The 57,671-nt window shown below is 62.5% G+C and carries 36 protein-coding genes (2 of these 36 only partly in view); 17 read left to right on the top strand and 19 right to left on the bottom strand.

Translation table 11 applies throughout. The features are described 5' to 3' along the window. Window positions 1–1,047: the 3' portion of a hypothetical protein gene (locus tag Pan216_RS25590; RefSeq protein WP_145262695.1), read on the top strand. The gene continues 531 nt to the left of window position 1, outside the view; 1,047 of the gene's 1,578 nt are visible here — the last part of the coding sequence; its start codon lies off the left edge, out of view; it ends in the stop codon at window positions 1,045–1,047. Window positions 1,048–1,204: 157 nt separating this feature from the next. Here Pan216_RS25590 and Pan216_RS25585 read toward each other — a convergent pair whose 3' ends face one another. The 3 genes from Pan216_RS25585 to Pan216_RS25575 form a co-directional block, all read right to left on the bottom strand. Further along, window positions 1,205–5,089 carry a hydantoinase B/oxoprolinase family protein gene (locus Pan216_RS25585; RefSeq protein ID WP_145262693.1) on the bottom strand — a complete coding sequence of 1,295 codons (3,885 nt, stop codon included), beginning with the start codon at window positions 5,087–5,089 and terminating at the stop codon, window positions 1,205–1,207. A gap of 109 nt (window positions 5,090–5,198) precedes the next feature. Further along, complete coding sequence (locus Pan216_RS25580) at window positions 5,199–6,341, bottom strand: segregation and condensation protein A (protein WP_145262691.1); 1,143 nt, start codon at window positions 6,339–6,341, stop codon at window positions 5,199–5,201. Between the two features lie 171 nt (window positions 6,342–6,512). Further along, window positions 6,513–7,598 (bottom strand): hypothetical protein, encoded by a 1,086-nt coding sequence (locus tag Pan216_RS25575; RefSeq protein ID WP_145262689.1) that lies wholly within the window; start codon window positions 7,596–7,598, stop codon window positions 6,513–6,515. Between the two features lie 558 nt (window positions 7,599–8,156). On the opposite strand from Pan216_RS25575, the gene Pan216_RS25570 reads away from it, so the two are divergent. From Pan216_RS25570 to Pan216_RS25560, 3 genes are all read left to right on the top strand, one after another. Next, on the top strand, window positions 8,157–10,472 hold the full coding sequence (locus tag Pan216_RS25570) for a polysaccharide biosynthesis tyrosine autokinase (protein WP_145262687.1): 2,316 nt from the start codon (window positions 8,157–8,159) through the stop codon (window positions 10,470–10,472). A 411-nt stretch (window positions 10,473–10,883) separates the two neighbouring features. Beyond that, window positions 10,884–11,558: a class I SAM-dependent methyltransferase gene (locus Pan216_RS25565; protein WP_419192993.1), complete on the top strand. Its 675-nt coding sequence runs from the start codon at window positions 10,884–10,886 to the stop codon at window positions 11,556–11,558. Between the two features lie 251 nt (window positions 11,559–11,809). Next, window positions 11,810–12,730, top strand: coding sequence for a nuclear transport factor 2 family protein (locus tag Pan216_RS25560; protein WP_145262683.1), 921 nt, complete (start codon window positions 11,810–11,812; stop codon window positions 12,728–12,730). Between the two features lie 162 nt (window positions 12,731–12,892). On the opposite strand, the gene Pan216_RS25555 is transcribed toward Pan216_RS25560, so the two are convergent. Next, on the bottom strand, window positions 12,893–13,567 hold the full coding sequence (locus Pan216_RS25555) for a metallophosphoesterase family protein (protein WP_145262681.1): 675 nt from the start codon (window positions 13,565–13,567) through the stop codon (window positions 12,893–12,895). A 723-nt stretch (window positions 13,568–14,290) separates the two neighbouring features. Between Pan216_RS25555 and fabD the strand changes: the two genes are divergently transcribed. Beyond that, window positions 14,291–15,199, top strand: coding sequence for an ACP S-malonyltransferase (fabD, locus tag Pan216_RS25550; RefSeq protein ID WP_145262679.1), 909 nt, complete (start codon window positions 14,291–14,293; stop codon window positions 15,197–15,199). A gap of 356 nt (window positions 15,200–15,555) precedes the next feature. After that, on the top strand, window positions 15,556–16,008 hold the full coding sequence (locus tag Pan216_RS25545; protein ID WP_145262677.1) for an NUDIX domain-containing protein: 453 nt from the start codon (window positions 15,556–15,558) through the stop codon (window positions 16,006–16,008). A gap of 422 nt (window positions 16,009–16,430) precedes the next feature. Here Pan216_RS25545 and Pan216_RS25540 read toward each other — a convergent pair whose 3' ends face one another. The 5 genes from Pan216_RS25540 to Pan216_RS25520 all read right to left on the bottom strand — a co-directional run bounded on the left by Pan216_RS25540 (window position 16,431) and on the right by Pan216_RS25520 (window position 22,307). Then, window positions 16,431–17,837 (bottom strand): cobyrinic acid a,c-diamide synthase CobB, encoded by a 1,407-nt coding sequence (locus Pan216_RS25540; RefSeq protein ID WP_145262675.1) that lies wholly within the window; start codon window positions 17,835–17,837, stop codon window positions 16,431–16,433. Beyond that, window positions 17,821–18,093, bottom strand: coding sequence for a hypothetical protein (locus tag Pan216_RS25535; protein WP_145262673.1), 273 nt, complete (start codon window positions 18,091–18,093; stop codon window positions 17,821–17,823). The genes Pan216_RS25540 and Pan216_RS25535 overlap by 17 nt, the downstream gene beginning before the upstream one ends. A 389-nt stretch (window positions 18,094–18,482) precedes the next feature. Continuing rightward, the gene (gene ruvB / locus Pan216_RS25530) at window positions 18,483–19,538 is read right to left on the bottom strand and encodes a Holliday junction branch migration DNA helicase RuvB (RefSeq protein ID WP_145262671.1); all 1,056 of its coding nucleotides are present in this window, start codon (window positions 19,536–19,538) and stop codon (window positions 18,483–18,485) included. Between the two features lie 133 nt (window positions 19,539–19,671). Beyond that, the gene (locus Pan216_RS25525; protein ID WP_145262669.1) at window positions 19,672–20,592 is read right to left on the bottom strand and encodes a DNA integrity scanning protein DisA nucleotide-binding domain protein; all 921 of its coding nucleotides are present in this window, start codon (window positions 20,590–20,592) and stop codon (window positions 19,672–19,674) included. Further along, window positions 20,589–22,307, bottom strand: a complete 1,719-nt coding sequence (locus tag Pan216_RS25520) for a hypothetical protein (protein ID WP_145262667.1) — start codon at window positions 22,305–22,307, stop codon at window positions 20,589–20,591. The genes Pan216_RS25525 and Pan216_RS25520 overlap by 4 nt, the downstream gene beginning before the upstream one ends. A 259-nt stretch (window positions 22,308–22,566) precedes the next feature. On the opposite strand from Pan216_RS25520, the gene Pan216_RS25515 reads away from it, so the two are divergent. From Pan216_RS25515 to Pan216_RS25470, 10 genes are all read left to right on the top strand, one after another. Continuing rightward, complete coding sequence (locus Pan216_RS25515) at window positions 22,567–24,285, top strand: hybrid sensor histidine kinase/response regulator (protein WP_145262665.1); 1,719 nt, start codon at window positions 22,567–22,569, stop codon at window positions 24,283–24,285. A gap of 210 nt (window positions 24,286–24,495) precedes the next feature. Next, entirely contained in the window at window positions 24,496–25,839 is a 1,344-nt protein-coding gene (locus Pan216_RS25510) for a DUF1501 domain-containing protein (protein WP_145262663.1), read from the top strand. A 105-nt stretch (window positions 25,840–25,944) separates the two neighbouring features. After that, window positions 25,945–26,679 carry a class I SAM-dependent methyltransferase gene (locus tag Pan216_RS25505; RefSeq protein WP_419192992.1) on the top strand — a complete coding sequence of 245 codons (735 nt, stop codon included), beginning with the start codon at window positions 25,945–25,947 and terminating at the stop codon, window positions 26,677–26,679. 517 nt (window positions 26,680–27,196) lie between these two features. Further along, a complete protein-coding gene (locus tag Pan216_RS25500; protein WP_145262659.1) occupies window positions 27,197–28,663 on the top strand; it encodes a carbonic anhydrase family protein in 1,467 nt (488 codons plus the stop codon). Between the two features lie 513 nt (window positions 28,664–29,176). Then, a complete protein-coding gene (locus tag Pan216_RS25495) occupies window positions 29,177–30,682 on the top strand; it encodes a circularly permuted type 2 ATP-grasp protein (protein WP_419192991.1) in 1,506 nt (501 codons plus the stop codon). Beyond that, the gene (locus tag Pan216_RS25490) at window positions 30,676–31,620 is read left to right on the top strand and encodes an alpha-E domain-containing protein (protein ID WP_145262657.1); all 945 of its coding nucleotides are present in this window, start codon (window positions 30,676–30,678) and stop codon (window positions 31,618–31,620) included. Before Pan216_RS25495 ends, Pan216_RS25490 begins: the two co-directional genes overlap by 7 nt. 193 nt (window positions 31,621–31,813) lie before the next feature. Beyond that, window positions 31,814–35,221 carry a transglutaminase family protein gene (locus tag Pan216_RS25485; protein ID WP_145262655.1) on the top strand — a complete coding sequence of 1,136 codons (3,408 nt, stop codon included), beginning with the start codon at window positions 31,814–31,816 and terminating at the stop codon, window positions 35,219–35,221. A gap of 111 nt (window positions 35,222–35,332) precedes the next feature. Further along, window positions 35,333–37,918, top strand: coding sequence for a circularly permuted type 2 ATP-grasp protein (locus Pan216_RS25480; RefSeq protein WP_145262653.1), 2,586 nt, complete (start codon window positions 35,333–35,335; stop codon window positions 37,916–37,918). 4 nt (window positions 37,919–37,922) lie between these two features. Beyond that, on the top strand, window positions 37,923–38,798 hold the full coding sequence (locus Pan216_RS25475) for a transglutaminase family protein (RefSeq protein WP_145262651.1): 876 nt from the start codon (window positions 37,923–37,925) through the stop codon (window positions 38,796–38,798). Window positions 38,799–39,051: 253 nt separating this feature from the next. Further along, window positions 39,052–40,158 carry an esterase/lipase family protein gene (locus Pan216_RS25470; RefSeq protein WP_145262649.1) on the top strand — a complete coding sequence of 369 codons (1,107 nt, stop codon included), beginning with the start codon at window positions 39,052–39,054 and terminating at the stop codon, window positions 40,156–40,158. A 50-nt stretch (window positions 40,159–40,208) separates the two neighbouring features. Here Pan216_RS25470 and Pan216_RS25465 read toward each other — a convergent pair whose 3' ends face one another. From Pan216_RS25465 to Pan216_RS25455, 3 genes are all read right to left on the bottom strand, one after another. After that, a complete protein-coding gene (locus Pan216_RS25465) occupies window positions 40,209–41,573 on the bottom strand; it encodes a sulfatase family protein (RefSeq protein ID WP_145262647.1) in 1,365 nt (454 codons plus the stop codon). 283 nt (window positions 41,574–41,856) lie between these two features. Then, window positions 41,857–43,245 (bottom strand): sulfatase family protein, encoded by a 1,389-nt coding sequence (locus tag Pan216_RS25460; protein WP_419192990.1) that lies wholly within the window; start codon window positions 43,243–43,245, stop codon window positions 41,857–41,859. Window positions 43,246–43,501: 256 nt separating this feature from the next. Beyond that, window positions 43,502–45,070, bottom strand: coding sequence for a sulfatase family protein (locus tag Pan216_RS25455; RefSeq protein WP_145262643.1), 1,569 nt, complete (start codon window positions 45,068–45,070; stop codon window positions 43,502–43,504). A 424-nt stretch (window positions 45,071–45,494) separates the two neighbouring features. Between Pan216_RS25455 and rpmB the strand changes: the two genes are divergently transcribed. Then, window positions 45,495–45,761, top strand: coding sequence for a 50S ribosomal protein L28 (gene rpmB / locus Pan216_RS25450; protein ID WP_145262641.1), 267 nt, complete (start codon window positions 45,495–45,497; stop codon window positions 45,759–45,761). Window positions 45,762–46,051: 290 nt separating this feature from the next. Here rpmB and Pan216_RS25445 read toward each other — a convergent pair whose 3' ends face one another. The 7 genes from Pan216_RS25445 to Pan216_RS25415 form a co-directional block, all read right to left on the bottom strand. Further along, complete coding sequence (locus Pan216_RS25445) at window positions 46,052–46,501, bottom strand: 6-pyruvoyl trahydropterin synthase family protein (RefSeq protein WP_419192989.1); 450 nt, start codon at window positions 46,499–46,501, stop codon at window positions 46,052–46,054. A gap of 138 nt (window positions 46,502–46,639) precedes the next feature. Continuing rightward, complete coding sequence (locus tag Pan216_RS25440) at window positions 46,640–49,393, bottom strand: PAS domain S-box protein (protein WP_419192988.1); 2,754 nt, start codon at window positions 49,391–49,393, stop codon at window positions 46,640–46,642. Window positions 49,394–49,719: 326 nt separating this feature from the next. Then, the gene (locus tag Pan216_RS25435; protein WP_145262637.1) at window positions 49,720–51,792 is read right to left on the bottom strand and encodes a bifunctional serine/threonine-protein kinase/formylglycine-generating enzyme family protein; all 2,073 of its coding nucleotides are present in this window, start codon (window positions 51,790–51,792) and stop codon (window positions 49,720–49,722) included. A gap of 578 nt (window positions 51,793–52,370) precedes the next feature. After that, the gene (locus Pan216_RS25430) at window positions 52,371–54,143 is read right to left on the bottom strand and encodes a putative ABC transporter permease subunit (RefSeq protein WP_145262635.1); all 1,773 of its coding nucleotides are present in this window, start codon (window positions 54,141–54,143) and stop codon (window positions 52,371–52,373) included. Then, window positions 54,140–54,889 carry an ABC transporter ATP-binding protein gene (locus Pan216_RS25425; protein WP_145262633.1) on the bottom strand — a complete coding sequence of 250 codons (750 nt, stop codon included), beginning with the start codon at window positions 54,887–54,889 and terminating at the stop codon, window positions 54,140–54,142. Before Pan216_RS25425 ends, Pan216_RS25430 begins: the two co-directional genes overlap by 4 nt. A gap of 759 nt (window positions 54,890–55,648) precedes the next feature. Further along, on the bottom strand, window positions 55,649–56,476 hold the full coding sequence (locus Pan216_RS25420) for a hypothetical protein (RefSeq protein ID WP_145262631.1): 828 nt from the start codon (window positions 56,474–56,476) through the stop codon (window positions 55,649–55,651). Between the two features lie 277 nt (window positions 56,477–56,753). After that, a protein-coding gene (locus Pan216_RS25415) for an efflux RND transporter permease subunit (RefSeq protein WP_145262629.1) crosses the window boundary here: on the bottom strand, window positions 56,754–57,671 show its end. Its footprint extends 2,304 nt past the window's final position; only the last 918 of its 3,222 coding nucleotides appear in the window; its start codon lies beyond the right edge, outside the window — the gene reads right to left on this strand; its stop codon occupies window positions 56,754–56,756.

Genomic DNA, 57,671 nt, shown 5'->3' with positions numbered 1-57,671 from the left:
CAACAGTCGCTTGCCGAAAGCGCGCGAAAAGGGATCACCGAGGAGAAGCTAAGCGAGAGCTTTCAGCCCTTGATCGAGAAAGGGCGTTTCCTCGACGGCATCGAATCGGCCACGCCGACCTATCGAGAACCTCCACGGTTCGACAAGGGACTGCTGCGTACCGCGGGCAAGATCGAACTGCGTGACACGCAAGTGGCGTTCGAGTTGAACTACGCGCAGGAGGGCGGCGAGTGGAAACTCGTGGGATTGAAGACCGATGTTCGCCCTTCCCAGCGGCTCGTGCCCGATGACGCGACCATCCGAGAACTCGCGCGTCGCTCGCTGTTGGCCTTCGCCAAGGCGGTCAAGGCGAGCGACTTCACGGAGTTCCACCAGTCACTCGCGCCCAGCTTTCAAGGACGCGTCACTCCGGACTCGCTTCGCGCCTCGGTGAGAGGCAGCGTTGCTCAGATCGGCGATCTGTCGGCGATGAAGACGAGCGACCTCGACTTCAGCCGCGAGCCGCTGATCAACGACGAGGGGGAACTGATCGCCTCCGGTTCGAGTCTCCAGGGGAATCGCCGGCTCGCGTTTCACTTGGCCTATGTTCTCGAGGACAAGACGTGGATGTTGAACGGCATTCGCGTCAACGTCTATCCCGTGGTTGGCGACGGCTATGGGCGTCCCGTCCCTAACGGAATGGAGCTGAAGAAACTAGTACGGACCTCACTCGCGTCCCTGGGCGAGGCACTGACGAAGAGAGATTTCGCCCCCTTCCTCGAGAGCCTCGACCCGCGTCTACGTGACCAGCTCACGCTCGAGCGGCTCAAGGAGGGCTTTCGTCATCTGGGCGGCCCGAAAGTCGATCTCGAGCGCAAGGCGAAGGAGGCCTGGATCATCTTTGACGCGGAGCCCGAGATCACCACGTCGGGGATTCTGGTGTTGAAGGGCACCCTTCGCGGTCAGCCCCCGATCAGCTTCGACCTCAAGTACGTGCTCACCGGCGAGCTATGGCGTCTTGCCGGCATCGGTGTCCGCGAAGGGCAGCCAGCGACAAAGAAGCGGTAGCCTCTTGATGGACAAGTCCGTTCCATGGGACCTTGTTCCCCAATCGGGCGCGAGTGTGCTGAATCGGAGGCGTGTCCCTCGTGTCCACGGCAAGCGTGGGGGTACCCAAGAAACGTCTCTTGGGCAGTGAGCGAATCAGTCAGGCCAATAGCAGTCGCTACCGTTCGCTCGTCGCCACCCTTCCCCAGCTGCCCCCGCCGGGCGTTTCGATCGTCAGGACATCGCCAGGACCGACTTCAAGTTGGGCGGCGGGGCCGAGATCCTCGGGCTCGTTTTGTCCGGACCGGAGAAGCAAGTTCCGTCCCGGCTTTCCCGGACCTCCGCCCCGCTGACCGTAGGGGACCGATCGGCGCCGATTGGAGACGACCGAGACGTCGAGGGAATCGAGAAACTCGATCACGCGCCGGATGCCGTCTCCTCCGCGATAGCGCCCCTCGCCCCCCGAACCCCGTCGAATCGCGAATTCCCTCAAACGAACCGGGTAGCGATCCTCGAAGACCTCCGGATCGGTCAAGCGGGTATTGGTCATGTGCGAATGGACGGCCGACGCTCCGTGGAATCCGGGACCGGCGCCGCTGCCGCCGCCGATGGTTTCATAATAGCCGAACCCCTTCACGTCGGTGGTGGGCGATCGACCGAAGAGGAGGTTGTTCATCGTTCCCTGACTCGCGGCGACGACCCCGAGGGCTCCCAAGATGACATCGACGACGCGCTGCGAGGTCTCGACGTTGCCTCCACCCACGGCCGGGCAGAGCGTCGGGTCGGAATTGGCTTGCGGGAAGAGAATCGTGTCCCGGGGAATCCACAAGGTCGCCGGTGCCATGACGCCGTCATTGAGCGGGATCTCTTCATCGATGAGGCAGCGCAAGCAGTAGAGCAGGGCGGAGCGAACGATCGCCGGGTTGGCGTTGAGATTGCCGGCATGGACCGGCCCGGTCCCCTCGAAGGAGACGAGCGCTTCGCCGCCGTGATCGGTGTGGCGAACGTCGATGGTGACGGCGATCTGGGTCCCGTCGTCGAGTTGGTCCTTGAAGTGGTGCTCGCCCGCGGGGATCTTCAGTAGCGCCGTACGCATCTTCGCTTCCGCGGCGGCCCGGATGTGTCGCATGTAGGCCTTGACCGTCTCGAGACCATAGCGCCCGACGAGCTGCCGAAGGAGCCGCACGCCGGTCTGGTTCGCGGCGAGCTGGGCGTTGATATCGGCGATGTTCTCTTCGATCGAACGCGTCGGGTAGGGCGCGTACTCGAGCAAGTCACGCAGGGCGCTCTCGCTCGATTGATCCTCGGCGACGAGCCGAAAGATCGGAATGAGCACTCCCTCCTCGGCCAGTGAGGTCGAGAAAGCGGGCATCGATCCGGGGACGATGCCGCCAATTTCGGCATGGTGGGCCCGGCTTCCCGTAAAGAAGAGGATCCGCTCCTTCGTCTCGTCGAAGACCGGCGAGATCACCGTGACGTCGGGGAGGTGACTTCCGCCTCGGTAGGGATCGTTCGTGATGTACGCTTCGCCGGGACGCATCTCGGGGACTTCGGCGAGGATCGCCTTGATGGTGTCCCGCATCGCGCCCAGGTGGACGGGGATGTGCGGGGCGTTGGCGACCAAGTCCCCTTCGGCCGTGAATAGGGCGCAGGAGAAATCGAGTCGCTCCTTCACGTTGGTCGAGAGGGCGGTTTTCTGAAGGGTCGCTCCCATCTGCTCGGCGATCGAGGCGAACTGGTTGTTGAAGAGTTCGAGGGTCACGACGTCGACCTCGGTGCCGACATTGCTGCGTCGGCTCGATCCGAAGCGATCTTCGAGCAGGACCTCTCCCCTCCCGGTGACGCTCGCTTCCCAGCCCGGCTCGACGACGATGGTGCTGATCGGTTCGGCGATGATCGCGGGGCCGAAGATGCGATCGCCGGGACGAAGTTGCGTTCGATCGAAGTGGGCTGTCTCGCCCCAGGCGCCGTCGAAGTAGGCGCGTCCCGAGGAGGTCGGCGCTGGGCGTCGGTCGGTGGTCTCCTCGCACGTGGGAGCCGGACGGTCGGTGGTGCCGGTGATCTCCATTCGGGCCGCGTGGATCTCGATCGTGCGACCGGGGAAGGTAAATCCGTAGAGTTTGTGGTGCTTGCGCTCGAACGCTCGGCTGTAGTCGCCGTCCTTGGGCCGTGCGATCGTGATGGTCGCGTTCTGCCCGTCGTAGCGAAGATCGAGCAGTCGGCGTCCCGGCGTGACCCGTTCGGGCGCGATTCCCTCGGCGAGCACCTTTTCGCGCAGGGAGGTCTCGAGGGTTTCGAAGAGAGTGTCGAGCTCGGCGAGGGTCTCCGGGTTGTAGATCTTGCCGACGTCGCGCTCGGCGAACTTGGTGACGTCGGCCATCCCGATGCCGAAGGCGCTGAGGACGCCGGCATGCGGATGTTGCAGGATGGTCCCGATGCCGAGTTCGCGGGCGATGGCGCAAGCGTGCTGGCCACCGGCGCCGCCAAAGCTGACCAGGGCGTCGTCGCGGACATCGTAGCCGCGCGCGATCGAGACCTTCTTGATCGCCGAGGCCATGTTCGCGTTGGCGATCTGGATGAAGCCCTCCGCGAGCTTCTCCGGTGTGTAGCGCTGCCCGGAGGATTCCCAGACCTCGTCGATCAATTCACTCAAGCGACGTTCGACCGCGTCTCGGTCGAGCGGAAAGGCGAACCGATCGCTTGGGATGCGACCGAGAAACAGGTTCACATCGGTCACCGTCAGCGGGCCCCCTCGGCCGTAGCAAGCCGGGCCGGGGTTGCTGCCGGCGCTGCGCGGACCGACACAGACCTTCTGCCCATCGAACCAGCAGATCGACCCGCCCCCGGCGGCGACCGTCTCGATCGAGAGCATCGGGGCGACCACCCGGACGCCGGAGCCTGACTCGGGATCGTTGACCTCCATCGTGTAGCGACGTTCGAAGTTGCCGTCGAAGCGACTGACGTCGGTGCTCGTGCCTCCCATGTCGAAGGCGATGACGTTGGGAAACCCCGCGGTCTGGCCGACGTGAGCGGCACCGACGACGCCTCCCGCGGGACCGCTGAGGATGCTGTCCTTGCCAACGAACTTCTCGGCGCCCGTCAGACTCCCCGCACTGGTCATAAGCTTGAGGCGCGCGTCGGGCAGGCTCGCCCGGATACTGGCGATGTACTCGCGAATGATCGGGGTCAGGTAGGCGTCGACGACGGTCGTGTCGCCCCGATCGACGATTCGCTGGAGGGGCGAGAGACGGCTCGAGACGGAGATCTGCTCGAAGCCGAGCTCTTCGGCGATGGCCGCGAGCCGCTCCTCGTGGTCGGGATTGCGGTACGCGTGCAGCAGACAGATCGCCAGCGACGTGATCCCGCGATCGTGCAGTCGGGCCAGGGCGTCGCGAGCCCCGGCGAGGTCGAGGGGGCGAAGGACCCTCCCTTGGGAGTCGAGTCGTTCGTCGATCTCGACCGCCTCGCGAAAGAGGTCGTCGGAACGGCGGATGTGTAGGTCGAAGATCTTCGGGCGATGCTGATAGCCGATGCGCAACACGTCGGCGAATCCACGTGTTGTCACCAGCGCCGTGGGGGCCCCTTGGCGTTCCAAGAGAGCGTTGGTTCCGCGCGTCGTGCCGAGTCGAACCGACACGTCGCCGATTGGTTCGGAGCGGCGCCGGCCGAGGAGCCAGCGAATCCCGACGACGGGCGCTTCCTCGTCGGCGACGATCTCGTAGCGCGTTCCCTTGGCGGGAGCGGCGGCGAGGGGCTCGTCGAGCGCGATGGTGCCCGCGTCGCGATCGAACCCGACGATGGTCCGCTCGATCGGCGTCTGGGGCGCGTTGGCGGTGGGGGGGGCAGCGGCGAGATGGAGGCGATAGCCCTCGAAGAAGCCGGCCGGGTCGCTCCCTCGATCGTCGACGCGCAACTGGGTGGTCGTCGAGTCGGCGCCGCAGACGCCCTTGACGACGCCGCTGCTGAGGAGCTTGTAGGTCCGCACCACCCCTTGGGGATCTCGGGCGAGGCAGTCGGTGAAGGTGCCGCCGACATCGATCCAGAACTCCCAACGATCATCCATCGTCGCTCCCCCGTTCGCAAAGAAGGTCCTGGCTCCGCGCGGTGATTTCTCGGGCGCGTGGGCGAGGGGTCGTTGTACGGGCTTTTGGGGGCGACGGGAGAGGGGACGCTTAGTCCGCTTGGGGAGGTTCGGTCTGGTCGGACTCCGTCTCGGGTCCGAGATCGTCCTCGACCGGCTCGCGTCCGTGCGCGTCCTCGATGGCGTCGAGATCCGGATCGTCCACGACGCCCTCGGGCTTCGGAAGCTCCTCGGCGTGCTCGAAGTCGGACCAGGCGCCGTCGAGGTCGTTGGCGGAAGGGAGCGTCTCGTCGGAACCCTCCTCCAACGAGACCGGCTCGAAGTCCTCCCAGGCGGCGTTCGCGGGATCGGCGGGGGCTTGCGGCGCGCTTGGCGAAGCGTCGGCGGCCTCGCTCGTTTGGTCGCTGGCGTCGGCGACGCTCGCCTCGTGATCGTCGCGGCTCGGCTGTTGCGGCGGAGGCTCGGTGGCGTCGGCCATCGGCTCGGCACGCTCTTGGTCGGTGAGCGGAACCAGTGGGCGCGGTGGGTAGATCGAGATTTCGTAGGCGTCGGTCATCTCGAACCACACCTTCTTCATCTTGATCAGTTCCAGCAACGCCAGGAACTTGCCGATCACCTGCGAGCGGGTGTTCGTGGTCCCGATCAACTCGGCGAAGGTGATCCCTCCGGTCTCGAGGACACGCTTTTCGTGCTTGGCCATGTAGACCTCGATCGGCGTCGTGTCGATCTTGATCGTGTCGGTGACCGGGACGATGTTTTCCTTGAGGATGCGGCTGAACGCGCTGACGAGATCCCACAGCTCCAACTCGCGGATCGGGCGAGCCCCCGGATCGGACTGCATTGCCGGCAGGTCGTTTTGCTGTCGCGACAGCTTCTGCTGTTGGGCGCGGGCACGCTCCCACAGCATCGCCCCGGCTTCCTTGAAGCGGCGGTACTCGAGCAGTTGCTTGACCAACTCCTGACGCGTTTCGTCCTCTTCCTCGGGGGCGGTCTCCTCCGCGCGCGGCAGGAGGGCGCGACTCTTCACTTCCAGCAGATGGCTCGACAGGACGAGGAATTCACCTGCCTCGTCGACATCGACCGCTTGGAGGTTTTCGAGGTATGCGAGGTACTGCGAGCAGATTTCGGCGATCGTCAATTCCAGCGCATCGACTTCGTCCTGGCGCACGAGGTGGACCAGCAGGTCGAGCGGCCCGCCGTACACATCGAGTTGAACGCGATACGCTGTCGTCATGGACGAAGTCGCCACCAAAAGGGAAGTCTTCCGAAGTCTCTATTGTTAGGAACCGCTACGTCGAACGTGTGGGTCTTCTTCCTGGTGTTCAGAGACCTCCGAGGCCCGACACTTGCTAAGCCGACCCCCCCTGTAGTCGCCCCTTGGACGAGGGACACGCTGAACGGCAAGCTACGATCCCGCGAGATCGCGCGCCGCGACCACGACGGGAGCGCCCAGACGCGCCGGTGGCGTGGAGGAGGCAGTCGAGCGGCCACGCGCCGAATCGAGGCCGATGGGAACGCCAAGCCCTCTGCCCGTGGTCGTGCCTCGGGAGGGGGACTTGACGACGGGAGCGCCCAGTCTGATCGGCGCGTTCGGGGACGAGCCGCCTCCGTCGTCCGGTGGGGGAGCCTTCTTCGGGCGGCCCCAAGTGAGAAGCGGCTTTGCCCGTCCGATGAGAATCGTTCCCTGGTCGATCGGGCTGTTGACGATCACCGACGAGTAGTCGCGCAGGACCGTTCCCTCCTCGGGAAGATGGTTGCCGAACAGGGCGTAGCTGGGACCATCGGACGCTTCGTCCCAGGTCTGCTTGATTCGCTCGGCCGTTTCGTAGAGGGACTCGGTGACCTCCTCGCGGTTCAGTTCGGTCTTCGCGCTCGGCTTGACCGTGGGCTCCGTCGGCCGCGCGACTTGATGATCAAATGACTGGGCCAACGCGGGCGAGGCGTCGACGGCGTGATCGTGGGCTGTCTCAGGGGTGACGCCGTAGTCGCGGTAGAAGTCGGCGAGGCTCGTCCAGCCGGTAACGAAGTTCGCGAGGGGATCGTGGCCGACGCGGGCCCAAGGAGGGAGCTGCTTGATCGCGGTCGACGGCGTCTGGCCCTCCATGCTCAGGAGGTAGAAGGCTCCCGCGAATCCGGCGCTCGTCGGCGAATCGTGGGCGACGAGGAGGATCGGTTTGGGTGAGCTCTTGTAGGTCTCGACGAGTCGCAACAGCTCTTCTCGGTCGGGCGCGACGTTGGGCTCGATCGTCAAATCGACGAGTTCGACACCCTCGGTCTCGCAATGCTCGCGGAGGTGGCGGTACCAGCTTTCCCCTGGTTGGAAACCGGAGACGTTGACGACGGTTTGGATGTCACGCTGGGCGATCTCCTGGTCGAGTCGTGCCTCGGGCATGACGCCGCCGGCACGATAGACGTTCTCCGGGACCACGCTGCGAACACTCGCGCAGCCGGCCAGGAGGAACAACAGTATTCCCGCCCATCGTCTTCCCATCTCTCCTCGTGGCGAAGAGGGTGGCGCACGGTTTGCCAGCAACGCCCCACGGACCCGCGCCTCGCGAGTCGTCGAAGGAACCGGGCGCCGTCTGGGAGAACCCGACTCTAGAATCGGAAGATCGTTTGTTCGGGCTCCACGGTTTCTGTGGATTGTGCCGATTGTGACAACAGAAGTGATGGTGTGTCGGTCGACCAATGCAGAGTGAGGGTAGAGAGCAGACGCCGAGGGGGCTTTCTCGCGGCGTGGAGGAATGAGACGTCTAGGCAAGGCGCGAAGTTTTCTTCTCTTTGGGAAAGAAGGTTCGCGGGCACTTAAAAAAGCGCATCTTCTCGCGACGCGATCGCGGGAGTTGGGCCGGCGGCGCCGAGCGCCGCGCTCGACGCATCCGGGTGACGCCGTGTCGGGGAAGGCGATTGGTCCTAGGGAGCGGGCGCTTCTGGCGTATCCCCTCTCCCCGTAGATTGACTCTGTTGACAGACGAACCGGACGAGAGATACTTCAGGCGAATACCAGTTCCGTCCCGTCTCGTCGTCCGATGGCAAAGTGAGAGCGTTCATGGACCGACAAGAGCCGTTTGACCCAAACGCGAGCGATGACTCCCCGATCATTGCCATGCCCGATCTGACGCGGCTTGTGCAGATCGTGTGGGAACGTCGCTGGACCTTTCTGGTGGGGCCGGTCGTCTTTCTCGCCCTGGCCACGCTCTACTACGTGCAGGCGACGCCGCGCTTCGAGTCGGAAGCGAAGGTATTGGTCATCAACAAGAAGCCGACGTTGATGACCGACCGCGCCGGCTTGCCGGTCTCGCACTTCGAGGACTACGTCGAGACGCACCAAGTCCTCATCGAGAGTCCGCTGATCGTCGAGCGCGCGATTCGGACCAATCCCGAGATCCTGCAGTTGGAGTCGGCCAAGCCCAGCAGTGAGGACGAGGACGCGGTCGACGTCATCATCGAGGAGATTGACGTCAAGCGGACGACTGGGCGCCTCTCCTCCAGCCCGGACAACGTCTTGGAGGTTTCGTTCAGTGGAAAGCTCCCGGAGGAATCGCGGCTAATTCTCGCGGCGGTGATCGACAGCTATCGCGACTTTCTCGACGAGACGTACAAGAACATCACCGACGAGACGGCCACGCTGATGACGCAGGCCCGCGACGTGCTCCGGAAGGAACTCCGCGACAAGGAGGAGGGCTATCGCGAGTTCCGACTCGAGTCGCCTCTGCTGGGGCGATCGTCCGAGGGCGTCGACACCAACCTCGAGTCGCTCGCGAGCATTCAACGCGAGATCTCTCAACTCAAATTGGAACGAGCCGAGGTCGAGAGCGACTTGCTGACTCTTCAGCGAGCGATCCAGGAGAAGGAGCCGTTTGACGCCTTGCTCGTGATGGCGACCGAGATCGCTCAAAAGTCGAAGCAGACCGACACCAAGGACGACAGTCGGCTCAATCTGGACAATCAACTCTTCCCGCTGCTGCTTTCTGAGCGAGAGTTGGCGGTCGACTTCGGTCCCGATCACCCAAAGCTGAAGATGCTTCGCGATCGCATTCAGTTGGCGCGGAATTTCTTCGCCCGCCCGACGGCGGCCTTCGCGGCCTTTTCCGGCGATCACGAGTCGGCGGAGACGCTTCTCTCGAAGTCGGGTTCGGCGGCCGAAGCGGTCGAGATGCATCTCGACTACCTCAATCAGAAGCTCGACTACCTGAAGGTCGCCGAGGATCGCCTCGACGAACTCTACAAGGAGGAGTACGACGAAGCCCGCAAGATCGCGGCTTACGACATCAAGGACGAGGCATTTCGGAAGGAGATCGATCAAACCCAGCAGCTCTACGACAGCATCATCACCAGGCTGCAAGACGCCGGGCTGGTGACGCAGTCGGGTGGCTACGAGGCGAAGATCATCGCTCCCCCGGAGTTGGGAGAACAGGTCTGGCCGATGGCGATCATCATCTTCCCCGTGGCGGGACTACTCGGGATCATGAGCGGCTTGGGACTGGTCTATCTCGTCGACATGGCCGACACCTCGTTTCGTACCAGCCAGGAGATTCAGCGTCGTCTCGGGCTGCCGATTGTCGGCTTGATTCCCTTTATCGCCGCCCCGAAGACGAAGGGATCCGGCGAGGACGCCCAGATTGACGCCGCCATCGACATGACCCTCTGCGCCCATCTGCGGCCGCGCTCGGTTCACGCCGAGGCCTATCGCGGGTTGCGGACGGCTCTCTACTTTAGCATGAACGCCCACAACCAGAACGTCGTCCAAGTCACCAGTCCCAACGCCGGCGACGGCAAGTCGACGACCGCGTCGAACTTGGCGATCACCTTTGCCCAACTCGGACGAAAGACCCTGTTGATCGACGCCGACTTGCGCAAGCCGCGCGTGCATCGACTCTTTAATCTCTCCGGTAAGAAAGGGCTCGTCTCGGTGATCCGTGATGGCGCTGATCTCGACGACGTCATCCACGACACGGGCATCGATGGACTGTCGGTCATCCCGTGTGGACCGCTTCCGGAGAACCCCGCCGAACTCTTGACGTCCCCTCATTTCGAGGAACTCGTCGAGGGCGTTCGCGAGAAGTTCGACTTCGTCGTGATCGACACCCCGCCGGTCTTGGCGGTGAGTGATCCGAGTGTCGTCGCGGTGCGCGTCGACGGGGTCCTGCTCGTGCTGCGGCTCTCCAAGAGTGGGCGGCATCCCGCCGAACGCGCCAAGGAGTTGCTAAGTCGGCACGGCGTCAACGTCATCGGCGTGGTGGTCAACAACTCCGACCGCGGGACGCGCTACGGCTATGGCGGCTACGGCTACGCCTACTCGTACGGAAACGAGAAGTACCTCGACGAGAGCCCTCTCTCGAGCGACTCCCAGGACGCCACGTAGGGCCCGCCATCTCGGAGACGATGAGCGATGCCACGAATAGACTCCGGTGACGGAGTTTCGTGTCCCGTCAAACATCCACTCTTCGGGCCGGAGCTTGCTGAGCCACGGGTCTCTCAATCGCGCGCAAGCGTGCGTCTCTTCCGCATGCCCCCTCTTTGCGCATGTCCACGACGAGCGTGAACATGGCACCCGGCGATCCTTCTGCGACGAACGGACTGATCTCAACGCGAGGCGTTTGTCGTGGAGCGTGTGGTCCATCCGCCGATATCCATCGTGCCAACCTCACTGGAACAGCTTACGATGATGGATGCGGATCCGGCGCCCGCGGCGAGTTTTCATCTCTCTGGGGCGTCGGACAAGCGATTCCGCAAAGGCCGTCAGCCTCCACTGGCGAAGGGAAGGAATGTCTGGATGGACCCTGTGAGAGCGTTTGACCAGTTGCAAGCGGACTACTGGACGACGCGCACCAATCTTCGTTCCCACGACCATCCTGTCGTGCGTTCCTTCGCCAATCAGCGGGTCGAGTTTATCAAGGGAAAGTTCGGCGACTGGCGTCCTTCAACCGCCTTGGAGGTAGGCTGTGGCGATGGTTTCGGGATGCAGCACATGAACACCCTGGTCGATGACATTCACGGGTGCGACCTCTCGCCGGCAATGCTCGAAGCCAATCCGGCGCCCGCGGATCGCTTAACGCTCGCGGAAGCCTATGACCTTCCTTTCGAGAGCGACCAGTTCGAGCTCGTCTATTGCTGGGAGTTGCTGCATCACGTCGGGGATCCTTCGCGAGCGGTGTCGGAGATGAAACGCGTGGGACGTCGCGCGGTCATGTTGTGCGAGCCGAACAGCCTCAATGTCGCGATGGCCGCTTTCGGGTTGCTCGAGCCTGCCGAGCGAGGGCTCTTACGGTTCACTCCCGGCTACACCAAACGCCTCTTGGTCGAGGCCGGGCTCTCGCGGGTGACGGTCTATTCCGTGGCCTGTTTCACGCCCAACCAGACGCCCCCTTGGTTGGCGCGGGTGCTGTCCCTTCTGCCCTACCGTTGGCCTTACGTCGGCCTCTACAACATCGCGATCGGATACCTCTAAGGTCGCGCGGATTCGGTCGTCGGCCGCGTCGCGAACTCCCCGACAATCGGACTGGTCATTGGTGGCTGGGTGTGGGAGACTCACGGACGCCACGTCGCGGAGACGCTCGCTTGGGAGTCGGGAGCAACTTTTTGTCGAATCATCCGAGCGAACCGCCTCGCAGCCCTTCTTCGGTTTTGTATTATCGACGGTAAGTCTGTTGGGGCCGGTGGAGGTCGGCGATCACGGGATCAAGTTGGAGGTAGGCGACCGTGGGCTCCAATCCTCAAGTCGAAGAGAAGGTGGTTGGCGTACTCAAGTCGCTCTTTCGAGCCTACGCCCACCGTGACATCAACGAGACGATGGCGATCTTCGCCCCCAGCTCCGACATCGTGCTGGTCGGGACCCGTGGCGATCATCGGGTGGGTGTCGAAGGGGTGAAGACCTACTTCGAGGAAGAATTCGCCGCCCTGTCGCGAATTGACAACTACCGCTGGAAAACGACATGGCTCTCGGTCGGGTCGACCGGCCCGGTCGCGTGGACGGTCATGGAGGTGACCGGCGAGTTCGTCAAGGGGGGGCAAGCGGTTCGCATTCCCCACCGGCTGACGACCCTCATGCGGCAGCGGCACGAAAGCTGGTACATCGTCCAGGCGCACTTTTCCTGCGTCGCCGGGGAGCGTCACTTCGAGGACGCGTTGGCCGCTCCGGAGATCGGAGACTCGGCGCCCGCGAGGAGAAGCGAACCGGCTGTACCTCGCGTCGAGCCTTCCTCGCCGCCGCCCGCGAGTGAGCCGGCTCCCCCCGTGGCGCCTCGGGTGGAACCTCCTCGCCCGGCCGAAGCGAACCCACGCCTAACGCCGGATCCGCATGCACCGGTCGAACTGACCAACTCGACCGACGCGCCCACGCCGGAAGAGACGCCTAGCCAACGTGCCGATTGGGAGGATTGGCTCTCGCGTTCGGCGACGAGCCGTGCGGGCAAGACGACCGACTCGCCGTCGGAGAGCGACATCGATGATCGTCCCGCCTCGCTGACCGATCTGATGCGACAGGATTCCTCGGCGAACGAAGTGGTCTCGGGCATGGGGTCGGACTCGGACCCGTCCGGGGACGGCGACAAAGGCGATGGGGAGGACAACCCGAAGAAGGAGCTCAGTTGGGAAGACTGGCTCGACCGCTCGTCGCCGTAGTCGGTGTCAAAACGGTGGAGAAATGGTCGACTTTGGGTCCAATTCGGTGATTTTTTGCGTCACTCTTGCGCGAATCGCGCTCATTTCGGTCTTGAATCAACACCAACCGTCTCCGAAACCACTCGTCGGGCGCCCCAAGGGGCCTTCGGGAGGCGTGGCTCGCTATCGCCGTTGGCCGGTGCGGTCGACTTGCCAAATCTTCCCCGTGGTGACGTCCAGACCCGTCAAGTAGGCGCCGTAGACGCAAGCGGTATCGATGCACTGCAAGTAGCCGAGATCGAGCACATCGCCACTGCGCTGCGGGGTGTGGCCGACGACCACGGTCTTGCCGGAGACGTGGGGCGATGGCAAGTGGTCGCGCATCGACAGCCACATCAGCGTCGCGGTGGTCTGCTCGTCGAAGGGGACTTTGGGATCGTAGTTCCCGTGGAGAAAGGCGTGGGTGTCGGTCTCATGGACCAGGCGGCACTCCCTGAGGAACTCAATGTGGTCGGCAGGGATGTCGTCGGGGCTGCCGACCGGCCCGTAGGAATAGAGCGTCTGCAAGCCGCCGATCATGAGCCAGGACTCCAGCGGCATCGCTCCGTCCAACGCCGCGAGCATCGCCGCTTCGTGGTTGCCCTTCAAGCAGACGAGTTGGCACTTCGTTCCGAGTGCCATAAGTGTCTCGATCACTCCGCGTGAATTCTCTCCGCGATCCACATAATCGCCAAGAGTGACCACGAGATCTTTTTCTTTTGGATCGATTGCTTCGAGAAGTCCATCGAGAGCTTGGTCACATCCATGAATGTCGCCAATTGCAATCGTGCGAGATGAATGGTTTGAGGTATGCTTCATAGTCGCTATTCTAGTCTAACCGGTCAACTACGTCATCGGGCGTGAAATCGATCCGATGGGAAATTGTGTGCACGAGGCCCGGATTTTGGCTCCCTCGGCCGTGAATATGATCAGAACGGCGAATCGGATGGTGGAGCCTCGGGTTCAGTGACACAGAAAGACGTGGGGATCGAGCCAAGTACAAAGCTACCAATTTCCTGAAAATATACCTCAATAGTTAGAAAACGGACCGTTCGCTCAACGGCCTACGCTATGGTGATGTTGAAATATATTCTGGAGCCAATGACGACCGCGGGACGCCGACGGCCTCGGCACGACTGAGCAACCCCCATGTGTCGGGGCTGTCGACTCCCCATGCGTCAACGCGGACTCGACTCGCGGTCTCCTCGCACAACGCGGGCGCCAGCAACGTGGCGCTTGCTCGACCAAGAGGTCGCGATCCTGCCTCGACTTGCCTCGATTCCTTTCCCAGATCCACCTCGGCGCTTCGTCGATCGCGTCATATGGCGCGTTGGATGCAGAACGGTGACCGCCCGCGTCGCCGGTGCGCGATGCCCCGCGTTCGGTCCGGTCGAGAACGATTGAGCGGCGAGCGCCTCGTCGGCATCGCTTCTCGCAAGTTCTCTTGCGTGGCCCTGGGCCAAGTGAGAGACTATCGCACCCAAAAAGGTAACTGTCGAACGGTTTACCTCGAACGAGTTGTGAGTGAGGAGGGTTGGAGTCTTGGCGACGATCGCCTTTTTGTTTCCCGGTCAGGGTGCTCAGTCGGTGGGAATGGCGCGCGAAGTGGTGGAGAAGGTTCCGGCCGCGCGGGAACTCTTCGAACGAGCTGCCGACATCCTTGGCTATGATCTCTTGTCCCTCTGCACGGAAGGGCCCGCCGAGCGTCTCGACGCCACCGATGTCAGTCAACCGGCCCTCTTCGTCGCCGGCTTGGCCGCCCTCGAACAGCTCAAAGTGGATGAGCCCTCCCTCGTTGACCAGTGCGCCGGCGCCGCGGGACTCAGTCTCGGCGAGTACACCGCCCTGGTCTTCGCGGGAGCGATGAGCTTCGACGACGGCCTCCGGGTCGTCAAGGTCCGAGGCGAAAGCATGCAGGCCGCAGCCGAAGCGAGCCCCACCGGCATGGTCAGTATCCTTGGACTCGACGCGGAGAAGCTCGAGCAGGTATGCGAGCAAGCTTCCTCTGTCGGCCCAATCCGAATCGCGAATCATCTCTGCCCGGGCAACTTGGTCGTTTCCGGAGCCAAGGAGGCGTGTGCCGAAGCGAGCCGACTGGCCACCGACGCCGGAGCGATGAAGGCGATCCCCTTGGCGGTCGCGGGAGCCTTTCACACCGACTACATGAAGCCGGCAATGGGGCCTCTTTCGCAGGCGCTCGACGGGGTCGATCTTCAGCCGCCGCGAATTCCCGTGATTTCCAACGTCGACGCCCAAGCTCACAGCGATCCGGCCGAGATCAGAAGTATTCTCGTTCGGCAGGTGACCGAGCCGGTGCTGTGGGAGCGCAGCATGCGGGCCCTACTCGAGCAGGGCTACGATACCTTCTATGAACTCGGTCCGGGCCGCGTGCTCGCCGGGCTCATGAAGCGTATCCAACGCCGCACCGCGTTCCACAACGTCACCGTCTAGTGTCCTGATGGGCAAGTTCGCTACATTGAATCTCGGCCCTCAGATCGTGCGGAAGATTGCCCAATCATAGGCGTTTTCCGCATTCCCAGGGCCAGCGTGGACATGGCACCCAAGAGCCTTTTAGTCAATGAACCAACCAATCAGGACATTGGCAGTCCCTTGACTCAAGCGGACCAAGGCGAGAACGAGCCATGTTGGCCAGGATCAAAGAGGAGAAACGGAGGCGAGTCTGTCGATTCGTCGAGTTTCTATGACGCCGAGATTGGCAAAAGGGCCGTTCGTAGCCGGCATCGAATAGATCAACGGGCCGCTAGGTTCACCTCTAACGAGTCAGGTCGAGGAAGCGAGGATTCGCGATGAAGACATCTGCCGGTATTCTTCTCTATCGTCCGTTCGAGGATGGCGACATCGAAGTCCTGCTCGTGCGACCCTCGGGGCTGCACCGCAGCGGCGGCCCCAAGCCGTGGAGCCTGCCAAAGGGGCTTCCCGATCCTGGCGAAACGCTCGAGCAAGCCGCTCGGCGCGAGACTTGGGAAGAGGCGGGCGTCAAGGCGGCGGATCTCTTTCCGCTCGGCAGCATCCAGTACACCACCAAGAGTCGCAAGATCGTCCATGCTTGGGGGGGACTCATCCCCGACGACGCCGATCCTCACTGCGCGTCGTGGGAGGTCGATCGCGTCGCGTTTCTTTCCGTGGACGAAGCTCACAGTGTCCTGCACCGCGACCAACGCCCCTTCGTCGACCGCCTGGTCGAGTATCTCACCGAGGATCTTGACGGCTTCCGCAATGCCGAACGAGAAGTTGGCTGATTCCAACTGTTTCGAGAAGAAAAGCCCCCTCACCCCTAACCCCTCTCCCACAGGGAGAGGGGAACAAGAGGCTCACGCTCCCACAGGGAGAGGGGAACAAGAGGCTCACTCTCCCACAGGGAGAGGGGAACAAGAGGCTTACTCTCCCACAGGGAGAGGGGAACAAGAGGCTACCTTTCCCACGGGGGAGGAGAACAAGAGCTTACCTCTCCTTGGGGAGAGGTCGGCGAACGTAGTGAGCCGGGTGAGGGAGATTTCGACTCGGTCGAAGATGGGTGGTTCTCAAAGAAAAGCCCCCTCACCCCTAACCCCTCTCCCACAGGGAGAGGGGAACAAGAGGCTCACGCTCCCACAGGGAGAGGGGGAATTCCGCGATTCTCGTCGGATAGGTTTCGACCCATCACCAACGCTGGCGATCCTCTCTACTCTTGGTCGATCAGGTGAAGAAACGACCCGCAGACGTTGCCACGGCGCAATCCCATCGGCCCGAGCGGCGTTCCATCAGCATTCCACGCTTGCCAGAGCGGGGTGGCTTCCCCTTGCTCGACGATTGACGCGTAGTGGAACTCATGGGCGCGAAACCCCTGGCCGAATTCGCCAAGGAGGCCAGCAGTCGGCTTGACTTCGCCAAGGAGGCCAGCAGTCGGCTTGACTTCGCCAAGGAGGCCAGCAGTCGGCTTGACTTCGCCAAGGAGGCCATCGCTCGCCAACGTGACGCGGCGATAGCCGAGATGCAAACGCGGCTTGGCGAACGAGGTTCGTAGGGGTAACAAGTCGGCCATGGGAAACCAACGGCCCTCGGCGCTCTGAAGCGAACTCCCCAGCACCATGAAGCCGCCACACTCGCCGTAGATCCCCACCCTCCGATCGGCGGCTCGCCGCAACCCTTCAAGGAAAGCCTGGTTGCCGGCCAAACGCTCCGCGTACAACTCGGGATAGCCGCCGGGAAGGTAGATCGTGTCGGCACGCGCCTCGGGCGATTCGTCCGCCAACGGGGAAAAGGGTAGCCACTCGACGCCATCCTCGCGCCATCGTCGTCGCACGTGCGGGTAGCTGAATCGAAAGGCGACATCGTCGGCCACCGCGATCCGTTTCGCCTGGGGCAACATCCGAAAGCTCGACGGGGTCTGGATGGCCGAGCAAGGGGAGGCCAGATCCAGCAAGCGATCGATCGCGACGTGGGAGGCGACGAGTCGTTCCCGTTCCGCGAGGATCGCGTCGAACTGGTCGAGTTCCTCCGGCTGCACCAAGCCCAAGTGGCGATGCCCCATCGCCTCGGGGTTGGTCATTCGCGGGAGACATCCGAGTACCGGGATGCCGAGTCGCTCCACCGCGCGGACAAGTTTGTCCCGATGCCCCGGCCCGCCAACGCGATTGAAGACGACACCGGCGAGGCGGCAGTCGCCGCGGTAGGTGGCGAAGCCGTGAACGATCGCGGCCGCCGACTGTGCCATCGCGGAAGCATCGACCACGAGAATGACGGGAAGCTGGAGGAGAGCCGCGACATGGGCGGTGGAGGCCGTTTCGTCGTTGGCCCCGTCGTAGAGTCCCATGGCGCCTTCGACAATCACCAGTTCGGCGTCGTCCGTCGCGGCGGCGAGGTTCGCGCGCAGCGTTTCCGGCCTCATGCCCCAGGCATCGAGGTTCACGCTGTCGCGACCGGTCACGCGGCGATGAAACTGGGGATCGATGTAGTCGGGGCCGACCTTCGCCGACGAGACGCGGAGCCCGCGCGCGGAGAGGTGCTTGAGGAGTCCCAGAGTCAGGGTCGTTTTGCCGTTGCCGGAGGCGGGAGCCGCGATGACCAGGCCGTTAGCGGTCGCTGCCATGCTTCCAGAGGCTTTGGGCCGCGACGGAGGTCACCTCGATCCGATTGGCGATGTGCCACTCGGAGGTCATGGCCATCACCTCGTGCTGGGCGAGTTGCTTAATGTGGTAGGAGGCGGCTTTTCCGCGAAGGACAAGCGTCTTGCCGACCTCTTCGAGACAGAACTCGCGCAAGCGCCGACCGATCTTTTGGGTCACGCTGGTCGCGATCGAGGCGTGGTCGGGAGTGAGGGTCGCACTGTTGCCGCTGCTGTTCATGGTGAGATGATCCTCTAGGGTTGCGCCGCCCTTGGGAGGGCTCGCGCGTCAAGTGGGCGTGAGGACCGAACGACAGAATGGGCCCTTCGCACTCGCGAAAGGCTGAGAAGCCTCCGGCATCTCGACCATCCTTGTCTGGTGCCTCGCAATCCGTTGCGGGGAGAGGTGCGGGGGATTGGGAATCCAACAAGTGTTTCCGTCTCACTCCAGGAGCCGAGTGACATGGACAGGACTCAACCTGACCTTCGCGACTGGCAAGCAGCCTTGGCACCCGATCGCTGGGGGCGGGAAACGCCCAAGCACACCTCTCGACGTTCTCTCCGGAGTATTTGATGACTCGAGGCGTTCGTCAACGCTTTTCTAGGAGAAACGGTAGCGATGAAGAAGAATTAAAACAGCCCGCCCCCAGGTGGCGACGCCGGCCCCGATCGCCCCAGGTGGTCGATCGCTTTGGAAGTTGCCCGACGGCCCTGCGGCGTCCGGATGATGAACCCTTCCCGGAGGAGAAAGGGTTCGACCTCCTCGCTGAGCGTTTCCGAGGGAATGTTCATCGTCGCGGCGATCGCGTCGATGCCCCGCGGCCCCCCGCCAAAGACGCTCACGAGCGTCTCGAGGTAGCGTCGGTCTTGCTTATCGAGCCCCGCGATGTCGACTTGTTGCATCTCGAGCGCTTGTCGCGTGATTGAGAGGGTGATCGTGCCGTCCCCACGACTGATCGCGAAATTGCGCACCCAGAAGAGCAGCGAGTTGGCGATGCGCGGCGTGCCGCGACTGCGTCGGGCCAGTTCGCTGGTCGAGGTCTCGTCGATCGGGACGCCGAGCTTGCGCGCGTTAATCGAGACGATTCGCGCCAGCTCGTCGAGTTCGTAGAAGTCGAGGTGTTCGCGGACCTGGAAGCGATCGCGAAGGGGAGCCGAGAGCATGCCGCTGCGCGTCGTGGCGCCGATCAGCGAGAATCGCTTCAGGGGCATGCTAAGCGTTCTGGCGCCGAGGCCCTCGCCGAGCACGATGTCGATGCGAAAGTCCTCCATCGCGGTGTAGAGGAACTCCTCGACGCTCTTGGGCAGTCGGTGAATCTCGTCGATGAACAGGACCCCGTGGTCGGTCAGGTTTGTCAGGTAGGGCATGATCTCCTTGGGCGAGGAGAGCGAGGCGCCGCTGGCAAGCGTCAGTTCGACGCCCATTTCTTTGGGCAACACTGTCGCGAGCGTTGTCTTTCCCAGACCGGGCGGCCCGTCGAAGAGGATGTGCGGCAGGCATTCGGCCTGCTTGCGGGCGGCATCGACGAGGATGTCGAGTCGTTCGATGACCGCGCGTTGGCCGATCATGTCGGCGAGCTTCGATGGGCGCAGCGAGTCATCGGGCACGGATTCCTTCGCGGCCGGGACGGGCTGGGAGGAACTCGTGTCGCTCGAGTCGGAGGAGATCATGCGTTGACGCGCCATCGGCCATCCTTGATGCGAGGCAAGTGTCCTGGAAAGGTGATACTCGAAGACGAACCCCCTCACCCCTCCCTACGGGCTCATTCCACGGGGAGAGGGGAACAACGAAGCCCGACTCTTGGCTCTAAACGGACCACTATGACCCTTCGCCGCCGACGCGGATCTTCTCGATCTCGGTCATCACCCGACCGGAGTTGAAGATCGTGATCGTCGAGGTGCTCTGACTGAGCGTGATCGACACCGCATCGGTGACCGAGGTGATCGACGCCGCCGACTCGTGGCGGGCGCCAAGTCCGCCCCGAAGCTGTTCGGTCGACTTCCCGGTCCCCATGAGATAGCGCCCCGCCGCCAGGACGACGCCGTCGCCCCGAATGATGAACGCGCCATCGATCGCGGCGAACTCCTTGATCGTTTCGTCGAGGCCACCCGAGAGGATGTTGCAGTCCTCCTCCGGATACCCGTGGAACGGATTGAAGACCAACTGCCGCGAGTTCTCCAGGACGTTCTCCGAATCACCGACGACGAAGGTGGCGCCGACGGTACGCGTCTCGCGACCCTCCACCGCGAGTTCCGAGGCGATGCTCAGGACACGCTCGAAGACCGCCGGGTCGACGTCGGGAGGCAGCGGGTAGGACTCGTCGGTCAGGAAGAACTCCGCCTCGTCGCCCACGCGGATCACGACCATCGTGTCGAGGCGATTGGAGTGCTGAACGCCCGAGAGACAGACGATAACGTCGCCGCGCGCGAGTTTCTTCTCCGCGACCCCGACGAGCATGGAGACCTTCACCTGCGCGAGACGCGTCAGCGGGACGTTGGGGATATGGATCACCGAGACCCGATCGGAGTTCATCTCCGGAGGTTCGATCACCTCGCTGTCCTGGGATCCCGGCGGTCGCGAACGACTGACGAGCAGGAGCCGATAGTTCACTTCGGCGAGTGCTTCGTTGAGGTCGTCGGGGTTTTCCCAAGCCTCGGCATCGAACATGAGGGCTTTCGCATCGACCTCTTGGGCGATGGCGTAAGCGTGTTGCAGCATCGACTGCGTTAGCGTGTTCACGGCGTCGCGTCCTCGCGAGATTCCAACTCGAGCGCAAGTCCCGAAAACTCGACCTCTTCCAAGTCGCCGGCGACGAGCGGCATGAACTCGAGGCTGTTGATGCCCGCATGGAGTACCTGCTCCGGGAGAGCGATCCGCGCCAGGCCGTCGTCGACTCGGGCCAGGGAAGAGAGTTTGCCCAAGGATTGTCCATTGACCCACAAGCCGAAATTGCCCGGCAGCATCCGGGGGGCGCTCAGCGGCGAGTCCTTCAAGTTCCAACGAAAGGTGAGCCACGCCGTCCCGGGCTTCGCTTCATGCTGAAAGCTCGCCCGCAACCGCGATCCGTCCGGGACGGGGCGATCGAACGACGTCACCACCTTCTCTCCAAGGTGAAACGAACGGGGATAGAAAAGAGTTCGTCGTCCGACAAGCAGCGGCTTCCACGAATCGAGATGTTCGAGCGCAACGGTGCGTCGGCCGAGGAGGGGATGGTCGATGGTCCAGGAGGATTCGTCCGCGTCGAGCAGGGTCGCGATCAGGCGGCTGCCGTCTCGGAGCCGCAGCAAGCCGATCTCTCCCTCCCAGACGAGCGGGGTCGGTTCCGCCGAGTCGGGCAGGACGAGTCGACTGATGTCATTCCAGTCGAATCGCTTTCGCTCGGCTCCCGCGAGGGTCACCGCCTCCTCGTCGGCGCTCTCGAGCGTTCCGAACCACGCGTCCCCGGTGCCGGTGGCGACCATGGTTCGATGGGGATCGCTCAAGAGGGTGGTCCGCTCGGGCCACTTGGTGATGATCCGCAGGTCGTCGATCCAAGCCTCGGCATCCTCGTCGTCTGGGCCGTCGTCGGTGCCGAACTCCAGACGCGAGAGGGGCGGCAACTCCTTGGAGCGGTGACGCCACGCGAGCAATTGGTCATCGAGGGTGATCACCATCCCATCGGAACCGAAATCGATGACGATTTCCTTCCACCCAACTGTCCGGGGGATCGCTTGAGTTTCGAGTTCCAACAAAGGGCCGGCCGACACCGTATAAAAGTCGCGATCCCAACCAGGCTCGATGCGGAGCTGGGGACGCGGTGATGAGCCAAAAGTGACAGCTACGTACCATCGTCGATGGCGAAAACGTCGACTGTCGTCAAAGAAGAGAAATCGAATCGAACCGCGGGCGATCGGCTCGTCGAACTCCCGCCACAGGCGTTGGCCGGGAACGGTGAGCGGCAGCGCCGACGGTGGCGTCCCGTAGCGCTGGGTTCGAACGTCGACGCCTCCCTTTCGGTTCCAGGAGGGACCGATCGTGGAAAAGGGATCTTCGAGGGTAACCTCGCCCTTAAAATAAGTCAGAACGGAGCGGAGTGTCCGTTTGGGCAACTCCACCGGACCCAAAGTCGACTGGAAACGGACCAGAGCGTTGTCTATGGCGAGCGACCGCGTCAGCAGGCCGCCCGCGTCGCCCCAATCGACGAGCAGCGGCTGGGACCGAAGGCGAACCGAGCGAGCCCCGGGAAGCAGGGTGACCTGGCGGAACGAGGAAAGCGGGTCCGTGCCTCGGGCGGAGTCGAGGCTTGCGGGTTTCCCGTCTGTGCTCAAGCCGCTCTTGCGGACGGTGCCACGACGCATCTCGCCGGAGGGGAGTCTTCCCTCGGCGGCGGGTGAAGGCTCTGCACGAAGATCGTCGGTAAGAGCCGTCGCGAGGCAGAGCACGGCCAGAGTGATCATCGAGGCAAAACGAGACAACAACGTGATTTCCTTCGCGGAGCCATGGCTTCGCCATTGTAACGAAGGGAAGAAGTCGAACAAACGACTGTTGTTGGCGAAACAAATGCTGATTTCGAGGAAAAAGTATTTCTTCCTTCACAAAGCGGATCAAACTAGGGCGTAAGTAGAACAGAATCCGTACTCAACGAGGAGTCTTTCGCGATTGACATGGGGCCAGATTTTCAAGTGGGGAGTGTGACGGAATTACTTGATTCTCCCAACGCAAGGGGTTGGTAAGGTGTCTAGTCGGCCACGTATTCTCGTCTTCGATCCGTCTGATCAGGCGACGGCCGCGCTACAGTCCCTCTCGGATCAAGTCGACGTCGTCCGGGCGCAAACCGCCGAGCAAGGTCTTGAGCTACTCCAGCAGGGCGGGTTCGAGGGTATTTGCACCGGCGAGCCCGACCCCTTGGACGGGGCGACTCCTCCCACCAGCGGCCTGCGGATTTTGAGCGATCTCTCCGCCGGCGTCGCGATCGTCGATGCCCGTCTCAATCTGGTCTGGTTCAATCAGGCGTTCATCAACTTTTCCCCACGCGGGCCCCGCGTCGGCGAGAACATCTACGACGCCCTCGATTCTCCCAACAACGAGGGGCCCGACTTCTGCCCGTTCCTGGACTGTCTCGGCGGCAGGACAACGGCGCGGTCCCGGCTCCATCTGCCATCGGGCTGCGAACTGGAGGCGGTCGTCCAACCCCTACCCGGAGCCGACGCGAGCAGCTCCCACGCGCTTTGTCTGCTTCGCGACGTCACCTTCGAGGTTCGCGATCGCGAGAAGCTCTTCGCGCTGCAGCAAGCGGGGATGGAACTGAGCAACCTCGATCCCGAGGAACTCTCGCGGATGTCGATCCAAGAGCGCATCGACTTGCTCAAGGCGAACATCCTCCAGTACTCGCGTCGCATCCTCAATTTCTCGAATTTGGAAATTCGGCTTCTCGATCCGCGGACGCGTCACCTCGAGATCCTCCTCTCGGAAGGGATGGGCGCCCGCGAGGAAGACGAACCGCTGTTGGCCGAGCCACAGGGCAACGGCGTGACCGGCTTCGTCGCCGCGACCGGGACCAGCTACCTTTGCGAGGATGTCCTCAACGATCCGCTCTATATCCCTGGTGCGGTCGATGCCCGCAGTTCGCTAACGGTCCCCATCGTCTCCTACGATCGGCCGATCGGGACCTTCAATGTGGAGAGTCCCGAGCCGCGTCACTTCAGCGATAGCGATCGCGAGTTCCTGGAGCTCTTCACCCGCGAGATTGCCGTGGCGCTTCACGTGCTCGATCTGTTGAGGGAGGAGAAGCGGGTCGCGGGGAGTGCGAGCATTGAGGCGATCGCCGGAGAGATTGGCGTTCCCACCGACGAAATTCTCACCGACGCGATCGCGCTGCTCGAGGCGATCGACGACGGTGACGACACGTCCAACCTCGATCGCGAGGTCGCCAAACGTCTCATCGAGAACGCGCGAACCATCAAGAGTTCGATCCAACGCGCCTACAAGACCCTCGAGGCGACCTACGCCGGCAACGAGCCGAACGAACAGCTTCCACTCGCCGGCAGGCGCGTCTTGCTTGTCGACAGCGATCAGAGCATCCGCCGTTCCGCGCACGGGCTGCTCAGCCGGGTTGGCTGCGAGGTGGTCACCGCGAAAGAGGGACGCGAGGCGCTCGCTCTCCTGAAGATCGGACGCTACGACGTGGTGATCGGCGACATTCGCCTTCCCGACATGAACGGCTACGAGTTCTTTGGCCAGGTCCGCTCGGTGTTCAGCGAGACGCCGATCATCTTGATGACCGGATTCGGCTACGATTCGACGCACAGTCTCGTGAAAGCTCGGCAAGAGGGCCTTCGCGTGGTGCTCTACAAACCCTTCCGTTTCGATCGACTCCGCGAAGCGATCGAGGACGCCCTCGACCCGTCCCGCCAGACGGCGCGTCCGCGCACCGCTCAACGCATCCGCATCTGATCCTTCCGCGTCCCAAGGGGAATTTCCCCTGCCACCCATTCGGTGCTTGACAGCCCGATATAGGGAATTTACGGTAGCTTTACTTAGTGAGTCGTGAGACCCTCCCATTGATCTCCCGACGCCACGCCGGGGGAGCCTTCCCGCGAGCCCGCGCACGCTGAGTGAACCGATCTCCCACCGCAAGTTCGCACACCTAGGAGGCCTGCCGCGATGCTGACCATCACTGGACCGCGATATCGCCTTTGCGAGAACTTCTCCCGTCGTGGATTTCTCAAAATCGGCGCCCTGAGCATGGGGGCCTGGCAGCTCTCCCTGGCCGACATTCTGCGCGCCGAGCAACAGTCGGGAACCTCCGCGCCGCACAAGGGCGTCATTAACGTCTTTCTCGGCGGTGGCCCTCCCCACCAAGACATGTGGGACTTGAAGATGGAGGCTCCCTCGGAGATCCGGGGGGAGTTCCAACCGATCAAGACCAACGTTCCCGGGATCGACATCTGCGAGGTCTTTCCTCGCATGGCGCAGTTGATGGACAAGAGCGTCTTGATTCGCTCGGTCGTCGGCTCCGAGGGTCGCCACGACGCGTTTCAGTGCATGACCGGCTGGACGACGCGCGACTTGGTCTCGCTCGGAGGCCGTCCCAGCGTGGGGGCCACGGCGGCGAAGCTTCTCGGTCCCGTCAATCCCTCGGTCCCGCCCTTCGTCGGATTGGCGGCGAAGACCCGGCACACGCCCTGGTCCGATTCGGGCAAACCCGGATTTCTCGGGGCCGCTTTCGCCCCCTTCAAGCCGGATGGCCCCGGCATGGCGAACATGAAGCTCAACGGCATCACGCTCGAGCGACTTCAGTCTCGACGGGCGCTGCTCGGGAATCTCGATCGGCTACGTCGCGACATCGACGCCGACGGTTCGATCGCGGCGCTCGATTCCAACACGCAATCAGCCTTCAACATCCTGACTTCGAGCAAGCTCGTCGAGGCCCTCGACTTGAGCAAGGAGAGCGACAAGGTCCGCGAACGCTACGGCGACGGCAAGCCCTACAAGTTCCAATACGACGGCGCCCCGACGTGCAACGAGCAATTCCTCATGGCGCGTCGTCTGATCGAGGCCGGGGCCCGCTGTGTCACGCTCTCCTACGGACGCTGGGACAGCCACAGCAAGAACTTCGACCTGGTCCGCGATCACGGTTCGAAGCTCGACCAGGCCTTGAGTGCCCTGATCGAGGACCTCGATGTTCGCGGGATGCTCGATGACGTCACCGTCGCGGTGTGGGGCGAGTTCGGACGCACCCCGCGCGTGAACAAGAACGCCGGTCGCGATCACTGGCCGAAGGTCAGCGGAGCGTTGCTCGCGGGAGGCGGCATGCGCACCGGTCAGGTGATCGGCGCCACCAATCGCTTGGGCGAATACGCGGAACGCCGGCCCGTTCACTTCCAGGAGATCATCGCGACGCTCTATCGCAACTTGGGCATTCGGACCGAATCGACGACCATCACCGATCCGACCGGGAGGCCACAGTTCGTCTCCGACGTCGGCCCCATCTCCGAAATCGTCTGAGCCGAGAGGGAAACCCGCTCCGTCTCCATGGGGACTGGCTTGACGTCGCGGTGCGCGAACGGCATCCTGCTAGAGGGTCGAACGCCTCGATGTCAAGGATGCCGCATGGCGACAGTCCATCCCCGTCTCACGCAATTGGTCCATCGCGTCTCTCCCTTGGTCAAGACCTACCTGCCGCCGGTGCACGCGCTGATTCGGCGTGGCGTTGTCGCTTGGAACCGTCGGCGGGCGAGGCAACTTGCCGCAAGTCGCTATGAAGCCGGGCTGCCGCTTCTGGAGCGTTCCCACCTCGCGGCACTCTGCTCGCACTTGGGACTCCGCGGTGAAGGGGCCGAGATCGGCGTCTACGAAGGAGCTTACTCAGAGGAGTTTCTCCAGTTCGGCGACCTCGCGGTCCTGCATCTGATCGACCCCTGGAAGGAGTTCCACCAGGACGACTACAGCGACAAGATCAACGCGGCTCAGGAGGAGATGCAGCGTCGCTTCGAATTCACCCAGGATCGCCTGCGTCGGTTCGGTACCCGCTGCCGGTTCCACCGCGAGATGTCCGAGGAGGCGGTTGGCCGGTTCGAGGACGCATCACTCGACTTCGTCTACATCGACGCGAACCATTCGTACGCGGCGTCGCGCCAGGACATTGCCTGGTGGTGGCCGAAGGTGCGCCCGGGCGGAATCTTCGCCGGGCACGACTATCTCGAGGGCCAGATCGAGGGAAGCGACTACGGCGTGAAACGGGCGATCGACGAGTTCGTCGCGGAGCACGATCAGCAGCTCTTCGTGATCGACGAGCCGTGGCCCTCCTGGTACTTGATCAAGCGTCCGGTATCGGCGAGCGAATAGATCCACGGGCTGCTAGGGCACTGGTCCCTCTAAGTCTTCGGGTGCCACGGGTTGCTTGTCGGCCAGTGCCAAGGGATTGGGGTTGCGCCAACTTCAAGTCGGCAAGGAGCACGAAGGCGCGTCCCGCATGTCCTCGACCAGCGTGAGTCCTCTTTGCATGCCCACGGCAAGCGTGGATCCTCTTTGCATGCCCACGACAAGCGTGGGTCCTCTTTGCATGCCCACGGCAAGCGTGGGTCCTCTTTGCATGCCCACGGCAAGCGTGGGCATGGAGGGGGCATCCAAGACAGGCTCACGCATTCTTCATGAGCCCTCGCGACCGGCATGCATCTCCTAACTTCCGGTATTTCAAGTAGTAGCGGAAAGTCGACTCCAGCGTCGACGTCGCGGTAGGCCCTCGCTCAAGGAATGCGCGAGTAGCCCTTGAAACCCAATCGGCCGAGGCTAGAGTTGGGGCAACGCCTTCCTTCGTTCGTTTCCTACGCCATCTCCTGGTAGCCGCCAAACGGGATCCATCATGCGTTCATCATCCTTGTCGCGCACCCCATCGCTCGAGCCGCTCGAGGAGCGCCAATTGCTCGCCAATAACGTGTCGGCGTTCGTCACGCGTTGGGGGGATCTCGTCGTGAAGGGCGACGCGGCGGATAACGAGATCCGCGTTACGCAGGGCGCGTCGGTCGACCAGTACGTCATCGAAGGACTCCACGGAACGACCATCAACGGCGGCAATCGGGCCGTGGTCGGCGACGTGGAGGACGGCCTGCACTTCTTTCTCGAAGGGGGCAACGACTACCTGGGGCTAATCGACCTGGAGGCGGCCAGTGACATCTACATCTTGGGCCTGGAGGGGGACGACGACCTTCAACTGACCGGGGTCACGATTGGGGGAGATCTCGAGGTTCGGCTCGAGGGCGACGACAATATCATCGTCGATCGCGCCGACATCGGGGAGACCCTTCACGTTCTCGGCGGTGTCGGCGATCAGTCGCTGCTCATTCAAGACAGCGCCATCGCGGAGCAAGTCAGTTTGCCGACTCGTTGGGACGACGACCGCGTCGCGTTGTTGCGCAACGTCATCGCGTCGGATCTGGGCGTCCTCTTGGGCACGGGCGACGATGAACTTTGGATGGAGTCGAATCAAGTGCTCGGCCGGTCGTTGCTGGATGGGGGCAACGGGGAGGGCGATGCGATCACCCCCGACGTCGACGCGAACAACCAATTCGCCCAAGAGCCTGTCGTGCCCTATTTCGAGACCAACACGCCGCTTGTTCAGGATGTCGTCTTCGGCTACACCCCCGGCATTGGGCCGGATCAATGGCATCTCCTTACACCCGCTTGGCTCTACAGCACTGTCGGACGGCGGCAATCGGCGATCGACTTGTCGCTCGACGATTCGGTCTCCGTGGGCGAGGCGCCGCTCGCGTTCGACTACACGTTCTCTTCGAACCTCGAGTTCTTCAACTCCGGCAACAACATCGAAGTCGGCTTCCAGAACCATCCCGATAACAGCGTGACCGATGCTGACGGCACTGTGTTCGTGTTGCAGCAGATCCATTTCCACAGCGCCAGTGAGCACGCGATCGACGGCGCGCATTTTCCCGCCGAGATGCACATGGTGCATCAGCATCAAGAGACCGGCGACGCGCTGGTGGTCGCGGTGCTCCTCGTCGAAGGGACAACCCCATCGGGGGCGTGGACGGAGTTGATGACGCGGCTGCGCGCCGATGGGCTCCCGACCGAGGTCTCGCTCGATCCAGCGGAGCTGTTGCCGGATGCGGATGACTACTTCGCGTACTCCGGGTCGCTGACGACACCTCCCAATAGCGAGGGAGTCCGTTGGCGGGTCTTTCAGGAACCGGTTGGTCTCTCCATGATCGACCTTGAGGCGATTCGCTCGTCGATCGCCAGTTCCGCCACCGTGGGCCTCTTTGGCAACAACCGACCTATCCAGGAAACCAACAGCCGTATCGTCCTGGACGTCTAGCGGCTCCGTTGTTCGTCACATGCGAGGACCATGGACCGCCGACGAGCGACCAGGCGCCGTCGGGACGGCGGGCGGGTGGACCAATTTCGTTCGCCCAGGACCGATTGTGCGTGTCTCGGCGATTGCGCTGGGTGCGGGTTCCGGCGAAGTGGGGAGAAAGCGTTAGTTGAAGGGGCAACTTCGGGCGTGTGCGTTACTCTAACGGAAGATAACGCCCAACACGGAGACGGTTGAGTCGTCGCCTTGTCGAGGGACTGGGGAACTCCATTCACTGGCATCGGCGATGCCTATTTCTTCGGCAGCTTCTGCTCAATGACGGCTCAATCCATCAACGCTGATCAGCTTCCGCACAAATTCTCGTCTTTCGATCCTGCCCGGACCAGCGAAGGGGATCGCGCCTTCGCCGGGAGATTGGCGGCCCCTCTGCATCCAGAAGCTCAAGATCGAGGTACGAGAATTGCTACGCTTACACGGGGCATCCTCCACACTCAATCCACGGAATGGGAGGAGATCGTGAGCTTCGGCACCTATCCGACCGAATCGATCTACGACGAGATTTTCGACACCAGCGGTCAACCGCGAGAGATCTGCACGAGCTTCGTTCGACGTCTGGAAAGTATTCCCGACGGCGAGCTCGAGCAGCGTCAACGAGCGGCCGATCTGATCATGCGCGACATGGGTATCACCTTCGCGGTCTACGGCCATGAGGCCGGCACGGAGAAGGTGTGGCCGTGCGACCTCGTTCCTCGAATCATCGACGGGGAGGAATGGGCGCAAGTCGAGCAAGGGCTCAAGCAGCGGATCACCGCGCTGAACCTCTTCATCGACGACATCTACAACGATCAGAAGATCATCAAGGACGGGATCATTCCCGAACAACTGATTCGCTCCTCGAGCACCTTTCAAAAGGCCTGCGTCGGGTTCCGTCCCCCCGCGGGCGTCTGGTGCCACATCAGCGGCATCGATTTGGTGCGCAACCACGACGGTCGCATCTACGTGCTCGAGGACAATCTTCGCTGTCCCTCGGGCGTTTCGTACGTTCTCGAGAACCGCGAGGTGATGAAGCGGACCTTCCCGCACGTCTTCGAGGGCATGGCGGTTGCCCCCATCGAAGGATACCCCGAACGGCTGCTCGAGGCGCTCCTCTCGTGCGCTCCGCCGCACGCCCCCGAACCGACCGCGGTCGTCCTGTCGCCCGGGATCTACAACTCTGCTTACTTCGAGCACACCTTCCTCGCCCAGCAGATGGGGGTGGAACTCGTCCAGCCGACCGACTTGATCGTCAGCGACGGCTACGTCCATATGCGAACGACGCGCGGCCTCAAGCGAGTCGACGTCATCTATCGCCGGATCGACGATGAATTCCTGGACCCGGCCTGCTTCCGTTCCGACTCCTGCTTGGGCGTCGAGGACTTGATGCAGGTCTACTTCGAGGGGCGGGTGACACTGGCCAACGCACCCGGGACCGGGGTCGCCGACGACAAAGCCGTCTACGCCTTCGTTCCCGAGATCATCAGCTACTACCTCGGTGAGGACCCGATCCTCAACAACGTGCCGACGTATGTCTGCTCCAACGACAAGGAACGCGACTACGTCATCGGCCATCTCGATGAACTCGTCGTCAAACCGACCAATGAATCGGGCGGCTACGGCATCCTCATGGGGCCGCAGTCGACCAAGGCGGAGCGCGATCGCTACGCGGAAGAGATCCGGGCGAACCCACGCAACTACATCGCGCAGCCGATGCTGAAGCTCTCGACGGTCCCGACGCTGATTGGCGGCAAACTCCAGCCCCGCCACGTCGACTTGCGCCCGTTCGTTCTCTGTGGCGAGGATGTCTTCGTCCTGCCGGGAGGCCTGACGCGGGTCGCGCTTCGTGAGGGATCGATGGTGGTCAACTCGTCGCAGGGTGGCGGGAGCAAGGATACCTGGGTGCTTCGCAAGACGAACGGGAAGCATGATCCCGCGTCGGCGATTCCGAGCAGTCAGTCTCAAGAGCAAGGAAGTCCCTCATGCTGAGTCGCGTCGCCGACTCCGTCCACTGGATGAGCCGATACGTCGAGCGTGCCGAGAACGTCGCGCGTTTCATCGACGTCAACTACAGCCTCCTGCTCGGAGACGAGAACGAGGCGATCGGAGGGCAGTGGGCGCCGCTTGTCTACACCACCGGCGATCACGAGGCCTTTGAGAAATGCTACGACGAGACGACTCGGGAGAATGTCTTGCGGTTCCTCGCGTTCGATAAGAGGAACCCGAACTCGATCCTCTCGTGCTTGGGCAAGGCCCGCGAGAACGCGCGGACGATTCGCGAGATCATCTCCTCGACGATGTGGGAGGAGATCAACAAGTACTACCTGATGGTGCGGGCCTCGGCCGATCATCCGCGGGTGCTCGATCAACCCTTCGATTTCTGCAATCGCGTGAAGCTGGCGAGCCACCTTCACGTCGGCGTGACCGACTCGACGATGTCGCACAGTGAAGCGTGGCATTTCGCGCGGATGGGACGACTGATCGAACGAGCCGACAAGACCTCGCGCATCGTCGACGTCCAGTACTACATCCTGTTGCCGAACCCCGAGGATGTCGGCACGGCGCTCGACGTCATCCGGTGGTCGGCGCTGCTGCGATCCGCTAGCGCGTTGGAAATGTATCGGCGGGTGCATGGCAAGATCACCCCCGAGCGGGTCGCCGACTTCTTGATGCTCGACCGTCATTTTCCCCGCTCGTTGCACTTCTGCGTCGTGAAGACACAGGAGTCGTTGATGGCGATCACCGGAACGCCCCCGGGAGCGTTCAGCAACCCCACCGAACAGAAGGTCGGCATGCTGCGCGCCGAACTCGACTACAGCTCCATCGGCGGGATCGTCCGTGAGGGGCTGCATGAGTTCGTCGATGAGTTCCAGGCGAAGCTCAATGCGGTGAGTTCGACCATCCAGGAGGATTTCTTCACGACCTAGCCGGCCGTGGAACAACTCGACGCCGACCGCGCACGACTCTCGTCGTGGTCCGCGTCGATCGACGGCCCGCTAGTCGAACTACGTCACGGCGCATGGAGCGCCCGTGGGTCACGAGTCCTTGCTTACTTGATGAACAACGTCCAGTTGACGGGAGGTCAGCGCGACGTACCCACTGTCACAGGCGTGAGATTCCATGACGATTCGCGTTGCGCTTCACCACAAGACGACTTACAAGTACGACCGACTCATCGGGGTCTCGCCGCAGATCGTTCGCTTGCGGCCGGCCCCTCACAGTCGAACCCCGATCAACAGCTACTCGCTGAAGATCAGTCCCAGCAAGCATTTCGTCAATTGGCAGCAAGATCCGCAGGGCAACTACCTCGCGCGACTGATCTTCAACGAGAAGATCGATCACTTCGATATCCAGGTCGACTTGACCGCCGAGATGACGGTCATCAATCCCTTCGACTTCTTTCTCGAGTCCTCCGTGGAGCGCTATCCGTTCGAGTACGCCGATTGGCTGGCGAGCGAACTGAAGCCGTTTCGCGAACTCGTCACCGCGGGGCCCAAACTCAACGCCTGGCTTGAGAGCGTCCGAGGGATTTCCGGCAAGACGGTCGATGTTCTCGTCGAACTCAACCAAAGGCTCCAGAAGGAGGTGAGCTATCTCGTCCGAATGGAGCCCGGCGTCCAAACCTGCGAGGAGACGCTGACGAAGGGGAGTGGTTCGTGCCGCGACTCCGCGTGGCTGTTGGTGCAGATCTTGCGGCACCTCGGAATGGCCGCGCGCTTCGTGTCGGGCTACTTGATCCAATTGAGCGCCGACGTCAAGCCGCTCGATGGACCGGAGGGACCGGAGAACGACTTCACCGACTTGCACGCGTGGGCGGAGGTCTACTTGCCGGGTGCCGGCTGGGTCGGGCTCGATCCGACGTCGGGGCTGTTGGCCGGCGAGGGGCACATCCCGCTGGCATGCACGCCGGAACCGGCCAGCGCCGCCCCGATTACCGGTTCGATCGGCGAGTGCAATCACACCTTCGACTTCGCGATGTCGGTCAAGCGGATCCACGAGGACCCGCGCGTCACCAAACCCTATACCGAGGAGACGTGGCGCACCATCGAGTTGCTCGGTCACGATGTCGACCGGCTGCTGCTCGACGGCGACGTTCGCTTGACCATGGGGGGCGAGCCGACCTTCGTCTCGGTCGACGACATGGAGTCGCCCGAGTGGACCACGGAGGCGGTCGGTCCGACGAAGCTCAAGCTCGCCACGTCGCTGCTCTACAAACTCAAGGATCGCTTCTCGACGGGTGGGTTGCTCCACTTCGGGCAGGGGAAGTGGTACCCAGGGGAGCCGCTGCCTCGATGGGCTCTGCGCTGCTACTGGCGGAGGGACCAAGAGCCGATCTGGCGGAATCCGGACCTCCTCGCCGATCCCAATCAACACTACGGGCACGACGTTTCCCTCGCCGAGCGATTCAGCACCGAGGTGGCCCAACGCCTCGCCGTCAATCCGGATCACGTCAGCCTCGGCTACGAGGACGTCCTCTACTACGCCTGGAAGGAACGGCGGCTTCCGTCCAACGTCAACGTTCACGATTCGAAGCTCGAGGACGAGCAAGAGCGCGCCCGATTGGCAAAAGTCTTCGAGCAGGGCATCACCTCGCCGATCGGCTGCGTGCTGCCGTTGCAGTTTCAGTGGTGGCTGGCGGAACCCTGCTGGCGCAGTGGCTTGTGGCCGGTTCGCTCCGAGGAGCTCTTTCTGGTTCCCGGCGATTCGCCGATGGGGCTGCGACTTCCGCTCGAATCGCTTACGTGGGTGGGAACGGAGAACGATCCGGCGCTGACCGCGCCCCTCGATCCGCTGGCTCCACGCGAGCCGCTTCCGCTGTACGACGAACTCCGGCGGCAACACTCGATTCCCGGCGCGGCTCTCGGACGACGTCGACGCCCGGCCCTGGTCAGCCACCAAGTCGGTGGTGACGGCGGTGGCGACGGCTTCCACGAGGCCAACGGAGAGGAGAAGGACTTCGACTTCCAGCATCCGTACTTCTCGTCCTCGTTCGCCGGTCCGTCGGACATCATCCGCACGGCGCTTTGCGTCGAGCCGCGCGATGGCCGCTTACACGTCTTCATGCCGCCGACCGAGCGACTTGAAGCCTATCTGCACCTGGTGGCCGCTGTCGAGGAGACCGCCGAGGCCCTCGGAGCGCCCGTCGTTATCGAAGGCTATCTGCCGCCCCACGACCAACGGATCAACCATCTCTCGCTCACGCCCGACCCCGGCGTGATCGAGGTCAACGTCCAGCCCGCTCACGACTGGGACGAACTGGTCGGCATCACCACCGGCATCTACGAGGATGCTCACCAATCGCGCCTCGGGACCGAGAAGTTCGACCAGGACGGAACGCACACCGGCACCGGCGGCGGCAACCACGTTGTCCTCGGAGGGCCGTCGCCCGCCGACAGCCCCTTCCTGCGCCGGCCCGATCTTCTGCGAAGCCTCGTCGGCTACTGGCACAACCATCCTTCGCTCTCGTACCTCTTCTCGGGAAAATTCGTCGGCCCGACCAGCCAGGCGCCGCGCGTCGACGAGGGACGCCGCGACGCGATCTATGAGTTGCAGATCGCGTTCGAGCAAGTGCCCGATCAGGGGACGATCGCCCCATGGGTGACCGACCGGGTCTTCCGCAATCTCCTGGTCGACTTGACCGGCAACACGCACCGTTCGGAGTTCTGCATCGACAAGCTCTTCTCGCCCGAATCGAGCACGGGGCGTCTGGGGTTGGTCGAGTTTCGGGCCTTCGAGATGCCGCCGCACGCTCGCATGAGCCTGACGCAACAGCTACTGCTTCGTGGCCTCGTCGCCCGGTTTTGGAACGAGCCCTACCGCGACAAACTGGTCGAGTGGGGAACGGGGATTCACGACCGGTTCCTCCTGCCTCACTTCCTCAAGCAGGACTTCGAGGACGTCGTCGAGGAGACGAATCGGTTTGGGCTTTCGTTCGATACGGACTGGTTCGCGCCCCACTTCGAGTTCCGTTTCCCGAAGATCGGCGAGATCGCCCATCGCGGCGTCCATCTCGAACTGCGGGAAGCGATCGAACCGTGGTATGTCCTCGGGGAGCAGAACGCGATGGGGGGAACCTCACGCTACGTCGACTCCTCCGTGGAGCGGATGCAGGTTAAAGTGAGCGGCATGGCCGACCCGCGTCATCTGGTCACGTGCAACGGTCGGCAAGTGCCACTACAGCCGACCGGGACCGTGGGGGAGTTCGTCGCCGGCGTTCGCTATCGGGCGTGGCAGCCGCCGAGCTGCTTGCACCCGACGATTCCGGTCGATGAGCCGCTGATTTTCGACATCCTCGACACGTGGCTTCACCGTTCCCTTGGTGGTTGTCGCTACTACGTGGGCCATCCGGGCGGGTTGAATCCCGAGAGTTTCCCCGTCAACGCCAACGAGGCGGAAAGTCGGCGGGCGGCCCGGTTCGCGGATATCGGACACACCGGTGGCACGCTGATGACACCGAATGCGGAACATAATCCCAATTTTCCCTTTACGCTGGATCTCCGTCGTGGCAGGGCCAACGCGGGGGGCTGATCGGGCATCGCCCGAATCGATCCAGCGCCAACATTTCAAGGGAGAGCCGTTCTGCTAGAATGGCTGGTGTATGACCACCGGTTCGTTCTCGTCCATGAACGTGCATAGCTTATGACCAATAAGGCCTCCGTTTCCCAGGGTGATTTGGCTGACTCAGTCTCCGCGCGGACTGTCTCGGCGCACGGCCTGTTCGCGGGCTATGAGCCTCGCTCGAATACCTACGACGAGCACTTTTCCCAGAAGGGCGTCGCCCGCAAACACGTGGAGCTCTTCGGGGAGGAGTTCGCGCGCATTCGCCCGGCGGAGTTTCGCGAACGCTGGCGGCAGGCCCAACGACTCGTCCACGAGAACGGCATCACCTACAGTCCGTTCGGCGATCCGCACGACCAGCCGCGTCCGTGGAACCTCGACGCGATCCCCCTGCTGATTTCCTCGCAGGAGTGGCGCGTGGTTTCGGCGGCCCTCGAGCAGCGCGCCGTCTTGCTCAACCGGATCCTGGCCGACCTCTATGGCCCCCAGGAATTGCTCCGCCGAGGTCTGCTTCCCCCGGAGATCCTCTTCTCGCATCCCGGGTTTCACCGCCCGCTTCACGGACAGCGCGTCCCCGACGATGTCTTCCTGCACCTCTATGCGGCCGACTTGGCGCGGGCCCCCGATGGGAAGTGGTGGATTCTCGCCGATCGCACCGAGGCCCCTTCGGGAACCGGATACGCGCTGGAGAACCGCTTGGTCATCTCCCGCATGCTCCCCGACATCTTCCGCAAGTGTCACACCGAGCGGCTGGCCCCCTATTTCATCGCCCTGCAGGAGAAGCTGCATTCGCTGGCACGCCAGCATCGCGACAATCCGCGCATCGTCCTCTTGACGAACGGGCCCGATCACGCCCACTACTTTGAAGACGCCTACCTGGCCCGTTATCTCGGGTACACCCTCGTCGAGGGGGGCGACTTGGCGCTGCGCAACAACCAGGTCATGCTCAAGACGCTCGGCGGGCTTTTGCCGATCGATGTCATTCTCCGCCGTCCCAACAGTGGCTCCTGTGACCCGCTCGAACTGGAGGGGGATTCGCAAGTCGGGGCCGCGGGGCTCTTGCAGGCGGTGCGCTGCGGGAATGTCTCCTTCGCCAACGCGCTGGGAAGCGGACTGGTCGAGTCGCCGATCTTCATGGCGTTCCTGCCGCAACTGGCTCGCATCCTACTCGGGGAGAGCCTCAAGATTCCCGGCGTCGCGACATGGTGGTGCGGCGATCCGAGCGTCCTGAAGTTCGTGCTCGAGCGACTCGATCGCGTCACCATCCGGCCCGCGTTTCGGCAGCGGGGGGGCGGCAAGCGGATGAGCGAACGTCTCAACAGTCTGCCGCGCGAGGAACTGGCGGCGCGGATCAAGGCTCGTCCCAGGGACTATGTCGCTCAAGAGCAAGTGTCGCGCTCGTCCTGTCCCGCGTGGATGGACCGCACCATGGTGCCCGCGCACGTGACCCTGCGGGCCTTTTTGGTCTCCTCGAACGATTCCTACAAGGTGATGCAAGGGGGGCTGGCGCGGATCTCGCCCTCGACGCAACCGCCGCCCGCCTCGTCCTGGGAGGGAGAGGGTAGCAAGGACACGTGGATCCTCTCGGAGGGCCCCGTCCGTCCGATCACGCTGCTGCAGAAGCCGGGGCATGCGATCGAGCTGCGTCGCGGCGGCGTCGAACTTCCAAGCCGAGTCGCCGACAACCTCTACTGGTTGGGGCGGAACCTGGAACGAGCCGATGCCGCGGCCAGGGTGCTTCGCGCCCTGACGCTGCGACTGACCAGCGAAATCCCCTGGGCGGCGATGGTCGAGATTCCCGTCCTGCTGCGCGTGGTCGCCGAGCAGGGCCAGATCGAACCGGGATACGTCGTCGACGGCATCAAGGAACACCTGCCCTCGATCGAGCGAGTCCTTCCGAACATCGTCTTCGATCTGAGCCAACCGATGAGTTTGCGCTCGACGATCGAACGTCTTTGTCGCTCGGCCTCGATCGTGCGCGATCGCATCTCCGTCGACAGTTGGCACATCATTCACCGCATTGACGAGCGTTTTCGCCCGTCGGCGACGGGGCACGTCGATCTCTCGTCGCTCATCGAGTTGTTCGACGAGGTGATCATCGATCTCGCCGCCTTCGGGGGCATGGTGATGGAGAGCATGACGCGGACCCATTCGTGGCGCTTTCTCGACATCGGCCGGCGGGTGGAGCGATGCATGCAGACGATCGGGCTCGTGAAGAGTTCCTTCGTCGACGTCGGGCAAGTTCAGGGCCCCATCCTCGAAGCGCTCCTCGAAGTGGCCGACAGCCGGATGACGTATCGCTCGCGGTATCTGGCGAACTTGCAGATGGCGGCGGTGCTCGATCTCGTGCTCACCGACGAGACCAACCCCCGCTCGCTGGCGCACCAACTCCTTCAGTTAGTTCGTCACGTCGAGGCGCTTCCCCGCGATCGCTCGAAACCGCTCTACGGCACCGAGCAGCGATTGGCGATGGCGGCGCTGCACGCGATTCGCATGGCCGACGTCCACGAACTCGCCCGCTTCGATCAATTCGAAGAGGATGACCCCTTGCGCAACTTGATGACCGAGCTGGAAGTCACGTTGCCTCGACTGAGCGACGCGATTTCCCATAAGTACCTCATGCATGTCGGACCGGCGCAGCAACTCTCGACCATCCGTCCCGAGTAGTCCCATGAAGTACAAGATCTCGCACACGACCAAATACTCCTACACCGAGTCGGTTCCGGTTTGCCACAACCAGGTCCACCTCTGCCCACGCGATGGTGTCCAGCAGAAGTGCGAAGAGCACCGACTGTTGATTCATCCCATGCCCGCGGTCCGAGGCCGACGACTCGACTACTTCGGAAACACGATCGACTTCTTTTCGATCCAGGAGGCTCATCACGGACTGACCGTGACCGCGACGAGCCGCGTCAACGTCATGCCCCGGCCGAAGCAGAAGCTGAAGGAATCGCCCGCATGGAGCGAGCTGGCGACGCGCATCAAGACCGTTCGCGAGCCGCGGTTTCTGGATGCCTACCAGCACACCTTTCCCTCGCCGAACATCCCGCAAGTCCCGGCGCTGGCCGACTACGCGAAAACCTCGTTCCCCAAGGGGAGGCCCGTGTTGGAGGGGGTGATGGATTTGACCTCTCGGATCCACGCCGACTTCACCTACGATCCCAAGGCGACGACGATGTACACTCCCATCGAGGAGGCCTTTCGCCAGCGGCACGGCGTCTGTCAGGACTTCGCCCACATCCAGATCTGCTGTCTTCGCTCGATGGGGCTCGCCGCCCGTTACGTCAGCGGCTACCTGCGCACCGTCAGCCCCGAGGGACAACCTCGCCTCGTCGGGGCCGACGCCTCGCATGCGTGGATCTCGGTCTTTTGCGGCGAGAGCGGTTGGATCGACTTCGATCCGACCAACGACGTGATGCCCGACACCGATCACATCACCGTCGCCTGGGGCCGCGACTACAGTGACGTCTGTCCCATCCAGGGAGTCTTCGTCGGCGGGGGCCATCACGGCATGAGTGTCGGCGTCGACGTCCAGCCTGTTGCTTGAACCCCGCGTCGAACCGTTTTCCTTGAGTGACGAGGCGCCAATGGCACCCGATGCCTCGAGCCTGGCGATGCACGAGAACTCCTCCCGGTTCGGTTGATTCGGTATGTCGGGATCCCGTGTCGAGGTCTCGAGGCTGGACCAGCAGAACGGTGTTCGAACGCTCGCCGCCCCGGTTGCGAACGATTGCGAACCGCGGCGTCGCTGCTAGAGTGGATCATGCGAAATCGTCGCAACGGAAGGCCAAGGAGGCGAAATGGCACAAGTATCGGTGGCGACTTGCTGGCCTGATCCCTCGTCCGCGCAGCGAGACGAGCCATCAGTCTCCGCGCAGCAGGACGAGCCATCAGTCTCCGCGCAGCAGGACGAGCCATCAGTCTCCGCGCAGCGAGACGAGCAGCTCGTCGCTTCCGAGGAGCAAGACAGGGAGGCGACGTTGCCCACGAAGCCGGAGAGCCAACCGAATTCCTCCGGGCGGCGACTCTTCCGTTGGCCGCAGCCAACACTCGGGGGCGTCGTTTTCTGGAGCGATGTCTATCTCGAAGGCCCCTGGAGGATTCAGCAGCGTGCGGGAACAGAGCTCTATCAACTGATCGGACCCTACAGCCTCCGCCACGCGAAAGGGACCAAGGAGCAGTGTTTCAAGACGCTTCGCCAACGGGTTGGCGGTTCGGCTCGCGAGAAGGCCGAACGCGACGCGGTCGTCTTGGTCCACGGACTCTCCGACAACCGGCACTCGCTTCGGCTGTTGGCCAAGCATTTGAAACGAAGTGGCTACTCGACGTACAGCTTCGAGTACGCGAGCCAGCATGCTCCGATCGAGGACCATGCCGACCATCTCGCGGAAGTGCTCGCCGGACTGAGCCGGCACCGTCGGATCCACCTCGTCGGCTATAGCATGGGGGGATTGGTCATCCGCAGTTGCCTGGCTCGGCATGACAAGCAACGCGTCGAGCGGGCGGTGCTGGTGGCATGTCCCAATCAGGGAGCGGAGAAGGCCGCGTTCTTTCACCGACGAACCAAGCTCTTCGAGCGCCTCTTCGGCCCGTCGGGCGTCCAACTCGTGCCGGGGAAGGAGGGGATCGCCGCCAAGCTGCCAAGGACGTTGCCCGTCGAGTTCGCCGTCATCGCCGGCGGATCGCCGGGAGGCTGGGGCTATAGTGGTATCGTCTCCGGGAACGATGACTTCACCGTGAGCGTGGAGAGCACGAAGGTCCCGGGAGCGAGTGACTTCGCCTTGGTGTGCGGCATCCATCCGATGCTTTCCTACGCCCCGAGCGTGCGTCGAATGACGGTCAACTTCCTCCGTCATGGCTATCTGCGATCGCGTGCCCGAAGGACGCCACTGCCGCTGGATGGGTAGAGGCGAAGCGGTCGTGTTGTCGGCTTCGAGCAAAGCCTGTCATGCAATCGTCACGGCGACGTGAGGGGAGGGGTAGGTTTCTGCCATGGAACGGCGCCCCCGCGTTGAATATGCTTGCGAAGGAGCGAAGAAAGGGCCTGAACTTCCTTGGGCCTGGTCTTCATCAAGTCGAACTGTTCGCGCGGGTCATTGTTGAGGTTGAAAAGCTTCATTGGCTCGAACGGACTGTTGTGAAGCAGCTTCCAGTTCCCACGCCGAACCGCTTGAATCGTCAGTCCGTCGAACTTGCCCCCTTCGCGGCGCTCCCAGTACAGATCCCTCTGGGGAAATGGCTTCAAGTCACCCTTGAGCACCCCGGCGAACGATTGCCCATCGATGCGGTGCTTGACCGGAACCCCTGCCACCTCGCAGAGGGTGGGAAAGAGATCCATCGTGAGGAAGACTCCGTCGTGGGAGACACCCGGCTTGATGTGACCAGGCCAGGTGACGCTCGCGGGGACGCGCAAGCCCCCCTCGTACATCTCGCCCTTGCAGCCGTGAAGCTTGCCGTTGTTGGCGCCGACGTCGCACTGTCCGCCGTTGTCGGAGGTGAAGACGACGACGGTTCGCTCGTCGATGCCCGCGGACTTGATCGCGTGCAGGACCTCGCCAATCCCCTTGTCGAGATGCTCGATCAGGGCGACGAGTTTGGCCCGCTTGTCGCTGATGCCCGGCTGCTTCTTCTTCACCAGCTTGAGCCAGGAATCCGGGGGCTGGATCGGCGTGTGTGGGGCGTTGTAGGCGAGGTACAGAAAGAAGGGCTCCTGCTTCTTGGCTCGGTCGTTGATGTAGTTGACGGCCCAGGTCGAGAAGATGTCGGTGGCGTGCCCCTTCGGATCAATCTCCGTCTCGTTGAGTCGCATGTAGTTGATGTCGTGACGGAGATGGGTGGTGTAGTCGTCCATCATGTCGCCGAGGTAGCCTTGGAAGAGATCGAAGCCACGCTTGGTGGGAATGTTGGGCGCTTCGAGCCCGAGATGCCATTTGCCGACGATCGCGGTGTGGTAGCCGTTGCGCTTGAGCATCGTGGAGAGGAGCGGCAGGTCGGGCCGCAGGTAGCCCCAGCTATTTTCCGGATGAGTCCGGATAACGCCGGGAACACCCGCGACGGAAGGATAGCAACCGGTCAGCAGCGCCGCCCTAGTTGGCGAGCAGACGGGCGAGTTGGCGTAGAAGTGGTTGAGTTTCATGCCGTTGGCGATCAACCCATCGACGTGAGGCGTTTGTAGGTCCTTGGCCCCCTGGCAGGCTAGATCGCCGTAGCCCAAGTCGTCGACGAGGATGACGACGATGTTGGGGGGCTTGTTGGTCTCCGCGGCTTGGAGAGCGCCGAACCCGAGGAGGGAACAGAGAGCGGTGAGCAAACAAGTGGGCATGGGGGTGTCCTAGTGTCCTGTTCCGACTGGAAGTTGGTGTTGGCGTTCGTGTTGGTGTAACCCTTTGGCACTGGCTGACAAGCAGCCAGTGGCACCCCGGAACTTGGATGGGCCGGTGTCCTAGCAGCCCGTTGATCAATTCGCTGCCGGATACGAACGTCCCTTTTGGCCAATGTCCGCGTCAAAGAAACTCGACGAATCGACGGATTCGCCTGCGTTTCTTCTCCTTGATCTTGGCCAACACGGCTCGTTCTCGCCTTGGCCCGCTTAAATCAACGGACTGTTAGGGCTCTGAACGCACTTGAGACCGAAACTCGTCGAGACGTTGGCGAAGACGCTCGAGTTCCGCTTGCTTGGTTGAGTCATCGATCAAGTTCCGAGTCTCTCCGGGATCGTTCTCGAGGTCGTAGAGTGCCTCGTTGTCTCGCTCTTGTTCTGGATAGAGCATGTACTTCCAACGTTCGTCGCGGACCGCCTCGCTCTTGGGGATGAGGCGATGTTCGAAGAGGTGTTCGTAGTAGAAGTCGGACCGCCAGTTGGGATCGGAGTCGCTCGCGAGCAGAGGGAGCAAGCTTTTCCCCTGCACCACGTCGGGTACTTGTCGCCCCGCGAGCTGGATCATTGTCGGGGCCAAGTCGATGCTGAGGACCAATTCGTCGCGCTTGGTGCCGTGCGTCCTTTCGAGTCTGGGGTCGGCGATGATCAGGGGAATGTGGATCGACAAGTCGTGGGGGAACCATTTGCCCGCGAGTCCGTACTCGCCGAGGTAGAAGCCGTGGTCGGAGGTGTAGATGACCACGGTGTTCTCGGCCGCTCCCATCTCCTCGAGCTGTTTGACGATGCGGCCGACAACCCGATCGATCCCCGCGATGAGCCGGTGGTACGACTTGACCGAATCCTGAAAGCGAGCCGGGCCCCAGAAGCGAACCGCCCATCGCGCCCGTGCCTCGGAGTTCTGCAAGAAGGTCGGCAGGGTGGCGAAGTGCTTGGGCGCGGCCAACGCGGGAACCGGCATCTCCTGGTCGGCGTAGAGGTCCTTCAGCGCGGGATCGTGGGGGAAGGGTTGCGCATGGACGTCACGCGTGTCCTGAACGTGGGGCGCCTTGAAACTGACCGACAGACAGAAGGGTTGGCCTTTCTCGCATCCGCCGAGGAACTCGATGGCTTGATCACCCATGACCGAGGTCAAGTGTCTCGTCTTGCCGTCCTTTTTGAATAGGTACTTGCCCTGGCCGGGAAAGCCCTTGTTGTAGTCGAAGAGATCTTCGGGTGGTTTGCCGACGCCCCACTTGCCGATGAAGCCGGTCCGGTAGCCGGCTTTGCGGAGGACACCGGGGTAGGAGTTCGCCAATTGAGTCGGAGCGAGCTGTTTGCTGAAGTCCCAGATGCCGTGGCGGGAGGCGTACTGGCCGGTCAGGATACAGGCTCGGTTGGTCATGCAGATGGCGGTCGTCACGAAGGCGTCGGTGAAGGTGACGCCGCGGGCCGCCAAGCGATCGATGTTCGGAGTCTGTACCTCCGAGTTGCCCATGCAGCCGAGGGAGTCGGCACGTTGATCGTCGGCGAGCAGAAAGACGATGTTCGGTGGCTGGTTCTCCGCGTGGGCGTTGCTCGCCAGCGAACACGGAACGAAGATCGCGACGAGCAGCAGCAGAGGCCGTGCGTGAGGCATGGTGGAGAAGGCTCCCAGGGCGAGTAACGTTGGTCGCGAGAGGCGTTCCCTCGCGGAGGGGGAACGCCGTGAAGATGGCATGGGGCCGACGCGGCGTGCTCGGGAAGAGCGAATGATTCTCGCACTGGCTGACAAGCAGCCAGTGGCATCCGAAGACACGCGGACGTCTTTCGGCAACCGCTCCACTCTTAACGGGTCGCGGTGCTTTCCGACAGAAAGCTCGTGGCGCGCGACGGCATGGCAGGCTGGTCCAGCGTCACGCGGCGGGCTTGTTCGCTTTTTTTGCCTTGTTCTGCTGCCTATTGGGACGAGGCCGCCTTACCCCTTCGGGATCTTCCTCGGGGACCTTGAGTTCCTCGCGCAGGCGAGTGAGCTCCTTCTTCAGATTGGCGACGACACTTTCGTATTCCTTCTCGCCGTAGACGTTGCGCAGTTCGTTGGGATCCTTCTCCAAGTCGTAGAGTTCCCACTCGCCGATTTGGTAGAAGTAGATCAACTTGTAGCGATCGGTCACGACGCCGTAGTGGCGATGAACGCTGTGGACGGCGGGATACTCGTAGTAGTGGTAGTAGAAGCTCTTGCGCCAGTCCTCGGGTGTCTTGCCCTCGAGCAGCGGCAGCAAGCTACGACCTTGCATGTCCTTGGGAACCTTGACGCCGGCGATGTCGAGGAAGGTCTCCGCGAAGTCGAGGTTGGAGACGATGTCGGTGTTGACGCTTCCCGCCTTGACGACGCCGGGCCAACGAACCAGCAACGGCGTCCGGAGCGATTCCTCGTAGATCCAGCGCTTGTCGAACCAGCCGTGCTCGCCCAGGTAGAAGCCCTGGTCGGAGGAGTAGATGACGATGGTGTTGTCGGCGAGTCCCGACTTATCGAGATAGTCGAGCACGGCGCCGACGCTATCGTCGACCGAAGAGATACAGCGCAGGTAGTCCTTGATGTAGCGCTGATACTTCCAGCGGACGAGCTCGTCCCCTTCGAGGTTGGCCTCCTTGAAGGCTTTGTTCTTCTCGTCGTAGGCCTTGTTCCAGACCTCGAGTTGTTCCGGCGTGAGGTTCTTGGGCGGGACGAGCTTGAGATCGCGCTCGGTCATGGTCTTGGCGATCGACATGTCCTGGGTTTTCGCGGGAGTGCCTCGGTTGGCGTAATCGTCGAAGAGCGTCTCGGGCTCGGGAATCTTCTTGTCGTCGTACTTGTTGAGGTACTTGGGGCCCGGATCCCATTGCCGGTGCGGAGCCTTGTGCTGCATCATCAGCATGAAAGGCTTGTTGGGATCGCGTTTGTCCTTGAGCCACGCGAGCGTCTGCTCGGTGATGATTTCGGTGGTGTAGCCGGTGTGCTTGACGACCTCGCCGTTGGTCTTCATCGGCGGGTTGTAGTAAGGGCCCTGGCCGATGAGGACTTCGTACCAATCGAAGCCAGCGGGATCGGACGCGAGGTGCCATTTGCCGATGACGGCGGTTTGGTAGCCGGCCTTCTGAAGCAGCTTGGGGAAGGTCTGCTGTTTGTTGTCGAAGTAGTTGCCGTTGCGAACAAAGCCGTTGAGATGGCTGTACTTGCCGGTCTGAATGACCGCCCGCGAGGGGCCGCAAATCGAGTTGGTCACGAAGCAGTTCAGGAAGAGCATCCCTTCCCGAGCCAAGCGGTCGATGTTGGGCGTTTCGTTGATCTTCGAGCCGTAGGCGCCAATGGCTTGGTAGGCGTGGTCATCGGCGAACATGAAGATGATGTTCGGGGGCTTGACGGCTTCGGCGGCCGCCAAGGGAGCGACAACCCCCAGGCTCAGAAAGCTTGCGAGACAGAAACAGATTCGGTTCACACCCATTCCCCCTAAAATCTCCGATCAGATGCTGGAAACACGTCGCCGCATGCGCCGTCCACGCGGATCGAACGGGGTTCGTCCCGCCACGCTCGGCCATCCGGCTCAGTGTCGCCTACGGGTTATAATCGATGGCGGTCCGTGCTCGCAACCAAGAAGCCGACAGGAGTTTACGCGGTGAACTTGGGGAAGGAGCCACCCTTGGCGTCGGTGGTTTAGCCGAGCGATTTGGCCCTTCGACGTGCCATTGCCGGGTAGGGGGCCTTTTGATAGACTGATAGGCTCGCGAGTGAGATTGCGCAGCTTCCGCGCCGGGAGCCATTCGCGTCTTGCCGCAGGTCGAGGTTCGATCAACGCGGAACGCTTGATTGGGAGCCCGCCGCGGCGATCCCCAAAACGATTCGTTAGAGAAAGAGAAGGAGTCGTCGCCATGTCGCGTCGATGCCAACTGACCGGTAAGCGAGCCAGTGTCGGCAATCGTGTCTCCCGTCGTGGTAAGGCCAAGTACCTTGGCGGTGTCGGACGCAAGACGACCGGCATCACCCGTCGGAAGTTCAAGCCGAACTTGCAGCGCGTCCGCGCCGTGGTCGATGGCCGCGTGGTCCGCATGACGGTCAGCACGCAGGCGATTCGTATGGGCCTCGTCGAGAAGCCCGTCGTTCGCAAGCCGTTCGAGGTAAAGGAAATCACCGTCTAGAACGGGAGACTATCCTTCGCGGTTTCCGGTGCTGGACCGTGGTGGAGTCTTCGCGGTCCGTGAAATCCGAACCGCGATGTTCGCGCTTGAACGACATCCCTTCTCGTGGTGGCTCCGATCTTCCGTCAACTGGCGGAGATCGGGGCGACAGAAGATCTGTCTGTCCTCACCGGCTGACGATCGGCCGGTGGTACCCTTATTTCTCCGACATCGACGACGCCTTGGATCCCCTCGCGGCATGTCCCACGCTGGATCTATCCTTCGGGATGACGGAGTTCTGGGCGCTTTCGCTACTTCCCTCGCTTGGCGCCAACCTCGCGACATGCCGCCGCGCACGACTCATCCGACTCCCAAATAACGACTCGATCGCAGATGACCCCCAGCGGCTGCAGCAGCTTCGGGCAGACCTCGTCAAGGAGGTAACGCGCCAGGTTCTCGGAGGTTGGGTTGTAGGGAAGTGTGTAGAAGCGTCTGGGGATCGCTTGTTCGAGGAGGTCGATGGCGTTGTCGTCCTTCTCGTAGACCACGAACCCGTGATCCCAGTGTTCGTCGATCCATCCCTTGAGGGTCGTCTTGAGGACGCTGAAGTCGATGACCCGTCCGACACTGTCGACGCCATCTCCGGTGACATAGAACTCGGCGACGTAGTTGTGGCCGTGCAGGTGGGCGCACTTGCCCTCGTGCCCGACCAGGCGATGGCCGGCACAGAACTTGACCCGTCTCATGATGCTCAGCGACACGGTGTTCCCTTCCCCCCCTCGATTGAGATTCCTCGGACACGCGCCGCGAGCGGTCGAGCGGCCGGTCCATCCCCGTGTTGTATCGAGTTGCTCGCCAAGGCTGGAGGGATGGGGGGAGATCTGTTGGTGGTGGGCAGGTCAGGTTACCGGTGGCGAACCGGAGCAGTTGGGCCCCCCGTGGTAGCGCCGGTAGTGTTGCTTGATGACGCGAGAGAGTTCGCGATGATCGATCGGCTTGCTCAAGTAGTCATCGCAGCCGGCGTTCTCGCACTTCTCCCGATCGCCGGCCATGGCGTGAGCCGTGAGTGCGATGATCGGCTCGCGAATGCCGTTGGCGCGGAGGACGCGGGTCGCCTGATAGCCGTCGAGGATGGGCATTTGCATGTCCATGAGGATGACGTCGAACGGCTCGCCGGCCGCGCGAGCCGCGAGCGATGCCTCGACCGCCGCCTGTCCATCGTGGGCAAGGATCACCTTGGCTCCGGCCTTGCGGAGGTGGAAGGAGATGAGCCGCCGGTTGTCGGGGCCATCTTCCGCCAGCAAGATCCGGTAGGAGATGGGCTTCTTCTGTTCGTCGGCAAGATGCCCGCCAGCGACATGGCCTCCGGCGAGTGAGTCCTCGAGAAGCGGGACGCCGTCGAGTCGACCCGCGGGGATCTCGACCGAAAAGGTCGACCCCGATCCAGGTTTGCTCTCGACAGTGATCGTGCCCTGGAGCAAGGTCGTCAGACGCTGGCAGATTGTCAGCCCGAGCCCCGTCCCACCGAAACGCCGACTTGTCGAGGCATCGGCTTGCGAGAAGGGGCTGAAGATGCTGACCTGTTGCTGTGGCGTCAGGCCGATGCCGGTGTCGGCGACATCGAAGCGGATCATTTCCTTGTCGGTGAGCGAGACGCGAAGGACGACCGACCCGGCGTCGGTGAACTTCACCGCGTTGCTGAGCAGGTTGATGAGGATTTGGCGCAAGCGGGTGGCGTCCGACTCGACGACGGCGGGGACGGCCCCCTGGTACTCGGTGGTGAGTCGCAGTCCCTTGGTGTCCGCCCGAATCCTCATCATGGAGACGACTTCGTCGATGAAGCGACGCAGCGGGATCGCCGAACGATCGACGCTCAGCCGGCCCGCCTCGATCTTCGAGAGGTCGAGGATGTCGTTGATGATCTGGACGAGGTGCTCGCCGTTTCGCTTGATCGTGTCGAGGGCATCGAGCCACGTTGGCGAGACCCCCTCGATCCGGGCCTCCTGTAGCACGATATCGGCGAAGCCGAGAATCGCGGTCATCGGGGTTCGGATCTCGTGGCTCATGTTGGCGAGGAACTCGCTTTTGGCCCGGTTGGCGGCTTCGGCTTGTTCTTTCGCGTGGCGCAGCGCCTCCTCGTGGCGTTTGAGCGAATCGATCGAAAGGTGGACCCCCGCGATGCGCCGCGCGTGCCCCTCCTCGTCGGTCTCGATCACGCGCGCCCGGGTCAGCATCCATTGCCAGGCACCCGACTTCGACTTCATGCGAATCTCGACGCTGTAGTCGGGGGCCCGCCCTTCGAGGTTCTCCCGAAGTGTCTCGGTCGCCGCGGGGAGATCCTCGGGGTGGACGAGCTTTTCCCAGGTGCCGTATTCCATCGGCAGTTCGCCGGGCTCGTACTGGAGAATCCGGTACCACTGATCGCTGAAATAGAAGCGGTCGGTTTCGAGATTCCAGTCCCAGAGGCCGACGTTGGAGGCATCGAGCGCGAGCGTGAGCTGCTCTTGGCTGGTGCGAAGCTGCTGCTCCGCCCAGCGGCGATCGGAGATGTCGCGTACGAACGAACAAACAAGTGGCTGGCCGCGGAAGTCGAGGAAGTTCGATTGGACCTCGACGGGAATCCGCTGGCCCGATCGGGTGCGGTAGCTCGACTCGAAGACGTGAACGGGATCGCGTTTGATCGCTTCCCAGTGCTGTGGCCAGCCGTCGCCGGCGAAGGAAGGATCGATATCGCCGATGTGGAGCGACAGGAGCTCTTGGCGGCTGTAGCCCAGGGAGGAACAGGCCGCGTTGTTCGCGTACGCCAAGCGACCGGATTGCTCGGTCCAGAAGATCGCGTCGGCGGCGTGATCGACGGCGAACTGCGTGCGCAGGAGGGAGACTTCCCCCTCTTTCTGGTCGGTGATGTCAACGGCGGTTCCGAGGGTCTGACGCGGGGCGCCGTCGTCGTCGCGAACGAAGACGACGTCGCGCGCCCGAATCCAGCGCCAAGACCCCGAAGCGTGACGGACGCGGTACTCTCCCTCGATCACTTCGTCGTCGAGCGCGTGGCGATGGCGGCCCAGCAACTGTTCGACGTAGGGGTAGTCGTAGGGGTGAACGACGCGCTCGAAGAAGCTCGAGCCGAAGCTTTGAAGCTCCTCTTGGGAGTAGCCGAAGAAGGTGCAGCACTGTTGGTTCGCGTAGATGTTGCGCCGTTCGATGGTGTCGAAGACGTACATCATGTACGGCGTGGCGTTTGCCACGTGATTGATGAAGCGTTCCTTGTCGCGCAGCGTCAACTCAAGATGACGGCGTTCGCTGACATCGCGAATGATGACCAGGCAGAGGGGTGACGGATCGGTGTGGATCCGGCTGATGCTGACGTTGACCAGAAGGGGTTCGTCGTGGGCACGGCGAAGGAGATAGCCTTCGCGGGAATGAAAGATGGTGGTTGTTCGAGCCGCGTGGAGGAGGCGATGGGTTCGGGCTGGTGACTCGGGCTCGATCAGTTCGGTCAAGGCGTGTTGACGCAACTCACGCTTGCGCCAACCCGACATGCGCTGCGCCATGGGGTTGGCTTCCAGGATGCGCAAGTCGACGGGATCAACGATGAAGATCCCATCGTTCATCTCGCGCAAGATGGCGTGAAGTACTTCTTGATGTTGTTGCAACTGCTCCATTTCGCCAACGCTTGCTCGGAAGGGTCGTCATCCGTCGCGAGAAGAGGCTACCACGGATCGACGGGTAGGGGGGGGGGCGGCGATGCCATGCTCCCTCGACGAGGGGGGCGGACGTCCGCCACATCCTCCCCGCGCTGCTCAAGGGTGACGATCGCGCCCAAAGCCCTAGTTAGGCAGCTCCGTCGCTGAAGAAATGCCCGCGTCGCTTCTCTCCAGTCGTGCGTCAGTTCATGATAGGGACGAGGATGCGGCAACAGCACTCTCCCGGCCCCTACTCCTGCCTACTCTACACGATTTCAGTGTGACAACGAATGAACTTACTGCTCCGTTTTGGAATCGCCTCGTGGAATCACCTCTTTGACCCGGAATCCGTGCAAGTTCCACCTCCCACTAGGGGGGGTGCTGTAGCGGGACGCGGGTCGCGTCCGGGACATGAAAGTGTTGGTCGCTCCACCACGAACGGAACGCTCCTCCCCGGATGATGGACCTTTTGGGTCAGTGTTCGGGGACTTGGAGTAGTAGTTTGGCGAGTAGCGGTCGGCGGTCCACTCAAAGGCATTGCCGATCATGTCATACAGCCCGTAGGCATTCGGCTGAAGCAGGCCGACTGGTTTGAGTGTCCCTTTCACGTCACCTACCCAAGCATGGTCCTTGAAATCGTGCCACTTGTTACCCCAGTAGAACTCGTCGGACGAGTTCGCTCGGCAGGCATACTCCCACTCCGCCTCGGTCGGAAGTGCGTACGTCTTGCCCTCCTTCTTGGAGAGCCACTCGCAGAAGGCTTGCGCTTCGTGCCAGTTCACATTGGTCGCGGGACAGTCGTCGGTCAGTTGTTTCGATTTCACCCACCAAGCCATCGGGGTCAACGCGTCGGTGTTCTTTCCCTTGGATAGAGCTTCACTTGTGAAGCCGGTCCGCTCGACGAACTGGCGAAACTGGCCGCGCGTCACCTCGTGAGCGCCGAGATAGAAGGGCTGGCTAATCCGCACGGAGTGCTTCGGGGTCTCCGAGACGACGTACTGATCGCGCTTCTGCTGTTGCTGGGCGTCGATCGGCGGGAGCATTTTCAGCAGTCGTTCCTTGTCCGAATCCTCGCTTCCCATCTGAAAGACGCCGGGGGGGATGAGAATCATCGTCATCCCGATCGAGTTTTTCTTTTCCACCGGAATGTCGAGATGCTTTCGCCAACGATACTGCGTGAAATGGTAGGGCGCCTTCCCTTCCTTCGGTTTCTCCGCCTCGGGTGGGGCTGTCTTGGCCGCGGGAGATGGAGCCGTGGGCTTGTTCGCGGGTTTGTTCGCCGGCGCCGGGACGTTGGCCTGAGGCTTGTTCTTGGCGACCTTCGCCACGTCGTTGCCCGGGTTCGGCGGAGCGACCGAGTTCTCGCGCCTCAACTCCAGCAAGACATCGGCGACGACCGCGATCGCGATCACGGCGACCAACCAGGGCAAGATGCGTTGAAACCGCGACCGAGGAGGAACGAGAACTTCTCCCGTCGAGGTGTCGGAGCGAGTCGTATCGGTCAGGTTCTGTGGACTCGAGGCCGTATCGGCGGCTCCCGGGTTTTCATAGTTGCCAAACGTCGGATTGGGCGACGAGGCCGGCTCGGGGATCGCCGCGAGCGCGGCGTCAAGTTCGCGGGCGAACTCCTCGACACTCGCGAAACGGTCCTCTGGTTCTTCCTGCAGTCCGCGAAGGAGAACGCGATCGACATCCTCGGTGAGCTGCACGCTTCGCGCCGAGGGGGGCTTGAGCACGCCCAAGGGAAGCCGCCCGGTCAACATCTCGTAGGCGACGAAGGCGAGGGAATATTGGTCGGCCCGTTCGTCGACCGGGAGGTGATAGCGTTGTTCGGGAGCGAGGTAGCTCTCGGTTCCGAGAACCGACGTCCCGGTCAGCTCCCCGATCTCGGCCTTCGAGACGGCGATGCCGAAGTCCCCGAGTTTCACCTCGCCTTCGCTGCCGAGCAGGATGTTTTCGGGCTTGAGGTCTCGATAGAGAATGTGTTGCGAATGAAGATAGATGACGGCGTCGGCGATCGCGCGCAGGAGCCGGCGCGACTCCGAGACGGGGAGAAGCCCCTCCTTGGGAAACTTTCGGCGAAGACTGCCGCCGTCGAGGAACTCCATGACGAGGTAGGGGGAGGCGTCGACCATCCCCTGATCGAAGACCGCGACGACATGCTGGTGCGAGAGCTGACCGAGGATGCGGGCCTCACGCTGGAAACGCGTTTGCTGCGACTCCAGGTCGGTCCCCTGGATCGGACGAAGCACCTTGATCGCGACCGAGCGGCCCAGACTATCCTGCTTTGCGAGGAAGACGTCGCCCATGCCGCCGCTGCCAATGGGTCTCAAGATGCGGAAGCCTGGGATGTCCGGAGCACGATCCATGCAGTTGTTGTTCGAGTTCGCGCTATCTGATGACACAGTCGGCCTCGAGACTTTGGTGCGATGGATTCCCAATCATCGAGGAAGCCTCCCTTATGTCGGACCCTCGCGCCGAAGAGATCCCGCAATCGCCCGTCTGTAGGTTCGTCGCGATCGACAGTCAATGATAGCATCGTTTAGCAGACCAGACCGTTGAACAATTCGATGCTGGCTGCGAACGGCCCTCTTGACCAATCTCCGCGTCCCAAATACTTGACGAATTGACGGATTCGCCCGCGTTGTCGCTCCTGGATCTTGGCCGAGACCACCTGTTCTCGCCCAGGCCCGCTTACTTCAACAGCTTGCTGGGACGTGCTTCCGTGCTTGCTCATGGGAGCGCCAAAAGCATGGCACGATCGCGCTTGTCGGAGGACTTGATGGGCTTGCCATGCGGTGACGGCGCGGCGTTCCCTTGATTGTAGTCGACCGAGTCACTGGTCTAGCAGCCCATGGATCGATTCGCTGCCGACTTCGGTTGGCCACGTTGGCGCGAAACGTTGGACTTGCTGAGCCTCGAGCCGACGAGCGACTCTTGAGACAGCTTAGAACTCCATCTCGCGAAACGCCTTCATCCCCACCTTGAGGGGGAAGAGCGTGGCGAAGACTCCAATGCCGAGCGTCGAGACGATGCTGACCGCGAGCCAGAACTGGAACTCGCTCAAGGAGAGGCCGGCCGGGTCCGCGCCTTCGGCGAAGTCGAGCGCCGCGTGGCCTTGCTCGATCGAGAGCGTGATGGCATAGAGGTAGCACGGGAGGACCATGATCGTCACCACGACCAGGATAAAGAGCAGACTGGTGACGAGGTTGAGCGTGCCGCCGAACCCCGCGGCGATCTTCGACGGGTCCGATTGGTTCAGTTCCGGGAAGCGAGCCCCTAAGCCAACCGCGATGCCGGAGATTCCAAAGCAGAGAATCAAGTTCGTGAACAAGTGCAGGCAAAAGAGAAGCCAGCCGATCTTCAGCATAAGTGCGCTGATAATCGTGAGCAGCACCGTCACCATGATTGCCCCGCCCGACGCGAAGGCGAACTTGCCCCAGAGAACCGCGTCCCGCTTGATGGGGGCCAGTCCGAGGATCCAGATTCGCTGCCCCTCGAGGCTGAGCTGCGGAAAAATGAAACGACTGGTGAACGTCGAAACGATCAGCGCGGTGACCGAGAGGTTGAAGAAACTGATCAGGTTTCGCCAGTAGGGACTCTCCGTGTAGTGATTCATCCTCCCCAGGGTCACCAAGTAGAGAATGAGCAGGCACGTGAAGACGAGCACCTGCAACCACTGCACCGGGTCGCGAACAAAGATCCGGATGTCCTTGAGGATCATCACCCGGATCGCCTTGTTCAGAGGAAAGAAGATGGTATCGACGGCCTTCGGCAGCCAACGCGAGCGTGGGCGACGTCGTCCGACGGGGTAGCTGGCGTTGCGATCGTAAGCGTGGCGGTAGAACTGCGAATAGGACGCCGCGGTGACCAGATGCACGAAGAAGGCGTTGGCCAACAACACGAGCAAGTAGAAGAAGGAGACCGAGAGGCCGTTCACGTCGGTCGCCGCCAGAAGCCCCCGGCTGATCCAGTGACTTGGCAGGAACGGGAGGTTACTCACCTGCAATCCGGTCATCAGCCGGTGAAGCCAAGCGCGGGAGATCGGCTGCGTCTCGATCAAGTACCAGGCGCGGACGCCGATGATCGCCACGATCACGATGACGAACAGGATGAGCGCGGCGAGGACTTCCTTTTTGCGTCGCGGCATCAGTAGCGTGACGAAGAGGCAGATCAACGCCCCGACCGAACCGGGAATCAGCGCGAAGGAGACGAAGAACGGCAGCGAGAGTACGTAGAACATCAGCGGCGCGTGCGTGATGACCCCGTAGGCGATCATTAGCGGGCTGCCGAGTAGAACGAAGCCCCAGCAGCTAAAGACCATCGATTCCTGGAACTTGTACGCGAAGATCATGTCGGGCGGGACCGGACTGATCAGTAAGTAGCGGGATTCCTCCGAGGCGAATAACCCCGCGAAGAGGATGATGCCGGCGGAGAAGACCAGCATCACCAGCAGCGACCCAAAGAAGAGTCCGAAGAGCAGTTCGACCAGGTAGCCGCTGATGAGCCGATGGCGATACAGGAAGCCGAAGGCGTCCATGAAGAGAAAGTAGAGCCCGATCCAGAAGACGATGCTGAAGATGACCACCAGCATCGAGCGGAATCGGGACCGAGTGAACTTCAGGATCAAGTCATTGCGAAACGACAGCCAGCGCAGGCGTCGAAGACCATCCGACGTGCGCAGGGGCGTCGTGAAAGGGATCGCGGTCGCTTCGCTCATTCTTCCGCCTCCGCGGTCACTTGGAGGAAGAACTCCTCAAGGGACAAACCATCCGCGCCGGCGTAGCGCAGTTCCTCGAGCGTCCCGAGACGAACGAGCCGGCCGTGGTTGATGATGCCGATCCGGTCGGCCAACTCCTCGGCGATGTTGAGCGTATGCGTCGACATGAAGACTGTCGTGCCTTCGTTGGTGATCCGGCGCAGGAGATCCTTGACGATGCGGGTACTGCGGGGATCCAGCCCGACCATGGGCTCGTCGACGATGAGGACGCGCGGTCGATGGAGCAGGGCGGCGGCGAAGACGAGCCGTTGGCGCATCCCGTGCGAATAGGTCTCGGCCAAGTCGTCGACGTAGTGCGTCATCTCGAAGGTTTCAATGAGCTCTTCGCCGTACTCGGCCGCTTGCTCGGGGCTGATGCCGTAGATGTCGGCGGTGAACTGCATGAAATCGCGACCGGTCAGCTTGTCGTAGAGGTAGGGCTGATCGGGGACGAAACTAATGCTTCGTCGCGCGTCGATCGACGGACTCGACATGTCGAATCCCGCGACGTGGACGTGCCCGATGGTCGGCCGGAGCAGCCCGGTGATCATCTTGATCGTGGTGGTTTTTCCCGCCCCGTTGGGTCCGAGGCACGCGAACAGCTCCCCTTCAGGAATCTCGAGCGTCAGTTCGTGAACGGCACGCTTACTCCCGTAGTCCTTGGAAACGTGATCGATTTGAATGGCAATGCCGGCACCGTTGGCCATCAGGTTTGTCTTCCCCCCCATCCAACGTCAGTCGAACTCGTCTCCCCGTGATCCGAACCTGGGATCCTTCCTCCAGGGGAGGACGAACCCGAGGACTTCACGGGGACGACGTCAGTAACCCCGGCCCCTCGTGGCTGGGATCTCGGCCCGGCAAGGAGCGAGCGTTCACTCCCGGCGCCTTGGGATCCGAAACGGAAACGACGACACCGCTCGCCACAACGTGGTCCCAGTTCAAGCGGTGTCATCAGCATTCATCGCGATCGGTCTCGTCGAAACCGTTCGTGGCGGCCTCGACTCGCGATTGCCCCGGAGCGATCGATCCCTCGCACCCCGATGTTCGCGGGTGCTCGCCCATCGGGCCAATGGCGGTTCCCTACCAACTTACCCGCACTCGCGGGGATTCGTTGTCAGAATCTTGTTCTCAATCTCCACCACCGGCGGAGCGATCCGAGTGACTTGCGCTGAATCCGAAGGCGTCGACGTCGTTGCCGCGTTGCCCGCGGGCTCGAACGTCTCCTCAACGCCCCTGGTAGGATTACAGCATTTGTCTACCTCTGCAACAAGCTTGACGGCGCCAATTATGCTTGCGGCTTAGCAGTCAGTATACGCAACAAATTTCGGTCGCCGCAATCGGCTCTCCCGACAATTGCGAAGGTAGCCCAATTCCCCGCCCATCTCCTCGGGTGGGCGCCCACGTGCCGAAGGGACCTCGCTTCCCCTCCCCACCGATCGAGATGGCCGGTCGCGAGTGGGCGTCGCTCACTCGAGTTCGTGCATCACCGGATCGAGACGAAGCGTGAGGCCCCCCGCGATCGCGAGCTTGTGTTGGAAGACCTTCCCGTCGCTGGTTCGCGCCCACGACTGCGCGGCCATCGGCCCGTGGCGATGCTCGATCAGGAAACAACGAATCAGGTGGTCGCCCCAGTGGAGGTCGTCGACCTTGACCACCTCGTTGGTCACGACGTCGATCGAAGGTCCCGAGCCGCCCAGCAGCGTCCCCGTCCCCATGAGCGCCGACATCGGGTTGACCGTTCGGGTCACCCACGTCTTGCCGATCCGCAAGTTCGGCCAACTGTGGACCTGACCGAAGGGGTCGAACATCAGCGACTCCGGATCGATCGGCATGCTGACTTCGTCGGAGAAGGTCGGCAGGCCCGTCGTGCGAAAGACGATCTCGTTGCCTTTGACTTGGCCGTAGATGCTGACGCGTAGCTGCGTCCCCTCGACTTCCAGGTCGATCTCGACGCTGCGAAGACGTCCGAGGGAACTGACGTTGAAAGTGCTTTCGATGAGGAGCTGGGTCTCGGCCTGTTCGTCCCCGAAGATCGAGGTGCTCAGGCTGGTCCGGCTCTTCATGCCGTAGCTGCCGTCGGGCTTTGGCGAGATCACGTTGGTGACCGAGCCGATGTGATCGCCGTCCATCTCGACGAGCCAGTGCGTCGGCTCGGCGACGGCGCGGGTGGTCAGCACCGTTCGATAGTCGAAGTCGCCGAAACCCAAACGGGGCATGACGTCCCGGTTGAACAACCAAACCGTCATCATCACCCAGAAAACGACGATCGCCCAACGCGCCCATGGCTGCGGCATGGCAATGTCTCCTACAACGTCAAAGGGTTGCGACGGAAGGTCGCAACGGAGAAACACCGTTCAGAGTTGATTTCACAAACCCCAGAATAGCGAGAATGTTTCGCGGAGACCAGCGTGCATCTGATGGCTAATTGAGATCGGTGGAAGAATCACGGAGCGGGGATCCGCGCTGACGGTCGCTCGGCCCATCCCGTCGCGTCGTCCCGAGACGCGACCAATGGCACCCAAGAGGGAGTCCAAGAGATCTCTTGAGCAAGGTCGTGAACCAATTCGACCGCTAGACCGAGGCGCCCATTGGCTCCGCGGGTAGATGTTCATGCTCATCAGGAGTGACCATGTCCGTGACGCGAGTGCACGTCTGGTAGAAGATCGGGACCATGATCAGCACCCAAATTGTTCCGAGCATCAACCCGAACGAAACGCTTACCGCCATCGGGATCAGAATCTGAGCCTGAATCGAGCGTTCAAGTAGGATCGGAAGCAGCCCGGCAACGGTCGTGATCGACGTCAGCAGGATCGGCCGAACGCGGCGCCGACCCGCGTCGAGAAGGGCCTCACGCATCGTCATGCCCCCCTCCCGCCGGTGGTTGATGAAGTCGATCAGCACGATCGAGTCGTTGACCACCACGCCGGCCAAGGCCACCATGCCGAAGAGGCTGAACATCGTGATCGGCAGTCCGAGGCACAAATGGCCGAGAATCGCGCCGATGGCCCCGAAGGGAATGACCGCCATGACGATCGCCGGTTGCGTGTAGGAACGAAATTCGAGTGTCAGGAGCGAGAACATCACAAACGCGGCGATGAGAAAACCGATCATCAGGCTCGCGATCGACTCGTCGCTCTGCTGTTGCTGTCCCTCCCAACGGACGCCCATGCCAGGGAATTCCTCGAAGAGCCCCGGCATGAACGATTTCTTAAGGTCCGCGACGACCTCACTGGCGTTGGCGGTGTCCTCGTCGACGTCCGCGGTGATCGTGATGGCTCGAAGCTGGTCGATGCGCGAAATCGCGGCGGGTCCCCGATCGACCTTGACGTCGGCAAGGGCTTGCAGTGGAATCTCGTCTCCCTCGTCGGTCCGGACGCGAATCTCCTCGAAGTTGGCCAGCGATTCGCGTTCCTCCTTCGGATAGCGGACCATGAGCTTGATCTCGTGACGGCCGCGCTGCAGACGCATGACCTCATCGCCGTAGTAGGT

This window comes from Kolteria novifilia (genome assembly GCA_007748055.1).
Lineage (GTDB): Bacteria > Planctomycetota > Planctomycetia > Kolteriales > Kolteriaceae > Kolteria > Kolteria novifilia.
This window is presented reverse-complemented; position numbering and strand designations above follow the sequence as displayed.

What these genes read in the sequence shown, in the direction of transcription:
- Pan216_RS25425 (WP_145262633.1), bottom strand. Translation starts at nt 54,889, where the DNA reads ATGGCCAACGGTGCCGGCATTGCCATTCAAATCGATCACGTTTCCAAG.
- Pan216_RS25475 (WP_145262651.1), top strand. Translation starts at nt 37,923, where the DNA reads ATGAAGTACAAGATCTCGCACACGACCAAATACTCCTACACCGAGTCG.
- Pan216_RS25460 (WP_419192990.1), bottom strand. Translation starts at nt 43,245, where the DNA reads ATGCCTCACGCACGGCCTCTGCTGCTGCTCGTCGCGATCTTCGTTCCG.
- Pan216_RS25575 (WP_145262689.1), bottom strand. Translation starts at nt 7,598, where the DNA reads ATGGGAAGACGATGGGCGGGAATACTGTTGTTCCTCCTGGCCGGCTGC.
- Pan216_RS25535 (WP_145262673.1), bottom strand. Translation starts at nt 18,093, where the DNA reads ATGAACAGCAGCGGCAACAGTGCGACCCTCACTCCCGACCACGCCTCG.
- rpmB (WP_145262641.1), top strand. Translation starts at nt 45,495, where the DNA reads ATGTCGCGTCGATGCCAACTGACCGGTAAGCGAGCCAGTGTCGGCAAT.
- Pan216_RS25555 (WP_145262681.1), bottom strand. Translation starts at nt 13,567, where the DNA reads ATGAAGCATACCTCAAACCATTCATCTCGCACGATTGCAATTGGCGAC.
- Pan216_RS25455 (WP_145262643.1), bottom strand. Translation starts at nt 45,070, where the DNA reads ATGGGTGTGAACCGAATCTGTTTCTGTCTCGCAAGCTTTCTGAGCCTG.
- Pan216_RS25420 (WP_145262631.1), bottom strand. Translation starts at nt 56,476, where the DNA reads ATGCCGCAGCCATGGGCGCGTTGGGCGATCGTCGTTTTCTGGGTGATG.
- Pan216_RS25570 (WP_145262687.1), top strand. Translation starts at nt 8,157, where the DNA reads ATGGACCGACAAGAGCCGTTTGACCCAAACGCGAGCGATGACTCCCCG.
- Pan216_RS25430 (WP_145262635.1), bottom strand. Translation starts at nt 54,143, where the DNA reads ATGAGCGAAGCGACCGCGATCCCTTTCACGACGCCCCTGCGCACGTCG.
- Pan216_RS25505 (WP_419192992.1), top strand. Translation starts at nt 25,945, where the DNA reads ATGGCGACAGTCCATCCCCGTCTCACGCAATTGGTCCATCGCGTCTCT.
- Pan216_RS25510 (WP_145262663.1), top strand. Translation starts at nt 24,496, where the DNA reads ATGCTGACCATCACTGGACCGCGATATCGCCTTTGCGAGAACTTCTCC.
- Pan216_RS25565 (WP_419192993.1), top strand. Translation starts at nt 10,884, where the DNA reads ATGGACCCTGTGAGAGCGTTTGACCAGTTGCAAGCGGACTACTGGACG.
- ruvB (WP_145262671.1), bottom strand. Translation starts at nt 19,538, where the DNA reads ATGGCGCGTCAACGCATGATCTCCTCCGACTCGAGCGACACGAGTTCC.
- Pan216_RS25470 (WP_145262649.1), top strand. Translation starts at nt 39,052, where the DNA reads ATGGCACAAGTATCGGTGGCGACTTGCTGGCCTGATCCCTCGTCCGCG.
- Pan216_RS25540 (WP_145262675.1), bottom strand. Translation starts at nt 17,837, where the DNA reads ATGGCAGCGACCGCTAACGGCCTGGTCATCGCGGCTCCCGCCTCCGGC.
- Pan216_RS25545 (WP_145262677.1), top strand. Translation starts at nt 15,556, where the DNA reads ATGAAGACATCTGCCGGTATTCTTCTCTATCGTCCGTTCGAGGATGGC.
- Pan216_RS25580 (WP_145262691.1), bottom strand. Translation starts at nt 6,341, where the DNA reads ATGACGACAGCGTATCGCGTTCAACTCGATGTGTACGGCGGGCCGCTC.
- Pan216_RS25435 (WP_145262637.1), bottom strand. Translation starts at nt 51,792, where the DNA reads ATGGATCGTGCTCCGGACATCCCAGGCTTCCGCATCTTGAGACCCATT.
- Pan216_RS25485 (WP_145262655.1), top strand. Translation starts at nt 31,814, where the DNA reads ATGACGATTCGCGTTGCGCTTCACCACAAGACGACTTACAAGTACGAC.
- Pan216_RS25585 (WP_145262693.1), bottom strand. Translation starts at nt 5,089, where the DNA reads ATGGATGATCGTTGGGAGTTCTGGATCGATGTCGGCGGCACCTTCACC.
- Pan216_RS25500 (WP_145262659.1), top strand. Translation starts at nt 27,197, where the DNA reads ATGCGTTCATCATCCTTGTCGCGCACCCCATCGCTCGAGCCGCTCGAG.
- Pan216_RS25465 (WP_145262647.1), bottom strand. Translation starts at nt 41,573, where the DNA reads ATGCCCACTTGTTTGCTCACCGCTCTCTGTTCCCTCCTCGGGTTCGGC.
- Pan216_RS25480 (WP_145262653.1), top strand. Translation starts at nt 35,333, where the DNA reads ATGACCAATAAGGCCTCCGTTTCCCAGGGTGATTTGGCTGACTCAGTC.
- Pan216_RS25490 (WP_145262657.1), top strand. Translation starts at nt 30,676, where the DNA reads ATGCTGAGTCGCGTCGCCGACTCCGTCCACTGGATGAGCCGATACGTC.